Origin of the sequence: uncultured Mucilaginibacter sp. (assembly GCF_903893715.1) — a bacterium.
GTDB lineage: Bacteria > Bacteroidota > Bacteroidia > Sphingobacteriales > Sphingobacteriaceae > Mucilaginibacter.
On sequence record NZ_CAITNG010000010.1, the window covers coordinates 1 to 47,390 of the forward strand.

Genomic DNA, 47,390 nt, shown 5'->3' on the forward strand with positions numbered 1-47,390 from the left:
ACTTTGTCCGGCTTCGTATTGTTTTATACTCCTTTCAAAACCTTCAAGCACATGTGCCGGAAGCTTTTCAGGCTGTGGCTCAAACTGAACTTTTAAAGCTTTTAGGACGGCTTTAACGGTTTTCAATTGTTCCGGGCTATCCGGGTGTATCAGTATCGATTCCATATAAACAAATATACAAATGTGTGCCTGTTTATTCAAGGCATATTTTTACAAATTCAACCCGGGGAAATCCATTAATTCCCCGGGTTATTTTTATAATCCGCAAGCCTTTTTTCTATTCTTGCTGCTTCTTTGTCGCGCTCAACAGGATCGGCAATATAGTCTATGATGCGCAGGTCCTTCGGGTTCGATTCCTGGGTGACCTTCGCCGCAAAGGCCCGTTTTGTAAAGAAATCGCCTATGTTCACATCGGGCAGGTTTTTGTTAATGGCAGGCACATTAAGTGAAGCCATGAGCGGGAGGCATTGTTTGTATTTTAGCCAGCAAACGGGTTGTACGCCCACGCTATCGCCATTGCTTAACCTCACAATGGTGAGCGGGGCTATGCCGATGATCTGCGTCTCCACCTTTTTGGTTTGTTTGTTTAGGTAAACTACCTCCTTAATTCGGTATGCCGCCAGGTTATCGGGGTTATATGGGTCCACAACTTTTTTTGTGCCAATCCTGTTCCCGTCAGCGTCAAATTTGTCAACCGTAACGGTATTATTGGCCTTAGCAAGTGCCTGGGCTGCAGTCAGTTTTTTACCAAAGGGTTCATCGTTAACGTTTTGCGGAGTCGTCAGATCGTCGTATGCGGTTAGTTTTTGTTGCCTTATGCCTTTTAGCAAGGCGGCAAAAAGTGAATTGCCCGGCGTGCATAAAACCAGGTTTTGCGGTACTTTCAGGTCGATCTCCCTGGTATAGCTGTGGTAGAATTTCAAATTGCTGTTACCCGGTAGTGAAGGTTTAGCTTCGGTTGTTTTAGAGGGGGCCCTACCGGCAACTTTGGCCGTCCTAACCGCTTTTGATGTATCGTTAATGGCAGCATACCTTACTGTATATGCCGTACCAAACATAGGGTGTAACAAAACCGGGCAAATAGCCGTAATGATAAAAGCAAAGGTTTTCATTTTTGGTGTTTAAGTTAATGCCTAATGCAAGGCGGTATTAATTATTTGATTAAGAGCATAATACATTCGCATAATGCCAAGTATTGATATTATAATTCAGAAGAAAACGTATTTTTAATGTTATTCTTACTATAAAAACGAACAAGATGTAACATTTATTTAACTACAACATATTTTTTATCAAAACATTGTTTTAGTTTCGCCCCTGTTAAAATTAAATTAAACCTCCACATTTTAACCCCGTCTAATTTAACATTGATTGACCAAACATTGGCATTATTTAACAGTGTTTATTTTTTTTTCGATTACGGCTATCTATGTTAAACAAAAACTTCTTTTTTCCGGTTAAATTACTTTCGATTATTATTTGTTTTGGCCTTATCTGCAACAGCGGAAACCCTTACGACAGGTTAAAAAACGGCGATATTACTGGCTGCGCGTTCTATAATTCCGATTCGTACACCATTATAAAATTCAAAGATGTAAATCTGGCCTATACCCGGTGGAGCGGCATACCGGGCGGTACCAACGAGTATAAAATTGAAGAATATAATATCGCTTATTCTTATTACAAACAGGGCATGGGCGGTAGCATAAACGGGATACCTTTTATTATTTTGATTAAAACCGTCCAAAATAAACCTGTTTACTACCTGAGTTATAAGGGTGTATCGTATTATTTTAACGAAACTTACAGCGAATAAACCGGTGCCTGACAACAACTTCAAACGTTGTTATCAGGTTTGTACCATCCCGTGCCTGGCTTTTAAATACCCCTATGCAAAGTGTTTTTATTTTTCCAACATCCGAAAAAAAAGCGTATATTGTAAGGAATGGTGAGCGGTTATCCGTTTATGGACAGTGTGCGAAAAAGCATGTATTTTTTTCTTACTTTTTCCCCCCTGCCTATCTTGGTCGCGGTTATCGGATGGATAGGAGGTAAAGAAATTTGCATGGCGATTTTAAAGTCCGCTCTCCCGATAGCTATCGGGATGGAGAGGATTTAGGTGAGGCTGTTATCGCTTGTTACGTTGTTTTGTTTGCATGAAGAAAATATCCATATCCTTGTTTTTATTGTTGTTGTACCTTTCGGGATACGGGCAAAAAGTAGGGCTGGTTTTTAGCGGCGGCGGGGCCAAGGGTTTGGCGCATATCGGGGTTTTAAAAGCCCTGGAGGAGAACCACATCCCGATAGACTATATTGTGGGCACATCGATGGGTGGCGTGGTTGGCTCCCTATATGCGGCAGGCTATTCGCCCGCTCAAATTGAGCACATGGCTGTAAGCAGCAATTTCCAGGATTGGGTGAACGGAAAGTACCGTAGCGATTACAGCTACTTTTTCCAGAAAAAACCTGAAAACCCATCAGTTATTGCTTTAAAGTTGGAAATAGACAGCGGTTTTCAGGCAAGGTTTCGCTCCACACTGGTTAACGATGTGCCGCTTAATTTTGGGTTTATCGAATTGTACACCCAAGCATCTGCAAAAGCCAAAAACAACTTCAACAACCTTTTTGTACCTTTTAGGTGCGTAGTGGCCGATGTGTTTTCGCAAAAGGTGATAGATGTTGACCATGGCAGCCTGGTGGAAGCTGTGCGCGGCACCGTAACCGTGCCGATGATATTCAGACCGATAAAGGTTGACGGACGCTATGTGTTTGACGGCGGTTTATACGACAACTTCCCCGTCGACATTATGAAACAGGATTTTAAGCCCGATTTTATCATCGGCTCAAACGTATCATCAAAAACCTTTACAGATTATCCGAAAGACAATGATGACAAATTAATGGGCCGCTTGTTGGTGTACATGTTCCTGTCAAAATCAGACAGCACCACTATCGGCAAAAATGGCATCTATATTCAGCCTAACCTCGCGGGATATAGCACAACAAACTTTGCGCCTGTTGCCGCAATGATAAAAGCCGGGTACGATGCCACCATTGCCGATATGCCGCGCATAAAAGCAGCCATATCACGCCGTAGCGATACAACCGAACTCGATAAACGCCGGCAGGAGTTTCAAAAGGCGGACGGTGAAGTTATCTTTAAAAACATCATTGTGAACGGCGTCGATTTTCAGCAAAAAAGGTATGTGGAGCGTATGTTCCGCAAGTTTGATAATGAACCCATTACCTTGAGCGACATTAAGGATAGTTATTACCGGCTGGTTACAAACGATAATTTTGAGACGGTTTATCCCCGCATTGTTTATCACCCTACCAACAATACATATGATTTTGAGATTGACGTAAAATCGAGCAAAAACTTCAAGGTTGATGTGGGCGGACTGGTATCGAGCAGACCAATCAGTTCGGCGTACCTGGGATTGCAGTATGATTACGTAAACCGTAACGCTTTTACTTTAGGTGCCAACTTTTATTCGGGCAGGTTTTACGAATCGGTACAGGGCACTTTGCGCAGCGATTTCCCCAACCGGTTGCCTTTTTATCTGGAGGGCGAGTTTACTTATAACAATTGGGACTATTTTGACACCAATGATATTTCGGTACAGAAAACCAGCCCCGTTTACGTACAACAAACGGATCGTAAAATAGCGTTGAAAGCCGGGGTGCCGGTAGCCAATAACGGAAAAATTGAAGTGCTGGCCGCTTACATCAACACCGGCGATGACTATAGCCCCAACAATACTTACCAAAACGGCGACACCTTGGATATCAGCAGGTTTAGTGGCTTTAAAACAAGTATAGCATTTGAAAAAAATTTGCTAAACCGCAAGCAATACCCCAACAAAGGGAATAGCTACTATGTGGGCTTGCAATTTTTTAATGGCACAGAAAGCTATCTGCAAGGCAACATATTGCGCATTGGCCCATTGCCCGAAGTTGACGCTAAACGCCAATGGCTGGTAGCCAAAATAAGCAACGAAAATTACTTTTTAACTACTAATAATCTAAGCTTAGGCTATCGATTGGAAGGCGTGATTAGCAACAAACCACTGTTCAAAACTTACGAAGAATCGATATTAACAGCGCCTACATTTTATCCGATTCAAGATTCGCGCACTTTGATTTTACCTAACTTTAGGGCACAAAGCTATAGCGCAGGCGGGTTGATCAGTGTACTAACACTTAGAAAGAACCTGGAGTGGCGCAGCGAAGGTTATCTTTTTATCCCGATACAAGGCATTGTCCGTAGCGGCTTGCAAGATGCCAGTTATACCAATATTTTGGGTTCGAACAAAATTGCGGCGAGCACTGGCTTTGTTTATCAGAGTTTTGTAGGCCCGATTAGCCTGAGTTTTAACTACTATGACGATGACCAACAACGCTATGGTATCATGTTCCATGCGGGGTTCCTTATTTTTAACAAACGTGCCCTCGAATAAGCTTTTGATATGAAAAAATACCTTTTACTAATCTGTGTTTTAATGTTTTTGGCGTCATCGGCTTTCGCCGATAATGTACAGATCAAAAACTTCGCCGTAAAGGAAAACCCTTTTGGAAAAGACGAACTGGCCATTGTAGCAACCGATACAGCCGGTGTGATACAGGAAGATGTTAACGGCACTTTCAAGTTTTCGATAAATGGGTTTGACGAAGATTTGGCTTTTGACAATGGAACCGCTTTTTATCATAGAAAATTGAACAAGTCGAGCTTTTTATATGTAAAACATAGCGATGAGGCGGGTTCCACCAGCACTTTGTATTACATTTTTAAGCAAGACAACAAACTTACCCCAATCCGCATAAGTTGGATAGTATTGATAGCAATACCCTGCATATTGATATTATTGGGTTACATGTTCAGGAAACTGATTATTTTAGCCGTTGTATTGTTTTGCCTGTTCATATATTTCAACCACCACAGCGGGCTTGATATTGGTACATTCTTCGAAACTGTGTTTGATGGGGTGAAGCATTTGTTTTAGAAAGTTGTTGAGTGGCGATGACGCCGGAACAATTATTAACCTAACAACTAAAACGGTAAGCCAATGCCAAAATTTAACTGCATAAAGTTATATCCCTCGCCATTTGCTGTATAATAAGCATTTTTGAAGGCGCCGGCGTGTATCAGTTCATTAAAATGATTGATGAGTACCCATTGGTCCGACCCGTTAAATTGTGGGTCCTTAAACTTAAATGCGGCGTCGAGCCGAAAGACGAAGAAAGCCAAATCGAACCGTAGGCCTGTGCCTACCCCGATTGCCGTCGACTGGAATATATTACTGAAGTTAAAGGTACCGTTCGGGCTATCTGTTTCAGGTTTTAAACGCCAAACGTTGCCAAAATCAGAGAAAAAGGCACCGTTCAACTTGGCACCAAAAAAGTTGTTTAATATGGCGTACCGGTACTCCAAGTTGCCAACTATCTTGATTTCGCCAAATTGGTCAAGATATTTAAGCCTCGTCCTGATAGAATCGCTGGCATAAGCCGTGGCCCTGTTAAACTGGCCGGGGCCAAGTGTACGCGGCAACCACGCCCTAATGTCGTTTGCCCCGCCCACATAAAAATTCTTTTCAAATATCAACTGGCTGCTGTTGCCATAAGGCAACCCAATACCCGGATTTATTCGGAATATAAAAGCACGCTCGCCACCAAAACTACGATAAAACCTCAAATCAACTTCAGCTTTGGCATACTGGGCAAAAGTTTGGCCCAATATGGTATTTTCGCCCATAGTATCTTTTGGCGTGTTGAACACTTTCGACAAAAGAGCAAGCGAATTGCCGCCAATATCAAGTGCCCCCCGAAGGTACGTGAACGAACTGGGCGTAAACAATTTATTGGCATTAAGCTGAAAGGAGTATTGGCTACCCGACGTAAAAATTGTTCGGTTGATCAAAAATACGTAAGAGTGGAGGCCCGCTGCTTCCAGTTCGTTGCGGGCAGCAGGGTCAACAATACCTTTGGAAAACTCAATATCGATTGGTGTAAACGAATGGATCTTGTTTGGGGCCTTGGCCCAATCGTAGGTGATGGAGTTGATCAAACTTTTGCGCGATACCAACCCTTCCTGGAAAAACAACTGGTAGTTTGTTGAAAAGGTTGTGTGCGGTACGGCGTACTTTGACGGTATTGGTAAATTAAACGGCGAAATAATTGTGGGATAGATCAAACTCGCTCCTGCTTTAAAATCCTGGTTTTGAATAGTCCCTTTGTCATCAAACAAAACGCTCCAACTTAGCTTTACCTGTAATATTTCGGACCCTCTAAATAAGTTGCGATTGGTGAAAGTATTGTCCAAATTAAAACCTTTTTGCCCGCTGTTAAGGCTACTAAAAATATACTCGCCCTCTACCCTATCCGAAAAATGTTTCAAAGGTATAATGTCTATGCGGCTGTTAAGCCGGTTGGTACTGTCGGGGGTTTTAGTATAGGTGGGGTTAGGCACATTTCTGAAAACGTTCAACTCCGACAATCGGGCAGTGGTTAAACTCTGTTTATCAATGTTGTAGGTATCCCCTTTTCGCTGAAATATATAATCCGTTATAGGGTAAGGTTTAAACTTATGCGAATAGTCGATAAAGGTAAACTGAGAGTCGGCACGCATAGTATCGGGCTTGCCAATGGGGCGTCCGTTGCTGTTCGATATTACCACCTCGGTATTGTTTATTTTAAAAACCGGATGCTCAGCTTTACCATCAGGGTTGTCTATAAACAACACTACATTGACTGCGTTTTTTACACTATCCCATTCAAAACGACCGTATTGCCTGTAATACTCATAATACCCGTTTCTTTTCATCAACTGGTATATCTGGTCGCGGGCATAAGTTAAGCTGTCCTTATCAAAGGGCTTCCCGGCATTTATATAATTGAACGTGCCCTTATTGGCATTATATAACGCTGCAACCTTTTTATCGGCTATACTGTCTTTAATTGTTGTGATGTGGTACAAGCGGCCTTCATTTGCAGTGAAAGTGAGTTCGGCCCGTTTGTTCTTCACTTTTATTGCACTCTCCACCTTCATGTTCAAAAAACCTTTGGCGTTCAAAAAGCCCTCTATTTGGGCGCGCGAAAACTCAACAAGGGCAGTATCCAAAATCCTCGGTGCTTCGCCTATTTCGTGCTTGCCTTTTTTATTGAATACTTCATAAAACTGTAGGTTAAGCCAATTATTGGGCTGCTGTAGTTTATCTACATAGTTTTCGGCGGCAAGTTGGTATTGTTTATCAACACCTTTGAGGGTTACTTTACGCACCAATGCCTGGTTTGGCTTCAATATACGGGTCAAACTACAGCCGGTAGCTGTAATGATAATAATAATACTTAAAATTGTAAGGCGATAAATATCAGACCGGGTGTATGCTTTCAAAATCTCAAATCAGTTTACTAAAATCCTTACAACAAAAAAAAAACAGGAAAACGCATGGCCTATTTTTGGTTGAGGGTATCAAATCGGTGAAGGAGTTCGCTCATTCGGCTTATCACATCGAAACCATTTACCATACCCCTGCTTCTGCATCAAAAATGCTGAATTTATCACAAAAAATAAACTTTCATGAAACTTCGGCCGCCAATCTCGAAAAATTCAGCAGTTTAACTACCCCGCAAGAAGTAATTGCCATCGTCAAAATCCCTCAGTGGCCTGTTCTTTCAACAAAACAACTTACAAAAAGTTTTTCATTGGTTTTAGATGGCATACAGGATCCCGGCAATTTGGGCACTATTATCCGTACGGCAGACTGGTTTGGCATCGACACCATCATCTGTTCAGAAGATACGGTAGACGCATATAACCCAAAGGTAGTGCAGGCAACCATGGGTTCGCTTTCGCGGATAAATGTGCATTACGCTGATATCTCATCATTAATAAAAACTACCAAATTACCTGTTTTTGGGGCTTTGCTTGATGGAAAAAGTATTTACGATACAGATTTTGGCCCCGAAGGATTGATTGTGATGGGCAACGAAGGCAACGGCATAAGCCCCGAAATTGAGGCCTTAATACAAAATCGGGTAACCATACCACAGCGCGGCAAAGCCGAATCATTAAACGTTGCCATAGCTACTGCCATATTCTGCTCGGAAGTGTGCAGAAAAACGTTTAAATAAAAAATTGTAAGCCATTAAATAATTGCTATTTTTGCAATCCAAAATAGGGTCGGGTGGCCGAGTGGCTAGGCAGAGGTCTGCAAAACCTTTTACAGCGGTTCGAATCCGCTCTCGACCTCAGGGATTAAAAGAACATTAAAAATTAAAGACATGGGTGTTACACGTTTAAAAAGGAAAGATAGGAAAAACAAAACAACCTCGCGTTTAGAGGTTCAGCATTTAAAACTGGCTACAAACCTGGAGTTTGGCAGCCGTTCAAAAGAATCGGCTAAAAGCCAGGTTTCGTTGAACAACGAAGTTTTAGCAAAATTAGAAGCAGGTAAATAAGCCTCTTCTTCAAATAGTTATTGAATCCTGTTGGCTTAGGCCGACAGGATTTTTTTGTTGATCCGGCCGATAAGCGCGGGTCCTTCATAAATAAAACCGGTATAAAGCTGTATCAGGGATGCTCCTGCATCGAGTTTATCCAAAGCATCTTGGGCCGAATGTATGCCTCCCACCCCAATGATCGGGAAGGAATGGTTCGATTTTTCGGCAAGGTAGCGTATCACCTCTGTCGATCGTTCTGTCAAAGGCTTTCCGCTTAATCCGCCGGTTTCAGCCTTAAGCCCGGCGTCACTCTTCAAATTTTCCCGGCTTATTGTTGTGTTGGTGGCTATAACACCCGCAATACCTGTCTCCTGAACTATTTCTACAATATCATCCAGTTGGCTATCCGTTAAATCGGGCGCAATCTTTAACAGGATGGGGCGCTGAGTACCATGTTGCATATTCAATTGTTGCAGCGTGTTCAAAATATGCTTCAATGGTTCCTTCTCTTGCAGTGCGCGCAGGTTAGGGGTATTAGGTGAACTGACGTTCACCACAAAGTAATCAACTACTTCAAACAAACCGTTAAAGCATTTGATATAGTCGTTTACAGCTTCTTCGTTCGGGGTTACTTTATTTTTGCCGATGTTACCGCCTATGATCAGGCCGCTGTCGTAATGTTTTGAGCTGCGATAATCTTTTATGTTTTGAGCCGCCACTTCAACGCCCTTATTGTTAAACCCCATCCGGTTAATGAGTGCCCCGTCAGTCGGCAGCCTGAACATGCGCGGCTTATCGTTGCCCGGCTGCGGCAATGGCGTTACCGTGCCTATTTCAACAAAGCCAAAACCAAGATTTGCCATCTCGGTAATCCCTTCTGCATTTTTGTCGAAACCAGCGGCCAAGCCTACCGGGTTTTTAAATTTCAGTCCAAACACCTCGCGCTCCAAGCGCTTGTCCGTAACCTGCCATACCGCCCGACTAACAGCCGCGCCTCCCGGAAAACGGTTGAAGCGTTTTAAGTTACGGGTTACAAAATAGTGCACCTTTTCGGGGTCGAATTGAAACAAGACGGATTTAAGGAGTTGATACATGCCGCGAAGTTAGCAGTTTTTTGATGAATGGGTTTTTGTACATATCTTAGTTTCAAAATAAACCAATGATCAGCCTGTTTAAAAATTCGCGACGCACTTTTATCAAAAACTCATCTGCAGCGTTAATCGCTTCTTTGGCCATTCCCGAGATTGTTTCGAGCGCTTTTGCAGTAGCTAAACCAAAAAAGATAACCATACAGGATGGCGATGTGATACTTTTCCAGGGCGACTCCATCACCGATTGGGGCCGCTCGCGCACGCAAACCGACGCCAACGTGAGTGCCGGGCTGGGCACGGGTTATCCCATTTTTGCAGCAGGCGAAATACTCAACAAAAACTTCGAAAAGAACCTTCAGATATTTAACCGTGGCGTTAGCGGCGACAAGGTATTTCAACTGGCCGACCGTTGGGATAAAGACTGTTTGGATATTAAACCTAACATTCTGAGCATTTTGATAGGCGTTAACGATTTCTGGGCCATCGCGAAGCACGGCTATACCGGCACTATCGATACCTATCGTAACGACTACGTGAAACTGATAGACCGTACAAAAAAAGCCTTGCCTAATGTAAAGCTGATTATTGGCGAACCTTTTGCTGTGATTGGCGTAAAGGAGGTGGACCTGAAATGGTACCCTAAGTTTAACGAATACCGTCAGGTTGCTCGCGAAGTGGCTGAAAAGAATGATATCACTTTTATACCTTACCAAACCATATTCGATGAGGCTGTAAAAAAAGCCCCGGGTTCGTATTGGACTATTGACGGTGTTCACCCAACAATTGCCGGCGCAAGCCTGATGGCACACGCCTGGCTCGAAACTGTTAAAAGCTAACCTTTACACAACTTATGTTTTTTCAAAACTCCCGCCGTAACTTTATTAAAACCGCCGCTGTTGGTACACTGGCATCGTTAAGCATACCTCAAATTGTCGCAGCGGCAAGCGCATCATCCAAAACCAGGAAAATTAAGCTCGAGAAGGATGACGTCATCCTTTTCCAGGGAGATTCGATTACCGATGCCGGTCGCGATAAAGCCACGCTTACTGCCAATACCCTTAAAGCCCTCGGCACCGGCTATGCCTTTTTAACTACCGCTGACCTGCTAAACAAAAACCCGGACAAAAATCTGTCCATCTATAACCGGGGCATCAGCGGTAACAAAGTTTACCAGTTAGCCGACCGCTGGGATGTTGACTGCCTGAGCCTGAAACCTAATGTAATGAGCATTATGATAGGCGTAAACGATTTTTGGCATACTTTGACCAACGGTTATACCGGTACTGTTGAGGTTTACAAGAACGATTACATCAAACTATTAGACCGTACCAAAGCGGCCTTGCCCGATATAAAGCTCATCATTCTCGAACCTTATTTTGTGAACGGAATACGGCCCGAGGAAGCCAAATGGCACCCGACATTCGACAGCTACCAACAAGTAGCCCGCGAGATAGCGGAAAAATACCAGGCAACCCTGATACCGCTACAGAGCATGTTCGACGAAGCCGTCAAGCAAGCTCCGCCAAAATACTGGACACCTGACGGTGTGCATCCCAGCATGGCCGGAGCGAGCTTGATATCGCATGCCTGGTCAGACGTAGTAAAAAGTTAAATACACCTTACAAACAATGATATACAGAGATTTTCAGGACGTTAAGATAGCCGAGGTTGGCATTGGCACCTGGCAACTGGGCAGCGCCGATTGGGGCGTAGTGAACGAAGAAGATGCCTTCAAAATTTTGAGCACCTACGTTAACGAGGGCGGCAACTTTATCGATACAGCCGATGTGTACGGCATGGGCGTGAGCGAAAGCCTCATCGGCAGGTTTTTGAAGACTACAGACAAGCAAGCCTACGTGGCCACTAAATTAGGCAGGCGCAGCGATGGAGGCCCATGGCCACCCAAATACACCTACGACCTGTTAAAGCGCCATGCCGAAGACTCGCTAAAGCACCTCGACATACCCCAATTGTTTTTGGAGCAGCTACACTGCATCCCGACCGAAGAAATGCGCAAGGGCGAAGTATTCAACCATTTGCGCAAGCTACAACAGCAAGGGCTTATCAAGCACTTCGGAGCCAGTGTGGAAACATCCGAAGAAGCGCTCATCTGTTTGGAGCAGGAAGGGTTGGCATCGCTGCAAATCATCTTTAACCTGTTCCGCCAGCATGTGGCTGATGAGGTGTTCGAAAAAGCGGCCGCCAAGGGCGTGGGCATTATTGTGCGTGTACCCCTGGCCAGCGGTTTACTTACCGGCAAGTTTAGCGAAGACACCCACTTTGCACCCAAAGATCATCGTAACTACAACGCCAACGGCGAAGCCTTTAATACGGGCGAAACGTTCTCGGGCATCGAATTTCAGGAGGGTGTGCGTTTGGCCAATAAGATAAAAGGCATGTTGCCCGACAGTCGGATGCCACAATGGGCTATCCGCTGGATATTGGACCACCCGCAGGTAACCACCGTTATCCCCGGCGCGTCAAAAGTGCTGCAGGTTTATGGCAATATCGAAGCATCCGATTTGAAACCCCTATCTCCCGAAATACATAAAGCTTTGCGGGAGTTATATGATGAGGAGATCAAACCGAAAATAAGAGGACATTATTGATCGATGTAAGATGGAAGACGGAAAATGGAAGATGTAACTATACTTCAAACACATCTTCCATCTTACATTTTACATCTTCCATTATTTATTTCATCTTACATTATTATTTAGCCGGTCCAAAAAATAAGGCCTTCAACTCCGTAGCGTCATCAGCTTTCATCCTGCCTGCCAATACCAGGCGTAATTGCCTGCGACGCAATGCGCCATCGTATAGTTTTTGGTCTTCTTCGGTAACGGGTTGCAGTTCGGGTACCGATACGGTTTTGCCGTCGGCATCCAAAGCTACAAAGGTGTAGTAGGCTTCATTGCTCTTCACCCTCCTGCCCGAAGGTATATTTTCGGCCCAAACATCCAGCCTAACCTCAACCGAGGTATTGAAGGCCCGGGTTACTTTCGATTCGATGCTCACCACGTCACCCAGTTTAATAGGGTGTTGAAAGGAAACATTATCCACCGAGGCTGTTACCACGTTACGGTTACAATGCTTTTGCGCGGCAATAGCCGCCGAAATATCCATCCAGTGCAGCAAACGACCGCCCATCAGGTTGTGCATGGTATTGGTATCGTTGGGCAATACCAGTTCGTTCATTATGGTGTGCGATTCCTGTGGTGTCTTTGATTTCATTGCCGTTTAGTTATTTGGTTACTAAGTTATTGGTTATTAAGGTCATTTTGAGAAAAGTTATTTAAGATATTGAATGATCGGCAAGTAACCCAATAACTCAGTAACTCAATAACCTACCTCTTTGCCGAATTGATCTGCCTGAAACCAACCAGTTCCTCATACCGCACACCGGTACGGTGCAGGTAAACCAATAGCTGGTAGTCATTCTCGGTATCAAAATATGAACCTTCAAATTGTATTTCGTCAGGCACTTTGGCCTTTTTATCTACCCAGATGTACTCAAAATCATAAACACCCTGCTTCAAATACAAATTGGTGTGAAACCTGCCTTTAACCGGATCAAAGTCCATCTTGTTGGCATCGGTCAGCTGGTAATCGTTAAACTGGCCAACAATATATGCAGATCCTTCGGCATCGGTCTTGTTCCCGGCAAGGCTAAAATATACATGCGCGTAGTCGGCATCGGTAACCGGGTTACTGCCATCCTGGTTCAGTATGTAAAAACTGCCGTTATTATCGTACTGAAAAGAGTAATTAGCCTGATTCCGGCTCGGGTCGCCTAACAGCATAACCGTATTAGCGGTATCCCGATAAATACGGCCTACCCTTTCTGAGTTCAACCGCAGCGAGCGCAGGTCGAAATGCCTGAACTCATTTCCTGCGCTAAATTGGTTGGTAACCACGTCATTATAGATCAATTGGTTGCCCCTGATAAACTGCGGACTCGTGTTCATCTGCTCCTTGTCCGTCCGGCCATTTTGCATCACCAGCACGCGTATATCGGTAAAGGGGTTTTGAACCTGTAACGCACCATCATTCAGTTCAAAGTTTATCTTTTGGTCCGTCAGCCGTGCACTGTTGTCATTCGGACTGGTGATCTCCGCCCTCACACCTACCTTAGCGTCCACCACGTAAAAGCGGTGTGTTAGCACCAGCTTGTTTTGGTCACCATCTTCATACACCTTCAAAATGTAATTGCCCGAAAGTTTTGGTGTGATGTTGCGATTGGGGATGCTAACCTGGTAATGTGTATACTTTTGAAAGGTATTGGTCGAGTAACGATAGTCCGTCAACCGGTCTTCGCTAAAGTTCTCTAAGTATTCGCTCGGCGACAGGTTCGATGTATTCCAGTCGGCACTGCAATGCTCAACCGTATAATAGTAGTTACGTACCCCACCGCGCAGGTCGTCAAAACCCAAAACCACCCTGTCATTCGAGCCAAGTGCGTAAATCGGGAACGAGCCTTCTTTGGTCCCATTGTATAGCTCTACCGTCTTTATCGGGCTTTGGTAAACATGGTTATCGTATTGCTGCGCATAACTATCTGTTATACAAAACAATAACAAAAAAAACAAGCCTATTTTTACCATTTTAGTTTATTGCCCCACTTAAGCAAGGGGGGAAAAAGTAAGAATTAATCAAATGTCATGCTGTCCGTTAGCTAACGGATCAGCACCCCATCATTAAGGTAACCGACTTGCATTTTCGCGACCTGCCCGCAGAGATTGCTTCGTGCCTCGCAATGACATAACGGACGTAAGGGGGGAAAAAGTAAGACATTTTTCACACATCTTCCCAAGCCGTTGTTGGTGTTATCACCAACAACTCAAGCCTCAAGTTCCAATATCTGCCCCGCCAAAACTTCCCAATCATCCTGCACTTTAACCAGCTCCGCTTTCTTCGCCGCATAAGCCGCGTTCACCTCTTTGGCTTTTGCCGCATCATTATAAACTGCAGGTTCGGCCAATTTATTTTCCAAATCCTTTATTTCTTTTTCGAGAACTGTTGTGCGCTCTTCCATGCGGACAAGGTCGCCGTTCAGCTTCTTCAAAGTTTTTGCTTTATCGTCCGATGGCTCATGATGTTTAACAACCGGCTTAGGCTCTTCCTTTTTTGGTTGTGGTGCGGGTACAGCCGCCTTTGGTTCTAACTTACGTTTGGCCTGCCATACCTCGTATTCTGCATAGGTGCCAGGGTAAATTTTTATTTTATGATCCTCGATGAACCATATTTTATTGGCGATATTATCCAAAAAGAACCTGTCGTGCGATACCGCGATGAAAGTGCCTTCGTACTGCTGCAGCGCCTGTATCAATATGTTTACCGATTGTATATCCAGGTGGTTGGTAGGCTCATCCAGTATCAAAAAGTTGGCATCTGCGGTCAGGGCTTTGGCCAGCGCCACGCGCGATTTCTCGCCACCCGACAATACCTTTATCTTTTTGAACACATCATCGCCTGTAAACAAAAACGAACCCAGTATTGAGCGTAACTCTGTATCGGTATGTTTTGGTGCGAAGGATTGCAGTTCGGCCAATATCTCGTTCTCCAAATGCAGCGATTCCAATTGGTGCTGCGCGAAGAAGGTTTCGGTAACATTATGGCCGGTTACCATCGTACCTTTAAAATCTTTATCGGCATCGGCAATAATACGCAACAAGGTCGATTTACCCTTACCGTTGGCACCGATCAGAGCTATCTTATCCCCTTTTTCAATCACCGCTTCGGCATCTTCTAAAATATCGATAGCGGGGTATTTCTTGGTGATATGCTCCAATGTGATCACGTGCCTGCCGGACTGCTTGCTGAACCTGAAGTTGAAGTTTACCGATGGGTTATCATCGTCCACATCTTCCACACGCTCCAGTTTGTCGAGCATTTTGATACGCGATTGCGCCATCTTAGCTTTTGATGCTTTGGCGCGGAAACGCTCAATTAAACGCTCTTCCTGGCGTATTTTGGCTTGCTGATTTTTAAACTCGCCTTTTTGTATCTCGCCGCGCAGAGCTTTTTCTTCCAGATAGAAAGAATAGTTACCCGCGTAAACGGTCAGTTTGCCCTTACGGGTCTCCACCGTGCGGTTGATCACCTTATCCAAAAACCACCTGTCATGCGATACGATCACAATCGCGCCTTCAAAGGCTTTCAAATAATCTTCCAGCCATTGTATGGATGGTAAGTCCAGGTGGTTAGTAGGCTCATCGAGCAGTAAAATATCTGGTGCCTGTAACAGTATCTTGGCCAGCATCACGCGCATGCGCCACCCTCCCGAAAAGGTGCTCAGCTTACGTGCGCAATCCTCTTCGCTAAAGCCAAGGCCCGCCAAAATTTCGTGTGCTTTATATTCGATGTTATAACCGTCGAGCGCTTCAAACTCGTGCTGTTTGTCGCTCAGTTTATGTAAAACATCTTCCGAGTAATCTGTTTCCAGTTTCTTTAGCAGTTCTTCTATCTCGTGGTGCAATATGTTTTGGCGCTCAAAAGCCTCCATGGCCACCTCAACAATGTTCTTGTCGGATGAATATGACAATAGATCCTGGTTAAGGTAACCCATCGTCAGGTCCTTAGCCTTGGATATAGTGCCCGAAGTAGGTTTATAGTCGCCTACTATAATTTTTAAAAGGGTGGTTTTACCGGTGCCATTGGCGCCGATAAGGCCAATTTTTTCACCGGGTTTTATGTGCCAGTTTGCCTCATCATACAGGGCCCTCGCACCTATCTCGAACGTCAGATCATTAATCGCTATCATTTGCCGCAAAGGTACGGTTTTTTGGGCAAAATGCCCAAAAAGTTCATGGTTAATAGTTGATAGTTCATGGTAAGACAAGGTTCATTTGCAAGTAGTTCTATAGACTATCCGTTGAACCATGAACCATGAACCATGAACCATGAACCATGAACCATGAACCATGAACCATGAACCATGAACCATGAACCATGAACTATCTTAAGCTTTCAGCTCTTCTTTCAAAATATTAAGCGTAACATCCGTCACATTCCCATAAAAGCTCACGCCCGATGCGCCGTTTTTCAGGGCTACGGCTATCCCCTGCCGCAATTCGTCATCGCTTTTAAAATCGGGCAGGTACAAGCCTGCATACAGCGGGAACGCGCCTGCCAAAAAATGGACACCTTCGGCCACAGCATCGCCTATCCAGCTTACTTTTTCTTTGTAAAAACCGTGATAGGTCATGGGGCACACGCCGTCCAATTGCCAGTTGGTCCAGTCTTGCCGCACATTTCTCCGGGCAATTTCGGGTGTAGGGAAAACCGCCGCAGTAATATGTTTTTTATGCTGTTTGGCTATAGCCGATATGCCGTTTACGATCGCCGTGATGTTGTTATACCTGAACAGGCGTAACGACAAGCTCGCCTCCGGGTACTGTATATCGGCAATATCGTAACCGTACTGCGCTTTAAACTTGGCTTTGCACACATCGCAATAGCAAAAATCGTATTCGGGCAATTCCTTGGTTTGCTCAATATGGTAATTGGCCCATAGGTTAACGGGAAGTATCACATCACAATAACGCACATAATCCAGGTGTATGCCGTCAACATAATCCTTACTCAAAATATCTTGCGCCTGGCTTTGCAGGTATTGGTGTACTTCCTCCCGCGAAGGGCACAACCAGCGGTAATAGTTCACATAAGGCGGGTGGTCGGCACACGAGTCGCCATTACGACTGCAGGCATACCAGTCGGGATGGGTAGTCAGCAATTCCGCCCGGTTCATCGTCCATATCCAGCGGTGCGCCTCAATGCCGTGTTTTTTTGCGGTGCGGAAATGCCGTTCGCTGTCATTCTCAAAAAATATCCCGGTAATACCCGCGGCTTTAAAGTTGGCGTAGCGGGTTTCAAGCTCGGCGTCGGTATCCTTCAGGTTGGGGTTTATCCAGACCCAATTCTTTACCTTCCGTTTTTTTACACGCGGCGCGGCCTTTGCCGTTTCCGGCAAATTGGCGGCTATACAGGCCATCAATCCCGCTTTTAAAAACTCGCGTTTGTTCATTTAACCGTCTTTGTTTGCTGCACAAAACCATCCTGGTCAATATGGTAACCAACACCGCCCTGTTGCGACACAAACACCATAAACTGGTGCGCGGTTGCTTCCATGCTCAGCGTATTCAGCAGGTTACCAATTTTCACCTTACGGGATACTATGCCCAGTTGCTTTAAAGATACGGCATAACGGTGATATTTATCGAACCATTGTTTTTGTTTGTAATAGATAAGCCAGAGATACTTTTTTTGCTGTTCGCTGTAAGGCAAAACAAACGCAACAGGGCCATCCTGTTTGGTGAACTGCAGGTAGCCCCACCTTTCGGGATAATGCATATTGACCACCCCCTGTGCCGACCATACCCAGTTATGCTCCGGCAAACGGTGCCCTTTATCATCCGTTAAACGGATGTTCCTGCCATTCTCCACCTTCGTATCCCACTCCACCCGCGAAAAATTGATGCGCCACACCTGTCCGTCCACCGGTATCTGCACATTATCGCCCAAACTCAAATCGCGGAACGGGATGGCCATTTCAACCGTCCAGCCCTGATCGGCATCAGCCGGGTTGTTCAAGGTTCCATCCACCTTCACCGCCGACCTGAGCCCCGAAAGGTTAAAGGGTATCAACGCGCTGCCGCCGTTGCGGTAAGGCTTGGCCATATACAGGTCGAAAACCGTATTGAGGGCATTAAACTCAATTTCATAATAATGGTGCGAAGTACCGTCGGGATTGACGAATACCTCAAAATCGTTATCATTAAAAATAACCTGGTCGTGCTGTTTAAGCGTAGCCCAAACCTGCGGCTCGGTCAAATGCGCGGCAATATACAGGCAGGTATCGCCCCAAAGCATTTTTACCTGCGTATTATATTTTGGGGATGGCCGCAAGCTACCTTCAATATCGGTAAAGCTGCTTGTCCATTCGGCTTGTTGCCAGGCAGGTTCGTTCATGTCGCCATCAATAACAATGGCGCTGTTGATATGATGCACTACATAACTCAAGGGCGGTGTAAATAAACTCTCAAACCCTTTAAATATGCTTTGCGCGAAAACATCGTCGCTTGCCAAAAAAACCAGGCAAACAACAAAAAAAAGCTTCTTGCTTCCGGCTTCAAGCTTCATGCTCAACTCCCCATCTCCACTATCTTATCAAACTCTTCCTTTTTAAGGGCGGTTACCGAAAGCCTGCCAAGTTTCACTATCTGAATATTGGCCAGGCTTGGCTCAGCTTTTATTTGGGCAAGGGTAACGGGTTTCTTAAGGGGTTCAACAGGCGCGAGGTCTACTGCCAGCCAGGCGGCATCATCGGTGGTGGGGTCCTGGTAGCTTTCTTTAACAACCCTAGCAATGCCCACAACCTCCTTACCTTCATTACTGTGATAAAACATCACCAGGTCGCCCTCGCGCATATCGCGCAGGTTGTTGCGGGCCGTGTAATTGCGCACGCCATCCCAATGGGTGCGGCCATCTTTGTTGAATTTTTCCCAGCTATATTTTTCAGGTTCCGATTTTACGAGCCAATAGTTCATGTTGTAGATTTTGATGGGCTAATTTATGGAATTTGTTGTGAATTTAGTTATTGGGTTATTGAGTTACTAAGTTATTGGAAAGGATAATACTGACCGTGAGTTAACTAATAACAAAAAATGAGCGCAGGCCTTGTCGCAACGGAGCGGGCCAGGCGTATGGCGGGAATGACGGTTTAGCCGTACTGAGTGGAGCATAGCGGAACGGTGCGGCGTTAAGAACCGTCAGGGCGGGCCGGGCAGCAGCGTTGCGACTTGATTTTTGGTTACTTTTCATCAAGGAAAAGTAACTAAGCCTGTCGCGGCTATGAGCGACCCGATAAAGCTCATTGTGCCGTAATAATTCGTTACCTTTCTCAGGGATTGCCGCGTCGTGCCGATAGAAGCACTCCTCGCAATGACATATTTAACACACTATTTTTTTAACTCCCTCAACTTTTCAAACAACCCTTTCTCCTCCTCACTCAAACCCTTCGGCACCTGTATCACCACCCTTACATAAGCATCGCCACGCTCATCGGTTTTGCCAAAAACTGGCATGCCCATGCCTTTCAAACGAAAAGTTTTATGACTATCCGTTCCCGCAGGTATAGGCATCATCACCGCTTTGTCGATGCTTTGAACTGATATCTTACCACCCAAAATGGCCGTGTAAATGTCTAAAGGCTGGTCAAAGTACAGGTCGTGGCCTTTTACTTCGTAGCGTGGGTGCGGCGCCAAATGCACGGTAATGAGCAGGTCGCCTGCCTCGCCGCCGGCGTAACCCGGGCTGCCTTTACCTTTTAACCGCAATACCTGCCCTTCGGCAGTGCCGGGTTTAAACTTGAGGTTCAGTTTGCTTCCCTCCAGCGTTACCTGCTTTGATACCCCGTGAAACGATTCTTCGATTGTAAGCGTAATGGTGCCTTCCTGGTCCTGCCCTTTACGGGTTTGCGGCGCACGCTGCCGGGCACCGCCAAAACCCGCCCCGCTCCCAAATATCGATTCAAAAAAACTCGAAAACTGCCCGCCATCGCCATAAAAGCTGCTGGTATCAAAACCCGCCGGGCCACGGCCACCGCCCTGGTTGGCATATTGCTGATGCGCCTGCCAGTTTTCGCCCAATTCATCATATTTTTTGCGCTTCTCGGGGTTGCCCAATACTTCGTTGGCCTCGTTTGCTTCTTTAAATTTTTCTTCGGCGGCCTTGTTGCCCGCGTTTTTATCGGGATGGTATTTTACGGCAAGCTTGCGGTACGCCTTCTTGATCTCGTCGGCCGATGCGTCCTTTTTTACGCCTAATATCTTATAATAATCCTTATAGTCCACGGTTGTTGGTTAACGTTTGTTTCAAACTCAAATTTACGATTAATAAAACTATCGGGATAAGCTTTATATCATCTTTTGGTTTGCTTTATATCAATATTTATTTTTACCTTTAAGGTATAATTGTCAAACCTACATTTTCATGAAATTCAAGTTGATTCCCTTTTTGGCCATGTTACTGGCTGTAAATTACTTTGCGCATGCACAAACACCTGCAGCCGCACCTGTTGTCTTAAAAATTGATGCAAGCAAAGTAGTGGCCAAAGTGAGCCCTACCCTATACGGTATCATGACGGAAGAAATCAACCACTCGTACGATGGCGGCCTTTATGCCGAACTGGTGCAAAACCGAATTTTTAAGGACGACCCTGCAACCCCGGTACATTGGTCGTTAACTGGAGCCGATGGTACCGGCACCATGACTATGGACGATACCCAGCATATCAGCGACACACTTACGGTATGCCTTAAGCTTAATGCTATAAAAGCTGACGGAAAAAACCCGGTGGGTATAGCTAACGATGGTTATTGGGGCATCCCTGTAAGACCTAAAACCACCTATCATGCCTCATTTTATGCCAAAGGCGATAATGTGCCCCTAACCGTAAGCCTGCAATGCAATGATGGCATAACACTGGCAAGCGCCATCATGAACAAACCCATCAGCACACGCTGGCAAAAATACAGTGTAACCATTACTACCGATGCGGATGTAAAGCCATCAGCCAATAATAAACTGGTGATATCCACATCAAAACCGGCCATTTTATGGTTCAACCTGGTGTCGTTGTTCCCACCTACATATAAAGACCGTAAAAACGGCAACCGTATTGACATTATGCAAAAACTGGCCGATTTGCACCCCACATTTTTGCGCTGTCCCGGCGGCAACTACGTGGAAGGCAATAGTATGGCCACCTTTTACAACTGGAAAAAAACCGTTGGCGATCTATCTGTACGCCCCGGGCACCCCGGTACCTGGAAATACCGCTCGAGCGATGGCTTAGGTATTTTGGAGTACATGGAATGGTGCGAAGATCTGAAGATACAACCAGTACTCGCCGTATTTGCAGGGTATACCCTAAATAAAGAGCATGTTGACCCGGAAGGCCCCGAAATGAAACGATTTGTTGAAGATGCCCTCGATGAAATTGAATATGTGAGCGGCGATATCAATACCCCGGGAGGTGCGATGCGGGCTTTGGATGGCCATAAAGAACCTTTTGCCCTCACTTATGTGGAAATTGGCAACGAGGATAACTTCGACCGTTCGGGTAGCTATGATGGCCGCTTTGCACATATGTACGATGCCATAAAAGCAAAATATCCCAAGCTGCAGCTCATTGCCACAGCGAAGATAAACAGCCGTAAACCCGACCTGTACGACGACCATTACTACCGCCGCCCGCAGGATTTTGAAAACGATACCCACCACTATGATGCGCACGACCGCAACGGGCCCAAGATTTTCGTTGGCGAATGGGCTTCGCGCATCGGCAACAATGTGCCTACACCCAATTTGGAATGCGCCCTTGGCGATGCTGCCTGGATGACGGGGATGGAACGCAACACCGATTTGATTCTGATGGCCTCCTACGCGCCGCTCTTTGTAAATGTAAACCCCGGTGCCATGCAATGGCGCATCAACATGATTGGTTATGATGCCATGAACAGCTATGGCTCCCCATCGTACTATGCGCAGCAAATGTTTTATCAAAACATTGGCGATGCGGTAATTGGCTCAGATATCAGCGGTATCCCCGATGTGCCACACATTGCTGCCCCACCCCGCCGCGACCCAAATGCCACCACACCGCCCCCGCCGCCTCCTGCGCCAACAACAATGCCGTCATTAAGTTATACCGTTACCAAAGACACCAAAAAAGGCATCATTTACCTGAAAATGGTAAACATTATGGGCAGCCCCCAAACCGTGCAGATTAGCTTAAACGGAGTAAAAGAAGTAGCACCTGAGGGCACAGCCATCACGTTATCAGGCAATCCCGAAGACACCAATACCATTACCGAACCTGAAAAAATAATACCCGTAACCACCACCATCAATGGATTAAATACAAATTTTAGTTATACCTTTGCAGCCAACTCAGTAACTGTATTACAGTTACATACAAAAAATTAACAGTGGCTAAAAACCATATTAATACATCGCACGTAAACTTAGCGATGTATTAAATATGTGCAGGTTATGAAGAAATTTCTTTACGCTTTCTTGATTGTGTTATTTGCCGGTGTCATTTTCGGTTTTAACTATTTAAAACGCCGGAAAGAAGAAATCAGGATTTACCCACTAAGTCCGTATGCAGATAGCATAAAGTTCACAAAAGATGAAGACGTGAGCAAGGAACGGCGTAATGGCATCCAAATCAGGTTTTTTTTGTTTGACAACGATGCAGATTACAGTCCGATGTCGAAAGACAAAATGGACGTGTACATAGTTAAATATCTGCGCAAAGAGTTAAAGGAACATAAGGCCATTTACTTTACATTTTACAAATCCACCACGCTCGACCAGGATGGCCGCTATACACTTAACGACCTTAACAAAACCCATTTAGCCGACAAGTATGCCGAGTACGAGTACATCAACGGTGAACTCTTCAATTTCGATTTTTACAAAGATGGTGAGTACTACGAACCACCCCCAACCGCCGACCCAAACAATTAACACGTTCTCCCGATTTTTTTATCGCCCAAAAGCATAGTTTAGCGGTTTCAATTTAAACAATGGGCAATCTTGTCATTTCCATCAATAACATCACGGTACGCAACCTGGAGCAAACGCTCTTTAAAAACTTATCCTTCGAAGTAAAAAAAGCCGAACACTGGGCCTTGGTGGGCGAAAGCGGCTCCGGAAAAAGCGTCCTGTTGCAAACCATATCGGGCAAGTTCAATATCGTTGGGGGGCGCATACATCATTTTTATCATGAAAAGTTTATCCAACAACATAACATAAACGACCCCAATTTAACCTTCCATAAACTGATTGCATCAGTATCGCCAAGGCATCATTTCAGGAACCTGTCCAATACAAGTGATTTTTACTATCAGCAACGCTTTAATTCTTGCGACTCGGAAGATGCCCCTACGGTTGATACCTACCTCTCGGCCATCCGCCCTGTTGCGAATAGTAATCCGGTTTGGGACTTCGAAACCACCATTGAAAAACTAAGGCTTGGCCCGCTTCGCGAGAAGCAACTCATTAAACTATCCAACGGCGAAACCAAACGCCTGTTGATTGCTGCCGCACTGTTAAAACACCCGGTTTTACTCCTGCTCGATAACCCGTTGACCGGGCTCGACGTACAAAGTCGGGTCTGGTTCAACCGCTTACTGAACGAAATAACTGAGTCGGGAATTACTGTAGTGTTGGCCACGCCACCGTTTGAAATACCCGATATCATTACCCATGTCGCTGTCCTGCATCAGGGTGCAATCGTCAATACCATGACCAGGGACAAATTTAATCCGACAATGGTTAATGTACCTGCGGTAAAACCCGTTGATATGAGTGAATTGAACCAACTGCTTTCGTTAAACCCGGTAGCTCGTTTTGACGACATCGTGTATATGAAGAATGTGAACATCAGCTATGGCGAAAACCGGGTTTTAAGTAATGTAAACTGGCAAATTAAACAAGGTGAGCATTGGGCCTTGCTTGGCGCGAACGGTGCCGGTAAATCAACATTGCTCAGTTTGATAAATGGCGATAACCCACAGGCATACGCCAATGATATTGTCCTTTTCGACCGTAGGCGCGGCACCGGCGAAAGCATCTGGGACATCAAAAGCAAAACAGGGTTTGTATCCCCCGAATTATACCAATACTTCCCTACCGATAATACCTGCCTGCAGGTCATCGAATCGGGTTTTTATGATACATTGGGATTGTTCAGGCAAAGCAGTCCGCAAAAGGCGGCCATCGCTTTACGTTGGATGAAACTATTGGAGCTCGAAGCCTATGCTAACAAACCATTAAAAGGCATATCGGCAAGCGCTCAGCGCTTATGCCTGCTCGCCAGGGCATTGGTCAAAAATCCTGTGTTGCTCATATTCGACGAACCCTGCCAAGGCCTCGACGCGCACCAGCAACTCCATTTTAAACATTTGGTAGATGCTATTTGTACATCAGGCAAAACAACGCTCATTTACGTTACCCACTACCAGCACGAGATACCCGACAGTGTTAACCTGATGCTAAAATTGGACAAAGGACGAGTAGTTGAAGTATAGCTTAATTGTATTTGTAAAGATGCGGGTTATAGCCAACCTCGGGTTTATAAAAATCTTTAAACCGTTTTTCAAATTTATCAAAGCCGCCAAATACCTTGCCGAGCGCATCCATAGTGGTTTGACCTTGCTGCATCTGCACTAAAATACGCTGCAGGTAATCGATATCGAAATTCACAAAAAAATAAACTATGCAATACGACATGGCATACACATAAGGGCGCTTGTCGTGGTCAGCAAAATCGTGCGGACTGTAGTCAAAAAAGGCTTTCAGGTTAAATTTCCCGTCGTATATCATATCTTTTACAAAATTGATATATGGTATATTGGGCGTATAAAACACTTCCCCTTTTTGGATGATCAGGTTACTAAACAACGTGGCGACACCCTCGTTTAGCCATTGCGGCGAACGTTTATAGTTGTTCTCCAATATACAATGGCTGGTTTCATGAATCAAAACACCCATAAACCTATCCGATTTATAAACATGTACCCTGTTGTCGACTGGTGTATAAAAACCATCGATAAAGGTAGTATTTAAGCCATTTTTTTGAACAACATTGTAAGCCTTTAAATTGCCATACAAATCGATATTGACCACACAACTATCGTTTTTACGTGTATCGAAAACGGTATTGTAAAACTTGACCTCAAAAGCGGCTATTTTGCTGTAATAGGCCATATCCTCTTTCGAAAGGTAGCTGTCTATCGGGTTGACCTTAATGATTTGAGCTTGAGATACGATAGAAGATAAGAGTAGGCTACCCGATATTACCAGGCGCCTTGCAGGTAACGAGATGCCCGATAACCATAACCTGAAAAAAACGGGCAGCCTTTTCAATCCAATTAAAACTTATACCGTAAGGTAATGGATGTTACGTTAAAAAAACCTTTTAATGTGCTTGTAGCTTTCGATTGAAAACCATCCAGATATAGGCTATTTACTTCACTGAACTGAAAGTTAGGATTAAGCTCCACTTTGTCCGTGCCCCATACACCCGGCAAATCGATGTAGGTACCAAGGTCAAATGTATAGGTTGTATAATTACCCTTTGGTTGCGGGCTTCCATAAGCTGTTGTAACAGAGGGATTGTAAATAAATTTTATATTGGTCGATATCTGGCCCATGCCAAACCCTATGTAGGCACGTTTAACCGCATCCATAAATTGGTTGCGCGAGTCAAAATTATTGAGCAAACCGACACCTGCCCTTAGCTCTATGTCGACAAACGAGTAACTGTCTGTACTTGATTGATAAAAAATTCGTTCTTAGTGTCCTGTCCAACCAGTTTACTAAACTGAAAATCAGTACCAATGCTAAAATACGGGTTAAAGGCATAATCTATATCACCCACAAACCCAACACTTGGAGGGTTGCTTGAATAATGGGTCATCAGCGTGCTCACTCCTATGCCGCCTCCAATACGCAAGCCTGTAGCGTTTTTTCCGTAATAATAATCGATTTGGCTAAATGCCGACGACAGAAAAAACAATTGCGTAAAGACAACAAGGCATAAAGTGGTAACAAATATCTTGTATCGTGTAAAAACCGCAAATTGTGATTTCATAAAGTAGCTTAAGTTTGAAAACGTAATATTAGCACAAATTGTTATAATTATGACAATTTTTTGCTCATTAAGTTTAAAAAAGGTCAACTTATTTCAATATTGATAATTATTTAAAAGATAATTAATATAACCGCAATGTAATCAACCTAAACTTAATTATAGATTACCTTTAAATAAAAAAACCGTTTACATGTGCGGTAAACGGTTTTTTTTAAAACTATTGTTTCTGGGTTGGCGGCGCAGGAGGAGGCGGCGGGCCTTGGTTGTTGTTAAAACCACCCGGGCGGTTGTTGTTCACTGCTACAGCATTAGGGTGCGCGGCACCATGATGACAGGTCATACAGGTTACAGCAGCAACCATGGCGTCGGTATGCCCATCGCCTTGTGGAGCTTCTTTTGCCTTGTCATCCTTATCCATTTTGAAGAACTTTTTATTGATCTTCCCGGTCATCTCGTACATTTTGCGCGCCATCAGTTTTTCCGGCTTGGCATCACTTGCCATGTCAGCTTTATTGTCGGCCGTGCGGGCATGGCAAAAGCCACACCTTACACCTAAAGCGTCGCGCCATTCGTCCATCACTTTATCCAAAGCTTCTTTGCTGATATCCTTTGGCAGTACTTTTAAATTTTTGAATTGGGGCTCCTGTGTAGTTGTCGATTGCATCGAAGTCGTCGCGACAAATACAATCGTTGATAACAACGACACAGTAACAATGAGTTTCTTGTGTAATAACATAGATTTGAGTTTCGTTTGTAAGGCTAAAGTAAAAAAATAATTCTTATAACTTTTATACAGTTTGTAACAAAAACGAGATAAAGGTTGCTGCGCGCTGTTTTGCGCTGATTTTTTTTAATAAAACAAAGGCCTAACTAAATTAATTAGCAATTCATTTTTATATATTTGTACCTAAGCGCCTTTCAAAAAATGTATGCGATTGTTGATATAGAAACCACCGGCGGCCATGCCAACGCGCATGGCATTACCGAGCTTGCCATTGTTTTACACGATGGTGAAAAGGTAACCGAACGCTTTGAAACGCTGCTTAACCCCTGTGGCGATATACCCGTATTTATACAGCATCTCACCGGCATTACCAACGAAATGGTGCGCGACGCGCCGATGTTTGCCAATGTAGCCGAACATGTGTACGACCTGCTTAAAGACCGCATTTTTATAGCCCATAACGTCAATTTCGATTATTCGTTTATAAAGCACCACCTGCAAGTTGCCGGTTTCGATCTGCAATGCCGTAAACTGTGCACCGTACGTTTGGGGCGTAAAATATTCCCCGGACTGCCATCATATAGCCTGGGCAAGTTTTGCAGGCAAATGGGCATCGATAACAATGAGCGGCACCGTGCCATGGGTGATGCCTATGCCACCGCGCAATTGTTCAGCATGATGCTGCAAAGTGATAAGGACGGCCATATTGCCCAGTCGTTAAAACAGGGGTCAAAAGAACATTCGTTACCATCAAACTTGCCTAAGCAGCACATCGATACCTTACCCGATGCACCCGGCGTTTACTATTTTCATGATAACAAAGGCAAAATAGTTTATGTTGGCAAAGCAAAAAGCCTTAAAAAACGGGTAAAAAGCCACTTTAACAATAACCGGGCCGACTTGCAAAAGCAGGAGTTTTTAAAAAACATCCATCAGGTAACCCACCAAACGGTGGGTACCGAGCTGATGGCCTTTATTTTGGAAGCCGTTGAAATAAAAAGGTTGTGGCCAAAGTATAACCGCGCGCAAAAACATTACGAATATGCCTACGGCCTTTATAAGTTTGAAGACCAATTGGGTTATACGCGTCTGGCCATCGACCGGTGGACAAAATACTCGGCACCGCTGTACACCTGCAGTTCGCTATCGGAAGGTTATAACCTGCTCAACAAACTGATAGAAACGTTCGACCTTTGCCCCAAGCTCTGCTTCATCCAAAAAAACGACAAGCCCTGCCCGCGCAATGCTACCAAACCCTGTGCCTGCCAGCATACAGAAACAACCTTGCGCTACAACAAACGGGTGAATAAAGCCATTGCTTACCTAAAAGATGCACTACTCACTTTTGCTATACGCGATAAGGGCCGCAGCGACGATGAGAACAGTTATATATTGATAGAGAACGGCGAATTTTATGGCATGGGCTACATCAAACAAAATCTGCTTACCGATGGCCTGCCGTCCATCAAAAGCCACCTGACACAATATCCCGGTAACGGTTATATTAAAAGCATGGTTGCCAACTATGCCGTAAACAATCCGGATGCTAAAATGGAGTGGGCAAGTTAGTTCATGGTTCATGGTGAAAACCATTAAATGGACTTCACATTCTTCTGCTATGAACTATGAACCAAAATTTTTACAATCATCCCTCACAATTCATTTCAAAATCTGTTATCTTCACAAATTGCTTAATTTGTAAGAATGTATAGATATCTATTTTTGTTACTTTTCATCGGTTCAGCATCCTACGCGCAGGATAATAACCCCAATATCAACATTATACCGGCTCCGGTTTCGATAAAAAAAACACAAGGCGTGTTTACCCTGAGCCAGGAAACCATTATACAGGCCGATACCCCAACCAACAAGTGTGTTGCTTTTTTTGCGGCAGCATTGTTAAATAGCTGGAGTTTCCGTCAGGCGATATCTAAAACCGATACCACTGTGGCAACCAATGTTATCCGCTTAACATCCGTTGGTGCCGACGCACTGCCGGAGGAAGGTTACCATATCAGCATCACCCCACAAAAAATCGTGGTTACAGGCAAAGGTGCCGGCTTGTTTTATGGCGTGCAAACGTTAATACAATTGTTGATACCTGCACAACAGTCGGCCTTAGCGAAACTACCTTGTGTTGAAATAGACGATTACCCGAGGTTTGCCTATCGTGGTTTACACCTCGATGTGTCGAGACATTTTTTTTCGGTGGATTTTGTGAAAAAATACATCGACCTGATGGCCAGTTACAAACTCAACACCTTCCACTGGCATTTAACCGACGACCAGGGTTGGCGCATCGAAATAAAAAAATATCCCAAATTAACATTAGTTGGGAGCCAGCGCGACCAAACCTTGCTGGGCAACTTTCACGACAGCGACCCGCAGCAATTTGACAATACCCCTTACGGCGGATATTACACGCAGGACGAGATACGCGATGTCGTGAAATATGCCAGCGAACGTTATATCACCATTGTGCCCGAAATTGAAATGCCGGGGCATAGCGAGGCCGCTATCGCATCGTACCCCGAGTTGAGTTGCGACCCCGGCCAAACCTATAAGCCGGGCGAGGTATGGGGAGGTTACGATAATGTTTACTGCCCTACTGACTATACCTTTGGCTTTATGGAAGATGTGCTGACTGAGGTAATGGCGCTGTTCCCGGGCAAGTATATCCATATCGGTGGCGATGAGGTGTCAAAAACAGCATGGAAGCAATCGGCTTTTTGCCAAAAGCTCATCAAAAAACTGAAACTGAAAGATGAAGAGGGCCTGCAAAGCTACTTTATACAACGCATCGAAAAGTTTGTAAACAGCAAGGGTCGCAGCATTATCGGCTGGGACGAGATATTACAGGGCGGCCTCGCCCCAAACGCGACGGTAATGAGCTGGCGCGGCGAAGCCGGTGGCATAGCTGCGGCGCGCCAGCACCACAACGTAATTATGACGCCTGCCAGTGGTGGATTATATTTTGACCATGCCCAGGGCCGCAGCAACGAGGAACCACTTAGCATTGGCGGCTATGCTCCTTATGTTACAACGTATAATTACAATCCTGTACCGGCGTCGTTAGCGCCCGATCAGCAAAAATATATTTTGGGTGTACAGGCTAACCTTTGGACCGAGTACATTGCCACCGAAAATAAAGTGGAATACATGCTGCTGCCCCGCTTACTGGCGCTTTCGGAAATTGCATGGACACCTTTAGCCAACAAAAACCTGAAAGACTTTGCCGAAACACGCCTACCTGTTCATTTAGGTAAGCTGGACGCTGCAGGGTATGATTACCGGGTAGCTACCCCATTTGGCGTGAAAGATACAATAATGACTGGCAACAAATTTAACTTCGATTTAAAAAGCCCGGTGGCAGGTGCCAAAATTTATTATACCCTTGACGGCTATACCCCGCGCGAAACCGACCTGGAGTACAATACGCCTCTAAATGTAACTGTGCCCAACAACAGTACACGATTGTTGCAAACTATCGTAATAACACCTTCGGGCAAGCGGAGCGTGGTTACCCAAGCGTTAATGTATAACTACCCGCCATTACCTGCAGCAACCTACACCGGAAATACCGGGGGATTGAAATATCAGGTACACTCCGGAATTTTTGCCAATACCGATCAAATTAATAACGGCCCGGTAACAGATACCGGTACAGTGAAAAACTTTGGCACAGCGGCTTACAGAAGTAAAAGCCATACTTTTGGTGTAATTTACACCGGTTTTATTCGGATAGATAACGACGGGAAATACAGCTTTTCAACAAATTCGGGCGATGGTTCAGTTTTACTGATAGACGACCAATTGGTAGTGAACAACGATGGCAAACATAGTTTGTTTGAACAAGGCGGCGATATTGACCTGACCAACGGCTTTCATAAAATTACCATTAAATACTTTTTTGCAGGGGCTTCAAATATTTTAAGGGTGTACATCACCCCGCCGGGTAAGCCCAAAACAGAATTATCACCCGATCTGCTGTTTAATTGAGCCGGATTTTGTAAATTTATATTATGATATCAAAAGCAGTTAATACCGGTTTTTTAGCTTGTTGTTTAGCTGTGCTGGGTGCATGCAGCCATCCCGAACCTCAAAAAAGTGAGAGCCCCGCTCCTGCCGCCCCGTCGAAACCTGCTTTGATGGCGCCGTTCCGTTACCATAAACTGATCGAGAGCTCGCCGGGTGTATATTTTGATGTATTGACCTGGGGCCGTGGTAAAGATTCGATAGGTGGCTATTTAATTTTGCACTCCGACTCGACAGGTAAAAAATACACCACTATAACCGGCGATTTGGAAGGCACGATACAAGATGTTTTTAATACCGACATGAACATGGACGGCAATCCCGAGATACTCATTCTATCGAAAGCAAAGGATACCACCGAGCATTATAATATGTACGCTTACGAATACAAAAACGGCAAAGGCAACAAACTGGATTTTCCAAAACTGAGCGACAAATCGAAAAGTGTTTACCACGGCGGGGATAATTTTTATATAGTGGGCGGCAATTTGGTTCGCGAGTTCCCGGTGTATACGGGTTCCGGAAAAGATGCTAAATCGACAGGAAAGAAAAGGGTACTACAATACGGCATACGCGACAATGTATTTACTGTGAAAGATATAAGCCCTATCGACAGCAGCGCCATCGCCAAAAAAGATACCGTTAAAAAAGTTGTGGTAGCTGCAGCCAAACCAAAAAAAACAACAGCGACAAAACATACCAAAAAGGTACATCACGAAGCAATACAAAAGCGCAAAAAGCATCATCGCGAATAAATCCGGAAGCCATTAATATTAGCCAACAAGCAGATGAAAGGTACAGTAGCGGTAATGGATCTCGGCACCAACACTTTTCACTTATTGATTGCCGAAATAGCAGACGGATATACGCATGAAATTGCCCGCGACTACGAAGCTGTAAAACTGGGCGAAGGTGGCATAAGCAAGGGCTTTATACAGCCTGAACCTTATCGGCGCGGTGTTGAGGCTATGCAAAAATTCGCTGTTCAGATAAAGGCAAACAATGCCGGTACCGTAAAGGCTATTGCCACTTCCATGTTGCGCAATGCCGCCAACGGCGAAGATTTCATCAACGAAGTTAAAACCCTTACGGGAATACAAATAGAATTAATAGATGGCGAAGAAGAGGCGGGCTATATTTATCAGGGAGTAAAGGCATCCGGCTGTTTACCCAATGGCAACTCGCTTATTTTAGATATTGGCGGGGGCAGTGTGGAGTTCATTATTTGCAATGGACAAAGCTTGCTGTGGAAACGAAGTTTTGAAATAGGCGCCGTGCGATTGATGGACAAATTCCATCAAAGCGACCCGATACGCCACGACGCTATTGAAGCTTTGCATCATTACCTCGACGGTATATTAAAACCCCTGTTCGCAGCTGTTCAGAACATCCCAATAGCAAAATTGGTCGGTTCGGCAGGCGCATTCGAAACATTTGCCGAGGTGATTGAATTAGCCAAAGGAAACACCTTTGATGTAAAAAATACCAAAAGCTACGATTTTGAGCTGCGTGATTTTATTGATACCACCAATACCATCATCCGCTCGTTCCATGCAGAGCGGGCGGCTATGAAGGGCATTATCCCCTTAAGGGTGGATATGATTGTGGTGGCATCGTTGCTTACGCGATATGTGATGGAGAAACTGAATATTCATAGTGTTGGTATGACGACTTATTCGTTAAAAGAGGGTGTGATGGTGAGTTTGGCGGAGGGTTAACGCTTTTTTTATTATAAAATTAATTGCAGATATTTGTATATCATGAATTTATTGAACCGCATTAACATCAGTCCCGAAATTTGCCATGGCAAACCATGTGTAAGGAACATGAGGTGGCCGGTGGAAGTAATTATCGATATGCTAAGTTCGGGCATGTCGGCAGATGAGATCGTTGAAGACCATCCTGAGTTGGAAAAAGAAGATATTTTAGCAAGCCTCCAATATGCGAAACTTTCATTGTCGGGTCATTCGCTACAAGATGTTGCCTGATGAAATTTCTTTGTGATGTTCACATTTCATATAAGATCGTCAATCATTTAGTTTCGTTAGGATTCGAGTGCGCTCATGTCAATAATATATTGAACAAGTGGCATACTACGGATAAAGAGATTTGCAATTACGCGGATCAAGGCGACTTTACGATCATCACGAAGGATGCTGATTTTAAAGATAGTTTTCTAATCGGTGGTACCCCGAAAAAGCTTATTAAAATCAATCTCGGTAATATATCCAACATTGCATTAATTGAGATTATCACCTACAATATTGAGGCTATAGTCAAACTGGACAACAATAAAAGTTTCCTTGTGGAAATAGACAAGGTACAGTTAAATTATATTATTCGTTAAAGGAACCGGGTTTGGGGTGGGTTAATTAACGCAACCTCATTAACGCCTGGTACAATTTTTCGGTAGGCAGCCCTACTACATTGGTGTACGAGCCATCGATGCGGATGATGCCGGTGAGGCCTATCCACTCTTGTATACCGTATGAGCCGGCTTTATCCATGGGCTGGTATTTTTCGACATAGAAGCGTATCTCGTCATCGCTCAGCGTGCGGAACAGCACGTCGGATACATCGTGAAACAGGTTGTATTTGTGTTTGTATAAAATGCAAACGCCTGTTATTACCTGGTGTTTGCGGCCCGATAGGGTTTGCAGCATGGCAATGGCATGTTCTGGGCTTTTGGGTTTGCCGAGTATCTGGCCGTCGATGCTTACAATGGTATCGGCTGTGATGACGGCTTCGTCTTCCACCATCTCATCAAAAGCATGGCACTTTTTTTCGGCAATGTGCAGGGCAATTTCGGTAGGTGTTAAACCTTCGGGATACGATTCGTCCACGTCCTTCAGCACCACACGGAAATTGATGTTCATCAATTTTAACAACTCCTGCCTGCGCGGGGACTTGGAGGCTAATATTACCGGCGGTATTGTCATTAGGTCATTGGTCATTATGTCATTGGATGGCGGTCATTCAACTTTCACTAAGCCAACATGCAACAATGACTTAATGACACAATGACCAATGATAGATCTACTGATTATCCCTCCATTCGTACACCCATGCCGATTGTATCTGCTCCAGGTGGCCTTCGGTGCTTTGGTCGCGGGTACCGGCAAAATTGGGCAGGCTAAGTACCCATTCCAACAGGTCGGTAAAGCGGATGCGGTATATTTTCGATTCGTCAAAATCGTCGCCAAACTTTTCGTAAAGGCCCATGGCTATATCTTCGTGGTCGGCCCAGTGTATTGGCAATTCAAATGGTTTCGCTGTCATTTTTTGTGTAGGTTATTGGTTAATGACCCATAAAATGGGACTGGTTGGGTATGGTTACTTCAATGTCGCCATCAATCATAATGCACTGGCAGGCCAAACGCGAGGTGATTTTGGGGCTAATGGCGCGGTCGATAAAGTCTTCTTCCTTATCCGATATTTCCTGTATGCTATCCATACCCTTTGTTACATATACCTGGCAGGTGCTGCAACCGCACACACCACCGCAATTGTGCTGCAGGTCTATTCCGTTCTCGAGGCAAACATCCAATACCGACTCGCCTTCTGCTATCGGCAGTTCGACAGGCTCGTGGTCTTTTTCCTCAAAGTTTATTTTAATGCTAAAAACGTTCATCGGGTGCAAAAGTAACAAAATTACCTATCGGGCTTATAGGCTTTATCCAATTTGATAATACTTTGACTAAGCGTTTGATAAAGTGCCTGTAAGCCATCCTCATATTGCAATAAACCCAAATGCGCTTCCATTGTTTTTTCATCGTTGCGCACTGCAGGGCCAGTTTGCACTTCGGCGGGCAAATTATGCTGCACTTTTAGCGCGGTTTCTAATATTAAAGGGCGCAAAAGGTTAAAATCCAAATCATGCTTGGCCAACAGGCCTTGCGCTATCGCATACAGGTTATTGGGGAAATTACAGGCGAACACTGCCGCTAAGTGCAATATTTTGCGTTGCGCGCTATTTACATCAAAAACACTTAAACTGAGCGTGTGCGCCAGCAAGTTAAGCCCGGTATGCACGTGCTCGTCGCTGCCCTCAATACATAGCGGCACTTTTCTGAAATCAATTTCACGTGTTTTGCTAAAGGTTTGCAGGGGGTAAATTACGCCCGCTGCTTTATTATATTGGCTGATGGCTTTCAGGTCGGTAGCACCTGAGGTATGAACCGTCAATTTTTGATATACGGATAGTTGTTGAGCGAGGCCCTCGATGGCATCATCTTTAACCGAAATGATGAACATATCGGTTTCAGCATCGATATCCTCCAGCCGGTCAATCGCTTCGGCACCAATATGATAGGCCAATAAGGCGGCGTTTGGGTAGGTTGGGCTATATACCTGTACGATATGGTGCCCGGCGTTTTTTAAAGCCGCTCCAAAATGTGTAGCCACATTGCCCGAACCAATAAGTGTGATGCGCATGCTGTTTTTTGCCCCGTGCTTTGAATTGCGCGCGACATGCAAATTTACAACAAATAGTTAAGGATGCTTTTGTGTAAGCGATGCGTACCATCGCCACAATTTTTTCTTATTCAAACATTTATTGTCTAAAAAATTAAGTACTTTCACGCTACGCTTTAGGTAAAGGTTTAAACACCTATCGCGCAATACTTAACTGACTTTATCCAACAATGTACAACAGGCGCAAATTCCTTAAAACTTCGGCTATTGCCACTACATTGATAGCCACAGCAAAGCGCGGTATGGCCTTATCAAAATCAAACCAAATAAGCGGGAATGCAACATTGCCTGTGGTGATATCCACCTGGGATTTTGGCATCGCGGCCAACCAGGAGGCATGGAAAACCCTGTCGGCAGGCGGCCGCTCATTGGATGCGGTAGAAGCCGGTGTTAAAATACCCGAAGCCGACCTAAAGAACCACAGCGTTGGCAAAGCAGGCTTCCCTGACCGCGACGGGCATGTTACCCTTGATGCCTGCATTATGGATGAGCAGGGCAATTGCGGTGCTGTTGCCGGGATGGAATACATTGCCCACCCCATATCTGTTGCCCGCGCGGTGATGGAAAAAACCCCGCACGTTTTATTGGTTGGCGATGGTGCGACACAATTTGCGGTAGAGCAAGGATTTAAAAAGGAAAAGCTATTGACCCCTGAATCAGAGAAGGCATGGAAAGAGTGGTTGAAAAAAGGGGAATATAAGCCTGTAATCAATATCGAAAATAAAAGTTACGACGCGTTACCGGGAAACCAGGGCAACCATGATACCATTGGCATGTTAGCCATTGATGCCAAAGGCAATATCAGCGGAGCATGCACCACCAGCGGCATGGCCTGGAAACTACATGGCCGTGTTGGCGATAGCCCAATTATAGGCGCGGGTTTATTTGTGGATAATGAGGTAGGCGGCGCCACCTCCACAGGGGTTGGCGAAGAAGTGATACGCAACGTAGGCAGTTTTTTGGTTGTCGAGCTGATGCGCCAGGGTTATAGCCCTACCGATGCCTGCAAAGAGGCCGTTAACCGTATCATCAAAAAGAAACCCGAAACAGCAAAAAATATACAGGTAGGCTTTTTGGCCATCAACAAGAAAGGCGAATATGGTGCCTATGCCATACAAAAAGGCTTTAGCTACGCGGTATGTACTGCTGAAAAGCAGGACTTATTGGTTAAAGGGGACAGTCATTATTAATATAGAAGATGATTACGTTAGAAGTTTGCGCAAATTCAATCACGTCGGCATTGGCGGCCCAAAAGGGTGGCGCTGCACGGGTTGAACTATGTGCCAACCTCAACCAGGGCGGCATCACGCCTTCGTACGGCGAGATTGTTTTGGCCAGAAAACTCCTAAAAATACCTTCTTACATCCTCATCAGGCCCCGGCCAGGCGATTTTCTGTATTCCGACGAAGAATATGAAGTAATGAAAGTGGACATCAATGCCGTTATCACAGCAGGTTGCGCCGGTATTGTAGTAGGCATACTGGACCTATATGGTCAGGTTGACAAAGCGCGCTGCAAACCATTGATAGACCTCGCAAAAAATGCCGGATTGGGTGTAACCTTTAACCGGGCATTTGATATGGCAAACAACCAAATACAGGCATTAGAAGATATTATTGAGTTGGGTTGCGACCGGATACTGACCTCGGGCGCTAAAAGCACCGCGATAGAGGGTGCGGGCAACATTGCCCACCTGGTTAAAATTGCCGACAAGAGGATAAAAATTATGCCCAGCGGCGGCATTAACGAATACAATATTGCCAGCTTGGTACATTTTACAGGCGCCAAAGAATTCCATACCTCGGCCAGAAATACGATTGACAGCAAAATGTTCTACCATAACGACCAGATACTGCTGGATAATTCTGGTGAAGAGTACACCATCGACGTTACCGATGCCGAGCGGGTAAAGACTATACTGAAGCTGGCCAATTCGTGAGTTGTTTTTGTCTAACTATAACGGCCTGAATAACCCCCGGATGCTCAATTGCCGCATGGACTCTTTTTCTTTTGAGGCATCAAAAGAAACAAAAATGCTTGTCAGCAAAGAGGCTTCTTTGCGCTCAAGGCCATACCGCGCAAAGCGGAGAAAACCTGGGCTGCAACCTTTTGCCCCGCTTCGCACGCTCATTGCCCCCGCTTCTGCAAAAATTGCTATGTCCTGCCCACGCTCTTGACCACCACGTTTTCTCCGCTTTTGGCCGAAGCTTTTTTGCTGACGGGGGAAACGCAATACTAATATTTTGCTGTGTTATTGCTAATTAACATCAATCTATCAGAGGTCGAATTATTTTCGATTATATTTGTTAATATTCGATGATAAATATGTCATTCATTATAGGATTAATTGGAGAAAGAATCACCGAAATCAATTCAAAAGTATCGGCAATACATCCGTTAATAACTGGAAGTTCGTTAATTGAACACTCTACATCAGTCTGCTTTAATAACTATAGACTTGACATTTATAATCCCGTTAAGTTATTAGGTTTGGATAACAAATTATCAATACACAATTTGACAAATTTGTCAGTTGTTAGTTGCATTGAAAGTGCTGACGAAATCATTATAGAGTTAGAAAATCAAATAAAACTCATCGTAGATATGAGAGATGAAAGTTTTATAGGTCCAGAGGCTCTTTGTTTGCACGGGCCCAATAACCTAATGGTTGTCTGGAACTAACCCGCCAGTTAAAGTGTTAATGCCGGTGCTTCTTTCTCCCACATGTTCAGGTGTCCACACTAATGTTGTTTCAGGGAAGCGTGGACGCTTCTGGCTTTGTTTATGGTTAAGCATTGGAACTTAACGGGTCGGCCTTAAAATCCGAAATTGAAAATTCGAAATTCGAGATCAATCCATCACCACTTGAACGTATACACCCTGTCCTGATCTTTCAGCCATTGGTTAAACACTTCAAGGTTGGTTTCTTTGCCGGTTACGTCGAACTCGAAGCTGGTTTGATGGTCTTGTCTCCATTCTTTAAAATACCGGTTCTTTAGCTTCAGGTCGCTGATTTTGGTTTTAAACTCGGTGGCATCGCAATCACCTTTGTAGGTTACCAAATAGTCGCGGTGCTGAAACCGGTCGTCTATCCAGTTTTGGATGAATTGCAAAGCATACAGTATAAACAAGGAAACACCCAATGATAAGATGGCCAGCCAATACTCCCCTATCCCGATGAGTACACCCAAGGCAGCGGCTATCCAAATGGTGGCGGCGGTTGTGATGCCCGATACGTTATCCCCGTTGCGAAAGATGACCCCCGCGCCTAAAAATCCTACACCGGTGATGATGTTGGCGGCTATGCGGTCGCGGTTATCCATCACGCCCAATTTGTAGGAGCAAATGGTAAAAATGGTAGCGCCAACGCATATCAGCGCCAGTGTACGGAAGCCGGCCGGTTTGCGCCTGATCTCGCGCTCCAAACCCACCATACAGCCGATAACTGCCGATAGTGCAATTTTAAAAACTTCGTCGCCGTAAAGGTTATCTGCGATGCTCAATGATGGAAATTATAAATGGTGAATAAATACAAGTATAAGTAATATCGTGCTAAACAGGAGCGGAAAAATTGCTTTTCCGGATAAAAGGTCGTATATTGTATGGTTTGGAGCGGGAAACTTGAAGGTGGAAGCAGGAAGCGAAAAAGGAATTAAATATTCCCCCTTTCCCCCCTTATGTAAAAGTGAGTCAGGAATCAAGAGTAATATAAAGCGAGAAAATATGGTCAAAAATATCTTACTTTTTCTCCTGAATCAGCTATGTCATTGCGAGGCACGAAGCAATCTCAGCGGCAGGTCACTGAGGTGCATGTCGGTTACCTATCCCTGGGATTGCCGCGCTATCGCTCGCAATGACAAGGTTTTTATTCTTACTTTTTCCCCACTTGTAAAACAGAGGCAAGAATCAAGAGTCAGGAATCAAGACATAAAAGGCGTTTATTTTCTCTTACTTTTTCCCCCATACAAATCCGAAATTGAACATCCGAAATCCAAAATAAAAAAATATTAGATTTGGCTAAACATAAACAACCTCAATGAAACAAACCGACTTAAAACTAATTGCTATTGGTTTAGCATCCGTTTTTACTATTATCAACCTCACCGCCATCGCGCAAAGCCACCCAAAAAACGACCCCGTTTATCAAAACATCGATAAATCGGTTAAGCCCGGCACCAACTTCTTTTTGTATGCCAACGGCACCTGGCTTAAAAATAACCCCATACCACCGGCATACTCGAGCTGGGGAATTGGCAATGTAGTTGGCGAAGATATACGCGACCGCCTGAGGAAAATAAACGAAGACGCTATAAAAGCCAACGCGGCTAAAGGAACCAGCACCCAAAAAATAGGTGATTTTTATTTTACCGGTTTGGATACCGTTACCATCGAAAAGTTAGGCATCAATGCTTTACGCGAACCGCTGGACCGTATCGACAAGATAAACAACGTACAGGATATACTGGACGTAATGGCCTACCTGAACACCATTGGCGTACGCACCTGTACCGGCGCACGCGTTGGTCAGGATGATAAGAATAGCGCCAAAATGATGCTGCAATTGGGCCAGGGCGGCCTTGGCTTGCCTAACCGGGATTACTATTTTAAGACAGATAACCGCACCGCCAAGATACGCACCGATTACAGTACCAAATATGTGCCCACCATGCTCAAGCTTTCGGGATTGAGCGATGAGCAGGCCGCAGCAGCCGCCAAAAGCGCCTTTGCCATTGAGAAAGCATTGGCCGATAGCAGCCGTAAACTGGAAGACCTGCGCGACCCCTATAAAAACTACAACAAACTATCCATCGCCAAATTTGATCAGCTTACTCCAGCGATTAACTGGAGTACGTTTTTTGGCAAGATGGGCATCAACAACGTAGATAGTGTGATTATCGGTCAGCCGGAGTTTTTTGCCGGGGTAAACAAATACCTCAACAGTTTTTCGGTTGCCGATTGGAAAGCTTACCTGCGCTGGAAGCTGATATCGTCATACGCCCCTTATTTGAACGATGCCATCGCGACAGAGAACTTCCGTTTTGCCGGCACCGTATTGAGCGGTCGCAAACAACAACTACCCCGTTGGAAACGGGTGGTAGATACCGAAAATGGCATTATGGGAGAGTTGCTGGGTCAACTGTTTGTAAAGGCGTACTTTCCGCCGGCAGCCAAGCTGCGCTATGTTAAACTGGTGGAAGCCATCAAACAATCGTACCGCGAGCATATTGCCAAGCTGGATTGGATGAGCCCAAAAACCAAAGTAAAGGCCCTGCAAAAGCTGAACGCCATACATGCCAAAGTGGGTTATCCGGATAAATGGAAGGATTTTTCGAACCTGGAGATTACCAAGGAATCGTATGCCGCAAACGTGATGCGGGCAAGGCATTGGAGTTACCTGGAGAACATCCACAAATTGGGCAAACCGGTTGACCACAGCGAGTGGAACATGACGCCGCAGACCTATAATGCCAACTACGAACCATCGAACAACGAAATTACCCTACCCGCGGCGCAGTTTATCATCCCCGGTATTAAAGATGCCGATATTGACGACGCGGTGGTTTATGGTTACTCGGCAGCATCAACCATCGGACACGAAATTACCCATGGTTTTGATGATGAAGGCCGCCAGTACGATGCCAAAGGCAATTTAAAAGGCTGGTGGACTGATGCTGATTCCGTTAAGTTTACCAAACGCGCCCAAATGCTGGTTGACCAGTTTAACGGCTATAAAGTGCTGGACAGCTTGCATGTAAACGGCAAAGCCTGCCTCGGCGAAAACATTGCCGACCTTGGCGGGATAGTTTTAGGTTTGGATGCCTTTAAAAAGACCGCGCAATACAAACAAGGTAAGTTGATAAACGGGCTTACCCCGCTGCAACGCTTCTTTTTGGGATATGCCATCGGATGGCTGGGCCATGAGCGCGACGAAGCTTTGGCACAACAGATAAACACTGACGTGCACGCACCCGGCTTTTTACGTGTAAACGGCCCCTTTACCGATGTGGACGATTTTTACAAGGCCTTCCACATTAAAAAAGGCGACCCGATGTGGTTAGACCCGGATAAAAGGGTTAAGATTTGGTAGGCTCGATTTACAAATGAGTTAATGTGTGTATTTGCAAATAAAAAGCACCCCTGATAATGTATCAGTGGCGCTTTTCAATGAAATTTAGTTTACTGATACAAACTCTTCAAAGTTTCCTTCAATTCCTTGACAGGACCGAGGTCGCTTTTTGAGGACATAAAAATGGCTTTGGCACCTTCGTCATTATTATAAAAGGCTGCATCCGCTTTTTTATCGATGGCCAGGGCCGCGCCGTTAAGGCTGATACCAGCGAACAAACCACGGCTGCGCGAGTAGGAATATACTTCGGCCTCCAGCTTATAATCGGTATTGGCGGTGGAGTTGCGGCCAACAGGTCCCGCTGCTACAGATATATCGCCGCCAAGGGTAAAACTGCCTTTACCGATATTAGTAAGGGTTTCGCGGTTTTTAAAGATGAGCACCAGGTCGATTGATTGAACACCCACCTGAAAACCAAAGCTGCCGCCAGTCATAGTTACAAAAACGGGGTTGCTCCAATGGCCATTGGCATCCTTTACCATGGCAATGCCTTTGCCGCGTTTACCGCCAACAACCAGGCCTGCGTTAATGAGTTTAGGGATAATGATGATGCCTTGGGTATGCTCCAGCAATTCGTGCGGGATGCTCTCGTGCATTTTGCCAAAGTCGGTCAGTACAGACGTGGCATCTTGTATCTTTTCATCCTGTTTGTCTTGTACGGTAGCCGAACTGAGCAGCAATACGGCGCTTGTCAATATAACGGTAAGCGGTTTAAAAAAATTATACGGTCTCATGGTATTAATGGGTTTGTGTAAAACATTCGTTCTTTGACTTATTAACATAAAAGCCGGCATTTTGTGTTGATGTTTGTGATGTTATGGCATCGCTTCAATAGCTATTCTTGCAGGTCGGTTTAAACTATTGCTTTTGGGCATAGTCTATCATGGTATAAAAACAATTTATAAACACTTAATATCATGAAAACTTCACATTTAATGACCGCCATAGCAGTAGTTACTTTAGCATTTACAAGTACCACATATGCCCAAACACATTTTGATAAAACACATCCACGCCGTGCCGAAGTAAATGGCCGTCTGGCAAATCAGGATAAACGTATCCACAACGAAGTGAAGGAAGGCGATATGTCGAAAAGGCAAGCCGCGAACCTGCACCGCGACGACCGTAGCATCCGCAACCAGGAACGCAGGATGGCATCGCACGATGGCGGCCATTTAACTAAAGCAGACCAAGCTCGTTTAAACCACCGCGAAAACAACGTAAGTAAAAAAATAGGACAATAATTATCCCAATATATATATAGAGATGCCCGCCAATTTAATTGGCGGGCTTTTTATTGTGGTTAGAAACCGTCGAAAAAGTCGATGATTGCTCCAAAATAGGCGCTATCCCACCCTTCGGCGATGTCTTGAAAATCGCTGTCTGGTATATTGGTATGCCTTAACTCGGCCGAGGTGCCGTGTTTATCGGCGTGCAGGATGATGGTTACAATAGAGGCTTCTTCCTGGTCGCCAAAATACCATTGCTGTACCACTTTTTTATCAGCCTCAAATTCCAGGTTCTTGCCTAAAATACTGCCATCCCACATCGAAAATTCTGAACCTGGCTCTGTGCTCATTTCGGCTTCCTCCCCCGTCCATAACTGAATGCTGATGGGGTTGGTGATGGCGTTGTAAACTTCGGCCGGTGTAGCCGGAATGATATAATATTTTTTAAGGTCTTTCATTGGGCGTAAAGCTATGGATTGGTATTTAAAGCAAAAATAAACTTCAACAACTATATAAACAGCGAAAGCGTACAAATTAATCTCAAACCAATGTCGCCTATATCATTTAGAACAATAATTAATTAACAATAGCTTTAATTATTATTATTTTTGTTTAAAGTCGGCAATTTGTGTGCTATATTAGCAATATTGGTTGATACCCGGTTGGTTAAAAATTTGATTACGCGATTTTAATGAGAAAGTTAAGTCCGCTTTTTATTGCCGCCATATACATTGCCGTCAGCCTTGTCTGGATATTTTTTAGCGACAAGTTTGTTTTTTTACTGCAAAACAAAGTCGATAACCATACATTCCTTTTAATCAATAGCGGCAAAGGCTTTCTTTTTGTCATCGTTTCCGGTATCTTGATTTACATTTTAACGCTTTACAGCAATCGGCAAATCGTCAAAAACGGCTTCGAGTACCGTTCCATGTACGAAAGCAATCCCAATCCCATGTGGATATACGAAATGGAAACGTTGAAGTTTCTCTCCGTAAATAATGCTGCTATCGACTTTTATGGTTATTCACGGGATGAGTTCCTGCGGATGACCATCAGAGACATACGCCCCTCAGAAGACGTCGCAAAGCTCGAACAATCGGCAAAAAACTATCAGGATTTTCGCAAATCTGGCGTGTGGCGCCACTATAAAAAAGATGGCTCGCTTGTGTATGTCGATATCTCTTCAAACAAAATCAAGATATGGGGCGAGTACGCAGTAATGGTATTGGCCCGCGATTGTACCGAATCGATAACGTATGAAAGGCAACTCTCGCAAATCAACGAAAGTCTGGTGGAAGAAAAGAAAAGGCTCAGCGATATACAGGAGATTACCAAGATAGCCGGTTGGGACCTTTATGTAGCCGATAAAGCGCTTAAACTGTCAGACGAGATGTACGGCATCTTTGGTATTGATGCCAAACTCGACACCGTTGACTATGGATTCCTTTTAAAAATCATTCATGCCGACGATCTCGACAAATTTGTACAGGCCATCAATACAACCATATATTATGGAACCGACTTCGATATCGTCCACAGGCTCTATTTCCGTAACGAAATAAAACATGTAAGGCAACTCGGAAAAATGGAATATCTGGACGGGGCACCCTACAAAATCCGCGGGACGATACAGGACATTACCGAACTAAAATCCATAGAAACGGAAAGGAACAAGGTAACCGACGAGAATAAACGCTTAGGCACCATTGTTACGCGGATAAACAACATGGTGGTTATGTTGAACACCGAAAGCCGTGTAACATGGGTAAATAATGCTTTCGAGAAATTTACCGGTTATACGTTAACAGAAGTTATTGGCCTTAAGCCATCAGAGTTTATGTGGGGCCCGGATACTGATATCGATACGATTCAATATGTGGACGAAGCCGAAAGCATGCTAAAAATGTTCTCCGTCGACCTTATCAACTATACCAAGGCGGGCCACAAATATTGGGTAAATATTGAGTTTACGCCCATGTTCGACGATAATGAAAGCTTTATAGGCTATATAGCTATTCAGAACGATATTACTACCCGAAAAGAAAAAGAAGAGGAAATAACCCGCCAGAACACGGTCCTCAAAGACATCGCATGGCTCAGTTCGCACGAATTGAGAAAGCCTGTGGCATCCATATTAGGCCTCATGTCGCTTATCAGTGATGTTACCGACCCGGCCGAAAAAGACGAGCTTATCCGCATGCTCAATCATTGCGCCATGCAGCTCGACGATATCATCCATCACATCAACAATACCATTGAAGCCGAGGATGGCATCAGGCGGTAAGCTACTTTTTATCCGAATGACCTAAACTCTTGTCCGGCGCCACCACGTCCCGCACCAATTGCTTCAACTCTTTAATTTCGGGGAAATGCCCTGCCCGCTTCCTGTCGAACAATTCTTCGTCATCAACCCTGATAGTATAACGTCCGCTTATCTCACTGGGCTGTAAAAGCACACCATGCAACTCATCACCAAAAGTAGTCAAAAGCTCCTGAGCCATGTACGCCGCCCGAAGCATCCAGCCACATTTGGGGCAATATTCGATAGTGATGGTGGGTTTCATTTAGGCAGAAAGCTAAAAGCGCAAAGCAAAAAACTTTATCTTATTAAATCATTTATTATCAATATGTTAAAAAGCTTTTAGCTTTGTGCTTTCAGCTTCAAGCTCCCTTAGCAATTACAATTCCCGCCCCAAAGTTTCGTCCCGTCGCTAAAATACTCGCATTTCCATATAGGTGCCTCATGCTTTATACGGTGGATGATATATTCATTTGCGGCGTAAGCCTCGCTCCGGTGCGCCGTAGCCGTGATCACGATTACGGCTGTCTCGCCTACGCTGACTTTGCCGGTGCGGTGTTGTGCTACCGCAATATTAAGCGGCCATTTCTTTTTAGCATCGTCAACTATGCTACCGATCATTTTAATGGCCATGCTCTCGTGCGCCTCATACTCCAGGTAGTCGACCGCCATGCCGTTATTATGATTGCGTACCTCGCCGCTAAACAATACCACCGCGCCCGCTTCGGGGTGATGGGCCAGTGCGAATAGCCCCGCAACATCTAATGGCTCGGCCGAAATAGCGGCCACCTCAACCTCCACTGCTTGGGGGGAATATGCAGATTGTATCATTCTTTTCTATTCTAAAATCGTTATCAACAAACTCGTCGTACACCGCAAAACGGCATAGCTGCAAAATACCTTTTGCAGATGGGTTTAACCGAACCAATTCGCTTTGCAGCGATGCAATATCGCCAACCTCAGCACCCAACTCAAACTCCTTATCAAAATAGTCCTTCAAAACCGCGAACACTTGTATCTTCATTCTATTTTAGTTTGAGAAGAACTTTAATCATACCATATGTCTTTCCGGCAAACGTTGCCAGTCTAAAAAAGGTTTGGCGTAACAAATCGTTAAAAAGGGAAAAGTCGCCTCGCTTTATTTTATAGTCAGATTTCAGTCTCCAGTTCATTTTGTATAAAATCAAATCCGAAATCCACCTACCCTCCTATATGCATCATACTCATCTCACTGCCAACAAATTTCACTTCCTGCTTCTGTTGCATTGCCATGCGAAGCTTTTGCTGCAGCTGCTCCTCTGTATCATAATCGTCTAAAAGTATCGCATGGTTGTCGCTCAAACATCCGTGTATATTCCCCTCAGCATCCAGCCTCAAGCGGTTGCAATCTATGCAAAACGGCTCGGTATCATTGGCTATGATGCCGAAAACATGCCCCTCATCGGTTTGCCAGTAATTGGCTGTGGATGATGACTTGCGCTCCAACTTGTTAAAATTATAACGTGTAGCAATAGTATCCAGTATCTCATCCTGCGATAGCAGGTACTGGCCTGCATGCCCAAATAAATGCCCCATGGCCATTACCTCCAAAAACCGGATGCGTATGTTACGGCTAAAGGCATATTCCAGTAAAGGCAATACCTGGTCGTCGTTTTTGCCCTTCATCATCACCGAATTGATTTTCACGTCCAACCCGCAAGCCAAAGCCGTTTCTATCCCTTTCAAAGTACGTTGCAGCTGTTTCCTGCGCGTCATCGCGAAGAACGAATCGCTGTCCATCGCGTCGAGCGAAACATTGATATATTCAAGTCCCGCTTCCTTCAACGCCGGCGCCATCCTGTCCAGCAAAAAGGCGTTCGATGTCATTTTGATATTTCCGATGCCCAAAGCCTTCACCCCTTCAATTACACCGGGCAACTCCCGGTACAACAAAGGCTCTCCGCCGGTAAAGCGGACAGTCTTCAGGTCCAGTTGTTCATGCAACCGGGCGATATGCCCCACAAAAACAGCTGCCGGTGTTTGTGGCTTATGGTCGGCCGTCTCCTCTTCTTCGGTGCCCATGGTACAATAAACGCAGCCCAGGTTACAGGTGCTTAACAAGCTTACCCGCAAGGTTTTAAATTCGCGACCATATTTATCATTCAACTCCATCATCAGCACCAAATATACAACCTAATTATAAACGAATTGAGGCCTCTCATCATTGTTATCTCATTTTCGCACCACCACATTGCCAGGGGGGAAAAAGTAGGAAATATTTAAACCAATATGCACCCGCTACTTCAACCTGCCACTGCTACTAAAACA

49 protein-coding genes and 1 tRNA gene are annotated in these 47,390 nt (G+C 44.8%); 23 read left to right on the forward strand and 27 right to left on the reverse strand.

Features of this window, described 5'->3' with window-relative positions; translation table 11 throughout:
- A partial coding sequence (locus QZX97_RS19030) for a DUF2683 family protein (RefSeq protein ID WP_363151705.1) occupies positions 1-165 on the reverse strand: 165 nt, incomplete at its 3' end.
- A gap of 71 nt (positions 166-236) precedes the next feature.
- A complete protein-coding gene (locus QZX97_RS01240) occupies positions 237-1,112 on the reverse strand; it encodes a hypothetical protein (protein WP_295650612.1) in 876 nt (291 codons plus the stop codon).
- A 317-nt stretch (positions 1,113-1,429) separates the two neighbouring features.
- Here QZX97_RS01240 and QZX97_RS01245 point away from each other — a divergent pair, with 317 nt between their 5' ends.
- From QZX97_RS01245 to QZX97_RS01255, 3 genes are all read left to right on the forward strand, one after another.
- A complete protein-coding gene (locus QZX97_RS01245) occupies positions 1,430-1,816 on the forward strand; it encodes a hypothetical protein (RefSeq protein ID WP_295650615.1) in 387 nt (128 codons plus the stop codon).
- 340 nt (positions 1,817-2,156) lie between these two features.
- Positions 2,157-4,460: a patatin-like phospholipase family protein gene (locus tag QZX97_RS01250; protein WP_295650617.1), complete on the forward strand. Its 2,304-nt coding sequence runs from the start codon at positions 2,157-2,159 to the stop codon at positions 4,458-4,460.
- Positions 4,461-4,469: 9 nt separating this feature from the next.
- On the forward strand, positions 4,470-5,003 hold the full coding sequence (locus QZX97_RS01255; protein ID WP_295650619.1) for a hypothetical protein: 534 nt from the start codon (positions 4,470-4,472) through the stop codon (positions 5,001-5,003).
- Between the two features lie 47 nt (positions 5,004-5,050).
- Here QZX97_RS01255 and QZX97_RS01260 read toward each other — a convergent pair whose 3' ends face one another.
- Positions 5,051-7,390: a BamA/TamA family outer membrane protein gene (locus tag QZX97_RS01260; protein WP_295664041.1), complete on the reverse strand. Its 2,340-nt coding sequence runs from the start codon at positions 7,388-7,390 to the stop codon at positions 5,051-5,053.
- On the opposite strand from QZX97_RS01260, the gene QZX97_RS01265 reads away from it, so the two are divergent.
- From QZX97_RS01265 to QZX97_RS01275, 3 genes are all read left to right on the forward strand, one after another.
- Positions 7,381-8,130, forward strand: coding sequence for an RNA methyltransferase (locus QZX97_RS01265; protein ID WP_295650624.1), 750 nt, complete (start codon positions 7,381-7,383; stop codon positions 8,128-8,130). The genes QZX97_RS01260 and QZX97_RS01265 overlap by 10 nt on opposite strands.
- A gap of 47 nt (positions 8,131-8,177) precedes the next feature.
- Positions 8,178-8,248: transfer RNA gene (locus QZX97_RS01270), tRNA-Cys, on the forward strand.
- Between the two features lie 32 nt (positions 8,249-8,280).
- Positions 8,281-8,457, forward strand: a complete 177-nt coding sequence (locus QZX97_RS01275) for a spore protein (protein WP_295650627.1) — start codon at positions 8,281-8,283, stop codon at positions 8,455-8,457.
- A gap of 35 nt (positions 8,458-8,492) precedes the next feature.
- Here the strand turns inward: QZX97_RS01275 and QZX97_RS01280 are convergent, their stop codons facing one another.
- Positions 8,493-9,533 carry a quinone-dependent dihydroorotate dehydrogenase gene (locus tag QZX97_RS01280; RefSeq protein ID WP_295664044.1) on the reverse strand — a complete coding sequence of 347 codons (1,041 nt, stop codon included), beginning with the start codon at positions 9,531-9,533 and terminating at the stop codon, positions 8,493-8,495.
- 65 nt (positions 9,534-9,598) lie between these two features.
- Here QZX97_RS01280 and QZX97_RS01285 point away from each other — a divergent pair, with 65 nt between their 5' ends.
- Genes QZX97_RS01285 through QZX97_RS01295 form a run of 3 tightly spaced genes read left to right on the forward strand, consistent with a single transcriptional unit; the run spans position 9,599 to position 12,139 of the window.
- Complete coding sequence (locus tag QZX97_RS01285; protein WP_295650632.1) at positions 9,599-10,366, forward strand: SGNH/GDSL hydrolase family protein; 768 nt, start codon at positions 9,599-9,601, stop codon at positions 10,364-10,366.
- 14 nt (positions 10,367-10,380) lie between these two features.
- On the forward strand, positions 10,381-11,142 hold the full coding sequence (locus QZX97_RS01290) for an SGNH/GDSL hydrolase family protein (protein WP_295650634.1): 762 nt from the start codon (positions 10,381-10,383) through the stop codon (positions 11,140-11,142).
- 16 nt (positions 11,143-11,158) lie between these two features.
- Positions 11,159-12,139 (forward strand): aldo/keto reductase, encoded by a 981-nt coding sequence (locus QZX97_RS01295; RefSeq protein WP_295650636.1) that lies wholly within the window; start codon positions 11,159-11,161, stop codon positions 12,137-12,139.
- Between the two features lie 103 nt (positions 12,140-12,242).
- Here QZX97_RS01295 and QZX97_RS01300 read toward each other — a convergent pair whose 3' ends face one another.
- From QZX97_RS01300 to QZX97_RS01330, 7 genes are all read right to left on the reverse strand, one after another.
- Positions 12,243-12,764: an acyl-CoA thioesterase gene (locus tag QZX97_RS01300; RefSeq protein WP_295650638.1), complete on the reverse strand. Its 522-nt coding sequence runs from the start codon at positions 12,762-12,764 to the stop codon at positions 12,243-12,245.
- A gap of 113 nt (positions 12,765-12,877) precedes the next feature.
- Complete coding sequence (locus QZX97_RS01305) at positions 12,878-14,134, reverse strand: DUF5103 domain-containing protein (RefSeq protein WP_295650641.1); 1,257 nt, start codon at positions 14,132-14,134, stop codon at positions 12,878-12,880.
- A gap of 236 nt (positions 14,135-14,370) precedes the next feature.
- The gene (locus QZX97_RS01310) at positions 14,371-16,293 is read right to left on the reverse strand and encodes an ABC-F family ATP-binding cassette domain-containing protein (protein ID WP_295650643.1); all 1,923 of its coding nucleotides are present in this window, start codon (positions 16,291-16,293) and stop codon (positions 14,371-14,373) included.
- A 198-nt stretch (positions 16,294-16,491) separates the two neighbouring features.
- Entirely contained in the window at positions 16,492-17,556 is a 1,065-nt protein-coding gene (locus QZX97_RS01315; RefSeq protein ID WP_295650646.1) for a family 10 glycosylhydrolase, read from the reverse strand.
- Positions 17,553-18,671 carry a carbohydrate-binding family 9-like protein gene (locus QZX97_RS01320; RefSeq protein WP_295650649.1) on the reverse strand — a complete coding sequence of 373 codons (1,119 nt, stop codon included), beginning with the start codon at positions 18,669-18,671 and terminating at the stop codon, positions 17,553-17,555. Before QZX97_RS01320 ends, QZX97_RS01315 begins: the two co-directional genes overlap by 4 nt.
- A gap of 2 nt (positions 18,672-18,673) precedes the next feature.
- Positions 18,674-19,078: an EVE domain-containing protein gene (locus QZX97_RS01325; RefSeq protein ID WP_295650651.1), complete on the reverse strand. Its 405-nt coding sequence runs from the start codon at positions 19,076-19,078 to the stop codon at positions 18,674-18,676.
- A 411-nt stretch (positions 19,079-19,489) separates the two neighbouring features.
- Positions 19,490-20,383 (reverse strand): J domain-containing protein, encoded by an 894-nt coding sequence (locus QZX97_RS01330; RefSeq protein ID WP_295648674.1) that lies wholly within the window; start codon positions 20,381-20,383, stop codon positions 19,490-19,492.
- A 139-nt stretch (positions 20,384-20,522) separates the two neighbouring features.
- On the opposite strand from QZX97_RS01330, the gene QZX97_RS01335 reads away from it, so the two are divergent.
- From QZX97_RS01335 to QZX97_RS01345, 3 genes are all read left to right on the forward strand, one after another.
- Entirely contained in the window at positions 20,523-22,520 is a 1,998-nt protein-coding gene (locus QZX97_RS01335) for an alpha-L-arabinofuranosidase C-terminal domain-containing protein (protein ID WP_295648676.1), read from the forward strand.
- Positions 22,521-22,586: 66 nt separating this feature from the next.
- On the forward strand, positions 22,587-23,066 hold the full coding sequence (locus QZX97_RS01340) for a hypothetical protein (protein WP_295648679.1): 480 nt from the start codon (positions 22,587-22,589) through the stop codon (positions 23,064-23,066).
- A 59-nt stretch (positions 23,067-23,125) separates the two neighbouring features.
- On the forward strand, positions 23,126-24,631 hold the full coding sequence (locus tag QZX97_RS01345) for an ATP-binding cassette domain-containing protein (RefSeq protein WP_295648682.1): 1,506 nt from the start codon (positions 23,126-23,128) through the stop codon (positions 24,629-24,631).
- A 1-nt stretch (position 24,632) separates the two neighbouring features.
- On the opposite strand, the gene QZX97_RS01350 is transcribed toward QZX97_RS01345, so the two are convergent.
- From QZX97_RS01350 to QZX97_RS01365, 4 genes are all read right to left on the reverse strand, one after another.
- Positions 24,633-25,469: a hypothetical protein gene (locus QZX97_RS01350; RefSeq protein ID WP_295648685.1), complete on the reverse strand. Its 837-nt coding sequence runs from the start codon at positions 25,467-25,469 to the stop codon at positions 24,633-24,635.
- Positions 25,470-25,474: 5 nt separating this feature from the next.
- A complete protein-coding gene (locus tag QZX97_RS01355; RefSeq protein WP_295648688.1) occupies positions 25,475-25,792 on the reverse strand; it encodes a hypothetical protein in 318 nt (105 codons plus the stop codon).
- A 53-nt stretch (positions 25,793-25,845) separates the two neighbouring features.
- On the reverse strand, positions 25,846-26,196 hold the full coding sequence (locus QZX97_RS01360; RefSeq protein ID WP_295648691.1) for a hypothetical protein: 351 nt from the start codon (positions 26,194-26,196) through the stop codon (positions 25,846-25,848).
- A 217-nt stretch (positions 26,197-26,413) separates the two neighbouring features.
- Positions 26,414-26,932 (reverse strand): c-type cytochrome, encoded by a 519-nt coding sequence (locus QZX97_RS01365; RefSeq protein WP_295648694.1) that lies wholly within the window; start codon positions 26,930-26,932, stop codon positions 26,414-26,416.
- A gap of 189 nt (positions 26,933-27,121) precedes the next feature.
- Between QZX97_RS01365 and QZX97_RS01370 the strand changes: the two genes are divergently transcribed.
- From QZX97_RS01370 to QZX97_RS19035, 6 genes are all read left to right on the forward strand, one after another.
- Positions 27,122-28,489: an exonuclease domain-containing protein gene (locus QZX97_RS01370; protein WP_295648696.1), complete on the forward strand. Its 1,368-nt coding sequence runs from the start codon at positions 27,122-27,124 to the stop codon at positions 28,487-28,489.
- Between the two features lie 135 nt (positions 28,490-28,624).
- Positions 28,625-30,919 carry a family 20 glycosylhydrolase gene (locus tag QZX97_RS01375; protein ID WP_295648698.1) on the forward strand — a complete coding sequence of 765 codons (2,295 nt, stop codon included), beginning with the start codon at positions 28,625-28,627 and terminating at the stop codon, positions 30,917-30,919.
- A 23-nt stretch (positions 30,920-30,942) separates the two neighbouring features.
- Positions 30,943-31,710, forward strand: a complete 768-nt coding sequence (locus tag QZX97_RS01380) for a hypothetical protein (protein WP_295648702.1) — start codon at positions 30,943-30,945, stop codon at positions 31,708-31,710.
- A 33-nt stretch (positions 31,711-31,743) separates the two neighbouring features.
- Positions 31,744-32,673 carry an exopolyphosphatase gene (locus QZX97_RS01385; protein ID WP_295648704.1) on the forward strand — a complete coding sequence of 310 codons (930 nt, stop codon included), beginning with the start codon at positions 31,744-31,746 and terminating at the stop codon, positions 32,671-32,673.
- A 42-nt stretch (positions 32,674-32,715) separates the two neighbouring features.
- On the forward strand, positions 32,716-32,943 hold the full coding sequence (locus QZX97_RS01390; protein ID WP_295648707.1) for a DUF433 domain-containing protein: 228 nt from the start codon (positions 32,716-32,718) through the stop codon (positions 32,941-32,943).
- A complete protein-coding gene (locus QZX97_RS19035; protein ID WP_363151697.1) occupies positions 32,943-33,302 on the forward strand; it encodes a DUF5615 family PIN-like protein in 360 nt (119 codons plus the stop codon). The genes QZX97_RS01390 and QZX97_RS19035 overlap by 1 nt, the downstream gene beginning before the upstream one ends.
- Positions 33,303-33,327: 25 nt before the next feature.
- Here QZX97_RS19035 and QZX97_RS01395 read toward each other — a convergent pair whose 3' ends face one another.
- From QZX97_RS01395 to QZX97_RS01410, 4 genes are all read right to left on the reverse strand, one after another.
- Entirely contained in the window at positions 33,328-33,909 is a 582-nt protein-coding gene (locus tag QZX97_RS01395) for a Maf family nucleotide pyrophosphatase (RefSeq protein WP_295648710.1), read from the reverse strand.
- Positions 33,910-33,991: 82 nt separating this feature from the next.
- A complete protein-coding gene (iscX, locus tag QZX97_RS01400) occupies positions 33,992-34,234 on the reverse strand; it encodes a Fe-S cluster assembly protein IscX (RefSeq protein WP_295648715.1) in 243 nt (80 codons plus the stop codon).
- 19 nt (positions 34,235-34,253) lie between these two features.
- A complete protein-coding gene (locus QZX97_RS01405) occupies positions 34,254-34,586 on the reverse strand; it encodes a 2Fe-2S iron-sulfur cluster-binding protein (RefSeq protein WP_295648718.1) in 333 nt (110 codons plus the stop codon).
- 20 nt (positions 34,587-34,606) lie between these two features.
- Positions 34,607-35,389 (reverse strand): Rossmann-like and DUF2520 domain-containing protein, encoded by a 783-nt coding sequence (locus tag QZX97_RS01410; RefSeq protein WP_295648721.1) that lies wholly within the window; start codon positions 35,387-35,389, stop codon positions 34,607-34,609.
- 209 nt (positions 35,390-35,598) lie between these two features.
- Between QZX97_RS01410 and QZX97_RS01415 the strand changes: the two genes are divergently transcribed.
- Positions 35,599-36,618 (forward strand): N(4)-(beta-N-acetylglucosaminyl)-L-asparaginase, encoded by a 1,020-nt coding sequence (locus QZX97_RS01415; RefSeq protein WP_295648724.1) that lies wholly within the window; start codon positions 35,599-35,601, stop codon positions 36,616-36,618.
- Between the two features lie 8 nt (positions 36,619-36,626).
- A complete protein-coding gene (locus tag QZX97_RS01420; protein WP_295648726.1) occupies positions 36,627-37,367 on the forward strand; it encodes a copper homeostasis protein CutC in 741 nt (246 codons plus the stop codon).
- Positions 37,368-37,382: 15 nt separating this feature from the next.
- Here the strand turns inward: QZX97_RS01420 and QZX97_RS01425 are convergent, their stop codons facing one another.
- Together QZX97_RS01425 and QZX97_RS01430 are read right to left on the reverse strand one after the other, a co-directional pair.
- Positions 37,383-37,661, reverse strand: coding sequence for a hypothetical protein (locus tag QZX97_RS01425; protein ID WP_295648729.1), 279 nt, complete (start codon positions 37,659-37,661; stop codon positions 37,383-37,385).
- A 625-nt stretch (positions 37,662-38,286) separates the two neighbouring features.
- Positions 38,287-38,931, reverse strand: coding sequence for an MgtC/SapB family protein (locus QZX97_RS01430; protein WP_295648731.1), 645 nt, complete (start codon positions 38,929-38,931; stop codon positions 38,287-38,289).
- A gap of 533 nt (positions 38,932-39,464) precedes the next feature.
- Here QZX97_RS01430 and QZX97_RS01435 point away from each other — a divergent pair.
- Positions 39,465-41,516: a M13 family metallopeptidase gene (locus QZX97_RS01435; RefSeq protein ID WP_295648733.1), complete on the forward strand. Its 2,052-nt coding sequence runs from the start codon at positions 39,465-39,467 to the stop codon at positions 41,514-41,516.
- Between the two features lie 89 nt (positions 41,517-41,605).
- Here QZX97_RS01435 and QZX97_RS01440 read toward each other — a convergent pair whose 3' ends face one another.
- The gene (locus QZX97_RS01440; RefSeq protein ID WP_295648736.1) at positions 41,606-42,289 is read right to left on the reverse strand and encodes a lipid-binding SYLF domain-containing protein; all 684 of its coding nucleotides are present in this window, start codon (positions 42,287-42,289) and stop codon (positions 41,606-41,608) included.
- Between the two features lie 183 nt (positions 42,290-42,472).
- Here QZX97_RS01440 and QZX97_RS01445 point away from each other — a divergent pair, with 183 nt between their 5' ends.
- Complete coding sequence (locus tag QZX97_RS01445; protein WP_295648739.1) at positions 42,473-42,799, forward strand: hypothetical protein; 327 nt, start codon at positions 42,473-42,475, stop codon at positions 42,797-42,799.
- A gap of 59 nt (positions 42,800-42,858) precedes the next feature.
- Here QZX97_RS01445 and QZX97_RS01450 read toward each other — a convergent pair whose 3' ends face one another.
- Positions 42,859-43,242 (reverse strand): SRPBCC family protein, encoded by a 384-nt coding sequence (locus QZX97_RS01450; RefSeq protein ID WP_295648741.1) that lies wholly within the window; start codon positions 43,240-43,242, stop codon positions 42,859-42,861.
- 233 nt (positions 43,243-43,475) lie between these two features.
- Here QZX97_RS01450 and QZX97_RS01455 point away from each other — a divergent pair, with 233 nt between their 5' ends.
- Positions 43,476-45,068, forward strand: coding sequence for a PAS domain S-box protein (locus tag QZX97_RS01455; RefSeq protein ID WP_295648745.1), 1,593 nt, complete (start codon positions 43,476-43,478; stop codon positions 45,066-45,068).
- 1 nt (position 45,069) lies between these two features.
- On the opposite strand, the gene QZX97_RS01460 is transcribed toward QZX97_RS01455, so the two are convergent.
- The 4 genes from QZX97_RS01460 to QZX97_RS01475 form a co-directional block, all read right to left on the reverse strand.
- The gene (locus QZX97_RS01460) at positions 45,070-45,348 is read right to left on the reverse strand and encodes a SelT/SelW/SelH family protein (RefSeq protein WP_295648748.1); all 279 of its coding nucleotides are present in this window, start codon (positions 45,346-45,348) and stop codon (positions 45,070-45,072) included.
- A 107-nt stretch (positions 45,349-45,455) separates the two neighbouring features.
- Positions 45,456-45,914, reverse strand: a complete 459-nt coding sequence (locus QZX97_RS01465; protein WP_295648750.1) for a molybdenum cofactor biosynthesis protein MoaE — start codon at positions 45,912-45,914, stop codon at positions 45,456-45,458.
- A complete protein-coding gene (locus QZX97_RS01470; RefSeq protein WP_295648753.1) occupies positions 45,874-46,107 on the reverse strand; it encodes a MoaD/ThiS family protein in 234 nt (77 codons plus the stop codon). The genes QZX97_RS01465 and QZX97_RS01470 overlap by 41 nt, the downstream gene beginning before the upstream one ends.
- A gap of 176 nt (positions 46,108-46,283) precedes the next feature.
- Positions 46,284-47,237, reverse strand: a complete 954-nt coding sequence (locus QZX97_RS01475; protein ID WP_295648755.1) for a GTP 3',8-cyclase MoaA — start codon at positions 47,235-47,237, stop codon at positions 46,284-46,286.
- Positions 47,238-47,390 lie beyond the last annotated feature (153 nt).

Excerpts from the sequence above, each read along its gene's own strand:
- QZX97_RS01300 (WP_295650638.1), bottom strand. The coding sequence starts at position 12,764 with ATGAAATCAAAGACACCACAGGAATCGCACACCATAATGAACGAACTG.
- QZX97_RS01420 (WP_295648726.1), top strand. The coding sequence starts at position 36,627 with ATGATTACGTTAGAAGTTTGCGCAAATTCAATCACGTCGGCATTGGCG.
- QZX97_RS01460 (WP_295648748.1), bottom strand. The coding sequence starts at position 45,348 with ATGAAACCCACCATCACTATCGAATATTGCCCCAAATGTGGCTGGATG.
- QZX97_RS01275 (WP_295650627.1), top strand. The coding sequence starts at position 8,281 with ATGGGTGTTACACGTTTAAAAAGGAAAGATAGGAAAAACAAAACAACC.
- QZX97_RS01285 (WP_295650632.1), top strand. The coding sequence starts at position 9,599 with ATGATCAGCCTGTTTAAAAATTCGCGACGCACTTTTATCAAAAACTCA.
- QZX97_RS01345 (WP_295648682.1), top strand. The coding sequence starts at position 23,126 with ATGGGCAATCTTGTCATTTCCATCAATAACATCACGGTACGCAACCTG.
- QZX97_RS01320 (WP_295650649.1), bottom strand. The coding sequence starts at position 18,671 with ATGAAGCTTGAAGCCGGAAGCAAGAAGCTTTTTTTTGTTGTTTGCCTG.
- QZX97_RS01335 (WP_295648676.1), top strand. The coding sequence starts at position 20,523 with ATGAAATTCAAGTTGATTCCCTTTTTGGCCATGTTACTGGCTGTAAAT.
- QZX97_RS01355 (WP_295648688.1), bottom strand. The coding sequence starts at position 25,792 with ATGGATGCGGTTAAACGTGCCTACATAGGGTTTGGCATGGGCCAGATA.
- QZX97_RS01240 (WP_295650612.1), bottom strand. The coding sequence starts at position 1,112 with ATGAAAACCTTTGCTTTTATCATTACGGCTATTTGCCCGGTTTTGTTA.
- QZX97_RS01340 (WP_295648679.1), top strand. The coding sequence starts at position 22,587 with ATGAAGAAATTTCTTTACGCTTTCTTGATTGTGTTATTTGCCGGTGTC.
- QZX97_RS01405 (WP_295648718.1), bottom strand. The coding sequence starts at position 34,586 with ATGAACGTTTTTAGCATTAAAATAAACTTTGAGGAAAAAGACCACGAG.
- QZX97_RS01360 (WP_295648691.1), bottom strand. The coding sequence starts at position 26,196 with ATGAAATCACAATTTGCGGTTTTTACACGATACAAGATATTTGTTACC.
- QZX97_RS01450 (WP_295648741.1), bottom strand. The coding sequence starts at position 43,242 with ATGAAAGACCTTAAAAAATATTATATCATTCCGGCTACACCGGCCGAA.
- QZX97_RS01250 (WP_295650617.1), top strand. The coding sequence starts at position 2,157 with ATGAAGAAAATATCCATATCCTTGTTTTTATTGTTGTTGTACCTTTCG.
- QZX97_RS01255 (WP_295650619.1), top strand. The coding sequence starts at position 4,470 with ATGAAAAAATACCTTTTACTAATCTGTGTTTTAATGTTTTTGGCGTCA.
- QZX97_RS01265 (WP_295650624.1), top strand. The coding sequence starts at position 7,381 with ATGCTTTCAAAATCTCAAATCAGTTTACTAAAATCCTTACAACAAAAA.
- iscX (WP_295648715.1), bottom strand. The coding sequence starts at position 34,234 with ATGACAGCGAAACCATTTGAATTGCCAATACACTGGGCCGACCACGAA.
- QZX97_RS01435 (WP_295648733.1), top strand. The coding sequence starts at position 39,465 with ATGAAACAAACCGACTTAAAACTAATTGCTATTGGTTTAGCATCCGTT.
- QZX97_RS01445 (WP_295648739.1), top strand. The coding sequence starts at position 42,473 with ATGAAAACTTCACATTTAATGACCGCCATAGCAGTAGTTACTTTAGCA.
- QZX97_RS01470 (WP_295648753.1), bottom strand. The coding sequence starts at position 46,107 with ATGAAGATACAAGTGTTCGCGGTTTTGAAGGACTATTTTGATAAGGAG.
- QZX97_RS01290 (WP_295650634.1), top strand. The coding sequence starts at position 10,381 with ATGTTTTTTCAAAACTCCCGCCGTAACTTTATTAAAACCGCCGCTGTT.
- QZX97_RS01410 (WP_295648721.1), bottom strand. The coding sequence starts at position 35,389 with ATGCGCATCACACTTATTGGTTCGGGCAATGTGGCTACACATTTTGGA.
- QZX97_RS01295 (WP_295650636.1), top strand. The coding sequence starts at position 11,159 with ATGATATACAGAGATTTTCAGGACGTTAAGATAGCCGAGGTTGGCATT.
- QZX97_RS01440 (WP_295648736.1), bottom strand. The coding sequence starts at position 42,289 with ATGAGACCGTATAATTTTTTTAAACCGCTTACCGTTATATTGACAAGC.
- QZX97_RS01245 (WP_295650615.1), top strand. The coding sequence starts at position 1,430 with ATGTTAAACAAAAACTTCTTTTTTCCGGTTAAATTACTTTCGATTATT.
- QZX97_RS01390 (WP_295648707.1), top strand. The coding sequence starts at position 32,716 with ATGAATTTATTGAACCGCATTAACATCAGTCCCGAAATTTGCCATGGC.
- QZX97_RS01465 (WP_295648750.1), bottom strand. The coding sequence starts at position 45,914 with ATGATACAATCTGCATATTCCCCCCAAGCAGTGGAGGTTGAGGTGGCC.
- QZX97_RS01385 (WP_295648704.1), top strand. The coding sequence starts at position 31,744 with ATGAAAGGTACAGTAGCGGTAATGGATCTCGGCACCAACACTTTTCAC.
- QZX97_RS01280 (WP_295664044.1), bottom strand. The coding sequence starts at position 9,533 with ATGTATCAACTCCTTAAATCCGTCTTGTTTCAATTCGACCCCGAAAAG.
- QZX97_RS01310 (WP_295650643.1), bottom strand. The coding sequence starts at position 16,293 with ATGATAGCGATTAATGATCTGACGTTCGAGATAGGTGCGAGGGCCCTG.
- QZX97_RS01380 (WP_295648702.1), top strand. The coding sequence starts at position 30,943 with ATGATATCAAAAGCAGTTAATACCGGTTTTTTAGCTTGTTGTTTAGCT.
- QZX97_RS01415 (WP_295648724.1), top strand. The coding sequence starts at position 35,599 with ATGTACAACAGGCGCAAATTCCTTAAAACTTCGGCTATTGCCACTACA.
- QZX97_RS01455 (WP_295648745.1), top strand. The coding sequence starts at position 43,476 with ATGAGAAAGTTAAGTCCGCTTTTTATTGCCGCCATATACATTGCCGTC.
- QZX97_RS19035 (WP_363151697.1), top strand. The coding sequence starts at position 32,943 with ATGAAATTTCTTTGTGATGTTCACATTTCATATAAGATCGTCAATCAT.
- QZX97_RS01365 (WP_295648694.1), bottom strand. The coding sequence starts at position 26,932 with ATGTTATTACACAAGAAACTCATTGTTACTGTGTCGTTGTTATCAACG.
- QZX97_RS01375 (WP_295648698.1), top strand. The coding sequence starts at position 28,625 with ATGTATAGATATCTATTTTTGTTACTTTTCATCGGTTCAGCATCCTAC.
- QZX97_RS01305 (WP_295650641.1), bottom strand. The coding sequence starts at position 14,134 with ATGGTAAAAATAGGCTTGTTTTTTTTGTTATTGTTTTGTATAACAGAT.
- QZX97_RS01475 (WP_295648755.1), bottom strand. The coding sequence starts at position 47,237 with ATGATGGAGTTGAATGATAAATATGGTCGCGAATTTAAAACCTTGCGG.
- QZX97_RS01370 (WP_295648696.1), top strand. The coding sequence starts at position 27,122 with ATGTATGCGATTGTTGATATAGAAACCACCGGCGGCCATGCCAACGCG.
- QZX97_RS01315 (WP_295650646.1), bottom strand. The coding sequence starts at position 17,556 with ATGAACAAACGCGAGTTTTTAAAAGCGGGATTGATGGCCTGTATAGCC.
- QZX97_RS01325 (WP_295650651.1), bottom strand. The coding sequence starts at position 19,078 with ATGAACTATTGGCTCGTAAAATCGGAACCTGAAAAATATAGCTGGGAA.
- QZX97_RS01395 (WP_295648710.1), bottom strand. The coding sequence starts at position 33,909 with ATGACCAATGACCTAATGACAATACCGCCGGTAATATTAGCCTCCAAG.